52 protein-coding genes (1 of these 52 cut by a window edge) are annotated in these 56,446 nt (G+C 65.0%); 28 read left to right on the top strand and 24 right to left on the bottom strand.

The annotated features are described in order from the left end of the window. On the top strand, positions 1-551 hold the 3' portion of the coding sequence (locus ACE3TQ_RS01235) for a UdgX family uracil-DNA binding protein (protein WP_374580084.1). 37 nt of this gene lie to the left of the window's left edge; the window shows 551 of its 588 coding nt (coding positions 38-588); its start codon lies off the left edge, out of view; its stop codon occupies positions 549-551. A 60-nt stretch (positions 552-611) separates the two neighbouring features. Continuing rightward, positions 612-1,343 carry a pilin gene (locus ACE3TQ_RS01230; protein ID WP_374580082.1) on the top strand — a complete coding sequence of 244 codons (732 nt, stop codon included), beginning with the start codon at positions 612-614 and terminating at the stop codon, positions 1,341-1,343. Here the strand turns inward: ACE3TQ_RS01230 and ACE3TQ_RS01225 are convergent, their stop codons facing one another. Further along, positions 1,344-2,249 (bottom strand): AEC family transporter, encoded by a 906-nt coding sequence (locus tag ACE3TQ_RS01225; protein WP_374580081.1) that lies wholly within the window; start codon positions 2,247-2,249, stop codon positions 1,344-1,346. It abuts the gene before it with no gap. 12 nt (positions 2,250-2,261) lie between these two features. Next, positions 2,262-2,873: a DUF2238 domain-containing protein gene (locus ACE3TQ_RS01220; protein ID WP_374580080.1), complete on the bottom strand. Its 612-nt coding sequence runs from the start codon at positions 2,871-2,873 to the stop codon at positions 2,262-2,264. Positions 2,874-2,961: 88 nt separating this feature from the next. Between ACE3TQ_RS01220 and ACE3TQ_RS01215 the strand changes: the two genes are divergently transcribed. The 11 genes from ACE3TQ_RS01215 (at position 2,962) to ACE3TQ_RS01165 (ending at position 15,286) form a co-directional block, all read left to right on the top strand. Next, positions 2,962-3,516 (top strand): TauD/TfdA dioxygenase family protein, encoded by a 555-nt coding sequence (locus ACE3TQ_RS01215; protein ID WP_374580079.1) that lies wholly within the window; start codon positions 2,962-2,964, stop codon positions 3,514-3,516. 30 nt (positions 3,517-3,546) lie between these two features. Next, complete coding sequence (locus ACE3TQ_RS01210; RefSeq protein WP_374580078.1) at positions 3,547-4,140, top strand: ANTAR domain-containing response regulator; 594 nt, start codon at positions 3,547-3,549, stop codon at positions 4,138-4,140. A gap of 37 nt (positions 4,141-4,177) precedes the next feature. Next, entirely contained in the window at positions 4,178-5,302 is a 1,125-nt protein-coding gene (locus tag ACE3TQ_RS01205) for a CmpA/NrtA family ABC transporter substrate-binding protein (protein ID WP_374580077.1), read from the top strand. Positions 5,303-5,552: 250 nt separating this feature from the next. Beyond that, a complete protein-coding gene (locus ACE3TQ_RS01200; protein WP_374580076.1) occupies positions 5,553-6,854 on the top strand; it encodes an MFS transporter in 1,302 nt (433 codons plus the stop codon). Then, positions 6,851-9,391, top strand: a complete 2,541-nt coding sequence (gene nirB / locus ACE3TQ_RS01195) for a nitrite reductase large subunit NirB (protein ID WP_374580075.1) — start codon at positions 6,851-6,853, stop codon at positions 9,389-9,391. Before ACE3TQ_RS01200 ends, nirB begins: the two co-directional genes overlap by 4 nt. Before the next feature lie 15 nt (positions 9,392-9,406). Then, positions 9,407-9,757 (top strand): nitrite reductase small subunit NirD, encoded by a 351-nt coding sequence (gene nirD / locus ACE3TQ_RS01190; protein ID WP_374580074.1) that lies wholly within the window; start codon positions 9,407-9,409, stop codon positions 9,755-9,757. Next, positions 9,754-10,968: an NAD(P)/FAD-dependent oxidoreductase gene (locus ACE3TQ_RS01185; protein WP_374580073.1), complete on the top strand. Its 1,215-nt coding sequence runs from the start codon at positions 9,754-9,756 to the stop codon at positions 10,966-10,968. Before nirD ends, ACE3TQ_RS01185 begins: the two co-directional genes overlap by 4 nt. Before the next feature lie 3 nt (positions 10,969-10,971). After that, on the top strand, positions 10,972-13,695 hold the full coding sequence (locus ACE3TQ_RS01180) for a molybdopterin-dependent oxidoreductase (protein WP_374580072.1): 2,724 nt from the start codon (positions 10,972-10,974) through the stop codon (positions 13,693-13,695). A gap of 88 nt (positions 13,696-13,783) precedes the next feature. Then, positions 13,784-14,215: a DUF1778 domain-containing protein gene (locus tag ACE3TQ_RS01175; protein WP_374580071.1), complete on the top strand. Its 432-nt coding sequence runs from the start codon at positions 13,784-13,786 to the stop codon at positions 14,213-14,215. Positions 14,216-14,378: 163 nt separating this feature from the next. Next, complete coding sequence (locus ACE3TQ_RS01170; protein ID WP_374580070.1) at positions 14,379-14,891, top strand: penicillin-insensitive murein endopeptidase; 513 nt, start codon at positions 14,379-14,381, stop codon at positions 14,889-14,891. Positions 14,892-14,893: 2 nt separating this feature from the next. Further along, complete coding sequence (locus ACE3TQ_RS01165) at positions 14,894-15,286, top strand: hypothetical protein (RefSeq protein WP_374580069.1); 393 nt, start codon at positions 14,894-14,896, stop codon at positions 15,284-15,286. A gap of 6 nt (positions 15,287-15,292) precedes the next feature. Here the strand turns inward: ACE3TQ_RS01165 and gabD are convergent, their stop codons facing one another. Beyond that, the gene (gene gabD, locus ACE3TQ_RS01160; protein WP_374580068.1) at positions 15,293-16,747 is read right to left on the bottom strand and encodes an NADP-dependent succinate-semialdehyde dehydrogenase; all 1,455 of its coding nucleotides are present in this window, start codon (positions 16,745-16,747) and stop codon (positions 15,293-15,295) included. Positions 16,748-16,859: 112 nt separating this feature from the next. Between gabD and ACE3TQ_RS01155 the strand changes: the two genes are divergently transcribed. The 4 genes from ACE3TQ_RS01155 to ACE3TQ_RS01140 are packed head-to-tail and all read left to right on the top strand — an operon-like array spanning position 16,860 to position 21,931. After that, positions 16,860-17,615, top strand: coding sequence for a gamma-glutamyl-gamma-aminobutyrate hydrolase family protein (locus ACE3TQ_RS01155; RefSeq protein ID WP_374580067.1), 756 nt, complete (start codon positions 16,860-16,862; stop codon positions 17,613-17,615). Between the two features lie 49 nt (positions 17,616-17,664). Next, the gene (locus tag ACE3TQ_RS01150; protein ID WP_374580066.1) at positions 17,665-19,035 is read left to right on the top strand and encodes a glutamine synthetase family protein; all 1,371 of its coding nucleotides are present in this window, start codon (positions 17,665-17,667) and stop codon (positions 19,033-19,035) included. A gap of 10 nt (positions 19,036-19,045) precedes the next feature. Then, complete coding sequence (locus tag ACE3TQ_RS01145) at positions 19,046-20,428, top strand: aspartate aminotransferase family protein (RefSeq protein ID WP_374580065.1); 1,383 nt, start codon at positions 19,046-19,048, stop codon at positions 20,426-20,428. Positions 20,429-20,431: 3 nt separating this feature from the next. Beyond that, positions 20,432-21,931 carry an aldehyde dehydrogenase gene (locus tag ACE3TQ_RS01140; RefSeq protein ID WP_374580064.1) on the top strand — a complete coding sequence of 500 codons (1,500 nt, stop codon included), beginning with the start codon at positions 20,432-20,434 and terminating at the stop codon, positions 21,929-21,931. 4 nt (positions 21,932-21,935) lie between these two features. On the opposite strand, the gene ACE3TQ_RS01135 is transcribed toward ACE3TQ_RS01140, so the two are convergent. The 10 genes from ACE3TQ_RS01135 to ACE3TQ_RS01090 all read right to left on the bottom strand — a co-directional run bounded on the left by ACE3TQ_RS01135 (position 21,936) and on the right by ACE3TQ_RS01090 (position 29,634). Continuing rightward, on the bottom strand, positions 21,936-22,475 hold the full coding sequence (locus ACE3TQ_RS01135; RefSeq protein ID WP_374580063.1) for a UPF0149 family protein: 540 nt from the start codon (positions 22,473-22,475) through the stop codon (positions 21,936-21,938). A 3-nt stretch (positions 22,476-22,478) separates the two neighbouring features. Beyond that, positions 22,479-23,324 (bottom strand): 3-methyl-2-oxobutanoate hydroxymethyltransferase, encoded by an 846-nt coding sequence (gene panB / locus ACE3TQ_RS01130; RefSeq protein ID WP_374580062.1) that lies wholly within the window; start codon positions 23,322-23,324, stop codon positions 22,479-22,481. A 31-nt stretch (positions 23,325-23,355) separates the two neighbouring features. Further along, a complete protein-coding gene (locus ACE3TQ_RS01125; protein WP_374580060.1) occupies positions 23,356-23,703 on the bottom strand; it encodes a DMT family protein in 348 nt (115 codons plus the stop codon). Between the two features lie 74 nt (positions 23,704-23,777). Next, on the bottom strand, positions 23,778-24,668 hold the full coding sequence (locus ACE3TQ_RS01120) for a hypothetical protein (protein WP_374580059.1): 891 nt from the start codon (positions 24,666-24,668) through the stop codon (positions 23,778-23,780). A gap of 172 nt (positions 24,669-24,840) precedes the next feature. Beyond that, a complete protein-coding gene (locus ACE3TQ_RS01115) occupies positions 24,841-25,008 on the bottom strand; it encodes a hypothetical protein (RefSeq protein ID WP_374580058.1) in 168 nt (55 codons plus the stop codon). A gap of 175 nt (positions 25,009-25,183) precedes the next feature. Beyond that, positions 25,184-25,660, bottom strand: a complete 477-nt coding sequence (folK, locus tag ACE3TQ_RS01110; protein WP_374580057.1) for a 2-amino-4-hydroxy-6-hydroxymethyldihydropteridine diphosphokinase — start codon at positions 25,658-25,660, stop codon at positions 25,184-25,186. Further along, complete coding sequence (pcnB, locus tag ACE3TQ_RS01105; RefSeq protein ID WP_374580056.1) at positions 25,660-27,165, bottom strand: polynucleotide adenylyltransferase PcnB; 1,506 nt, start codon at positions 27,163-27,165, stop codon at positions 25,660-25,662. The genes folK and pcnB overlap by 1 nt, the downstream gene beginning before the upstream one ends. After that, positions 27,158-27,829 carry an HAD family hydrolase gene (locus ACE3TQ_RS01100; RefSeq protein WP_374580228.1) on the bottom strand — a complete coding sequence of 224 codons (672 nt, stop codon included), beginning with the start codon at positions 27,827-27,829 and terminating at the stop codon, positions 27,158-27,160. Before ACE3TQ_RS01100 ends, pcnB begins: the two co-directional genes overlap by 8 nt. Next, entirely contained in the window at positions 27,829-28,497 is a 669-nt protein-coding gene (hda, locus tag ACE3TQ_RS01095; protein ID WP_374580055.1) for a DnaA regulatory inactivator Hda, read from the bottom strand. Before hda ends, ACE3TQ_RS01100 begins: the two co-directional genes overlap by 1 nt. Before the next feature lie 51 nt (positions 28,498-28,548). Next, positions 28,549-29,634: an AI-2E family transporter gene (locus ACE3TQ_RS01090; RefSeq protein ID WP_374580054.1), complete on the bottom strand. Its 1,086-nt coding sequence runs from the start codon at positions 29,632-29,634 to the stop codon at positions 28,549-28,551. Between the two features lie 289 nt (positions 29,635-29,923). On the opposite strand from ACE3TQ_RS01090, the gene purM reads away from it, so the two are divergent. The 6 genes from purM (at position 29,924) to ACE3TQ_RS01060 (ending at position 39,531) form a co-directional block, all read left to right on the top strand. Then, on the top strand, positions 29,924-30,967 hold the full coding sequence (gene purM / locus ACE3TQ_RS01085; protein WP_374580053.1) for a phosphoribosylformylglycinamidine cyclo-ligase: 1,044 nt from the start codon (positions 29,924-29,926) through the stop codon (positions 30,965-30,967). Between the two features lie 342 nt (positions 30,968-31,309). Next, a complete protein-coding gene (locus tag ACE3TQ_RS01080) occupies positions 31,310-33,130 on the top strand; it encodes an IucA/IucC family siderophore biosynthesis protein (RefSeq protein WP_374580052.1) in 1,821 nt (606 codons plus the stop codon). Then, positions 33,127-34,335, top strand: coding sequence for an MFS transporter (locus ACE3TQ_RS01075; protein ID WP_374580051.1), 1,209 nt, complete (start codon positions 33,127-33,129; stop codon positions 34,333-34,335). The genes ACE3TQ_RS01080 and ACE3TQ_RS01075 overlap by 4 nt, the downstream gene beginning before the upstream one ends. Positions 34,336-34,370: 35 nt before the next feature. Further along, a complete protein-coding gene (locus ACE3TQ_RS01070; RefSeq protein ID WP_374580050.1) occupies positions 34,371-36,200 on the top strand; it encodes an IucA/IucC family siderophore biosynthesis protein in 1,830 nt (609 codons plus the stop codon). Then, a complete protein-coding gene (locus ACE3TQ_RS01065; protein ID WP_374580049.1) occupies positions 36,197-37,414 on the top strand; it encodes a type III PLP-dependent enzyme in 1,218 nt (405 codons plus the stop codon). Before ACE3TQ_RS01070 ends, ACE3TQ_RS01065 begins: the two co-directional genes overlap by 4 nt. A 50-nt stretch (positions 37,415-37,464) precedes the next feature. Continuing rightward, positions 37,465-39,531 (top strand): TonB-dependent receptor, encoded by a 2,067-nt coding sequence (locus ACE3TQ_RS01060; RefSeq protein WP_374580048.1) that lies wholly within the window; start codon positions 37,465-37,467, stop codon positions 39,529-39,531. Between the two features lie 25 nt (positions 39,532-39,556). Here ACE3TQ_RS01060 and ACE3TQ_RS01055 read toward each other — a convergent pair whose 3' ends face one another. The 3 genes from ACE3TQ_RS01055 to ACE3TQ_RS01045 all read right to left on the bottom strand — a co-directional run bounded on the left by ACE3TQ_RS01055 (position 39,557) and on the right by ACE3TQ_RS01045 (position 41,733). Beyond that, positions 39,557-40,069 (bottom strand): hypothetical protein, encoded by a 513-nt coding sequence (locus ACE3TQ_RS01055; RefSeq protein ID WP_374580047.1) that lies wholly within the window; start codon positions 40,067-40,069, stop codon positions 39,557-39,559. A gap of 68 nt (positions 40,070-40,137) precedes the next feature. After that, positions 40,138-40,701 (bottom strand): hypothetical protein, encoded by a 564-nt coding sequence (locus tag ACE3TQ_RS01050; protein ID WP_374580046.1) that lies wholly within the window; start codon positions 40,699-40,701, stop codon positions 40,138-40,140. A 69-nt stretch (positions 40,702-40,770) separates the two neighbouring features. After that, positions 40,771-41,733 (bottom strand): cyclase family protein, encoded by a 963-nt coding sequence (locus tag ACE3TQ_RS01045; protein WP_374580045.1) that lies wholly within the window; start codon positions 41,731-41,733, stop codon positions 40,771-40,773. Between the two features lie 101 nt (positions 41,734-41,834). On the opposite strand from ACE3TQ_RS01045, the gene ACE3TQ_RS01040 reads away from it, so the two are divergent. After that, positions 41,835-42,728: a LysR substrate-binding domain-containing protein gene (locus ACE3TQ_RS01040; protein WP_374580044.1), complete on the top strand. Its 894-nt coding sequence runs from the start codon at positions 41,835-41,837 to the stop codon at positions 42,726-42,728. Here the strand turns inward: ACE3TQ_RS01040 and ACE3TQ_RS01035 are convergent. The 8 genes from ACE3TQ_RS01035 to ACE3TQ_RS01000 form a co-directional block, all read right to left on the bottom strand. After that, entirely contained in the window at positions 42,725-43,939 is a 1,215-nt protein-coding gene (locus ACE3TQ_RS01035) for a 6-phosphofructokinase (protein WP_374580043.1), read from the bottom strand. The genes ACE3TQ_RS01040 and ACE3TQ_RS01035 overlap by 4 nt on opposite strands. Positions 43,940-43,980: 41 nt before the next feature. Continuing rightward, on the bottom strand, positions 43,981-45,975 hold the full coding sequence (locus tag ACE3TQ_RS01030) for an alpha/beta hydrolase family protein (RefSeq protein ID WP_374580042.1): 1,995 nt from the start codon (positions 45,973-45,975) through the stop codon (positions 43,981-43,983). Between the two features lie 5 nt (positions 45,976-45,980). Continuing rightward, positions 45,981-47,966, bottom strand: a complete 1,986-nt coding sequence (locus ACE3TQ_RS01025; RefSeq protein WP_374580041.1) for an alpha/beta hydrolase family protein — start codon at positions 47,964-47,966, stop codon at positions 45,981-45,983. Positions 47,967-48,247: 281 nt separating this feature from the next. Then, a complete protein-coding gene (locus ACE3TQ_RS01020; protein ID WP_374580040.1) occupies positions 48,248-48,679 on the bottom strand; it encodes a DUF4124 domain-containing protein in 432 nt (143 codons plus the stop codon). Positions 48,680-48,724: 45 nt separating this feature from the next. Beyond that, a complete protein-coding gene (locus tag ACE3TQ_RS01015; protein WP_374580039.1) occupies positions 48,725-50,764 on the bottom strand; it encodes a sodium:solute symporter family protein in 2,040 nt (679 codons plus the stop codon). Next, on the bottom strand, positions 50,761-51,024 hold the full coding sequence (locus ACE3TQ_RS01010; protein WP_374580038.1) for a DUF4212 domain-containing protein: 264 nt from the start codon (positions 51,022-51,024) through the stop codon (positions 50,761-50,763). The genes ACE3TQ_RS01015 and ACE3TQ_RS01010 overlap by 4 nt, the downstream gene beginning before the upstream one ends. Next, positions 51,017-52,528 (bottom strand): sensor histidine kinase N-terminal domain-containing protein, encoded by a 1,512-nt coding sequence (locus tag ACE3TQ_RS01005; RefSeq protein WP_374580037.1) that lies wholly within the window; start codon positions 52,526-52,528, stop codon positions 51,017-51,019. The genes ACE3TQ_RS01010 and ACE3TQ_RS01005 overlap by 8 nt, the downstream gene beginning before the upstream one ends. After that, positions 52,525-53,217, bottom strand: coding sequence for a response regulator (locus ACE3TQ_RS01000; RefSeq protein WP_374580036.1), 693 nt, complete (start codon positions 53,215-53,217; stop codon positions 52,525-52,527). Before ACE3TQ_RS01000 ends, ACE3TQ_RS01005 begins: the two co-directional genes overlap by 4 nt. A gap of 129 nt (positions 53,218-53,346) precedes the next feature. Here ACE3TQ_RS01000 and recA point away from each other — a divergent pair, with 129 nt between their 5' ends. The 4 genes from recA to ACE3TQ_RS00980 all read left to right on the top strand — a co-directional run. Continuing rightward, the gene (gene recA / locus ACE3TQ_RS00995; protein ID WP_374580035.1) at positions 53,347-54,420 is read left to right on the top strand and encodes a recombinase RecA; all 1,074 of its coding nucleotides are present in this window, start codon (positions 53,347-53,349) and stop codon (positions 54,418-54,420) included. A gap of 131 nt (positions 54,421-54,551) precedes the next feature. Further along, on the top strand, positions 54,552-55,010 hold the full coding sequence (gene recX / locus ACE3TQ_RS00990) for a recombination regulator RecX (protein WP_374580034.1): 459 nt from the start codon (positions 54,552-54,554) through the stop codon (positions 55,008-55,010). A gap of 130 nt (positions 55,011-55,140) precedes the next feature. Continuing rightward, positions 55,141-55,707 carry a DUF2889 domain-containing protein gene (locus ACE3TQ_RS00985; RefSeq protein ID WP_374580033.1) on the top strand — a complete coding sequence of 189 codons (567 nt, stop codon included), beginning with the start codon at positions 55,141-55,143 and terminating at the stop codon, positions 55,705-55,707. Positions 55,708-55,766: 59 nt separating this feature from the next. After that, positions 55,767-56,446, top strand: a 680-nt coding sequence (locus ACE3TQ_RS00980; protein WP_374580032.1) for an ATP-grasp domain-containing protein, incomplete at its 3' end; no start/stop codon positions are given.

Raw genomic sequence — 56,446 nt, 5'->3', positions numbered from 1 at the left:
ACGAATGCCGCCGCTGCGAGTTGTGGCGTAATGCCACCCAGCCCGTCGGCGGACAAGGCGCGCGCCACGCGAAGCTGATGCTGGTGGGCGAACAGCCGGGCGACCAGGAAGACCGCGCCGGCAAGCCCTTCGTCGGCCCGGCCGGCGAACTTCTGGACGATGCGCTGGCTGCCGCCGGCATCGACCGCCGCCAGGTCTACATCACCAACGCCGTCAAGCACTTCAAATGGGAGCTGCGTGGCAAGCGCCGCATGCATAAAACGCCCGCCCAAAAGGAAGTAGCCGCCTGCCACTACTGGCTGGAAGCCGAGCTGCAAAGCGTGGCGCCGCGCGTGGTCGTCGCCCTTGGCGCCACCGCGCTCAAGTCAGTCCTGCAAAGTCCGGCGGTTGCCCTGAAAGACTACCTGGGCCAGCCGGTCGAGCGCGATGGCCGCTGGATCATCGCCACCTACCACCCCGCCTACGCCTTGCGCGTCCCCGGCAGCGAAGCACGCGCCGCCGCGCGCCAGGCCATCATCGACGCCCTGCTTGCCGCCGAGCGCTTGCTCTAATCAGTTGTCAGCGCTACTGTCGGTTGCTATCGTGGCATTTTGCCAACCATGGGTTAAAGAATGTCGGAGAAGGTTCAGAATGTCTACGCGGCGCCGCAAGCGCACTTCACGGAAGCCGTGGGAGGAAACAGCTCCGGCCTTGGCAAGGGCCACCCGATTCCGCCGGAAGTGCCGGGGTGGTCGTGGGGCGCGTTCTTCATGAGCTGGATCTGGGCCATCGGCAACCGCACCTGGATTGGCTTGCTGGCGCTGGTGCCCTATCTCGGATTCATCATCGCCATTGTCCTTGGCGTGAACGGGCGCGAATGGGCGTGGCAGAATAAGCGCTGGGACGATATCGAGCACTTCAACCGCGTGCAGCGCCGCTGGAGCATCTGGGGCGCTTGCCTGGTGCTGATTCCCGTCACCGGTATCATGGCAGCGCTATTAATTCCCCTTTACTACGGGTACGGGCCGAGTACACCGGACATTCGCCTGGAAATGGCATTGGAACGTATGACCAAGCACGTTGGGGCGCACATCATTACCAAGAAGCGCCTTCCGGCGACGATCGAAGACGCAGGCTATAAGGAAGATCTTCCTGAAGGCGTGCGAAGCATCGTGGTGAACCAGCAAACGGCGCAGCTGGAAATTACTATGGAAAAACCGCCGATGTCAGGCCAAACTTTCTACATGGCGCCTGCATGGGATAAGGACGGCTACATTGTGTGGCGCTGCCTGCATGGCGATATCCAGAAAAAGCTTCTGCCCAGCGCCTGTCGCTACAGCGCAGCCGAACCGTTTAGCTTGTAGTCAAAACGCCAGCAGGCGGACGGCAGGAATAGTGACCGCCGCCAGCAGCGTCTGCAAGGTAATCAGGGATGCCATCAAACGCGCGTCCCCGCCGAGCTGGCGCGCCATGATGTAAGCGTTGGGGGCGGTGGGCAGGGCGCAGTAGAAGCACGCGGCCAGCGTTACCGCTTGGCTGACGCCGAACCACGCGCATACTTGCGCGGCTACCAGGGGCAGCACCAGCAGCTTGAGGGCGGAAGTGAGCGCCAGCGCGGCGGGGCGCAGGCCTTCTAACGAGAATACCAGGCCGCTGCCGACGCACAGCAGGCCAAGCGCCAGCGCGGATTTGCCGAGGATGTCCAGTGTGTTCAGGAGCGGCGCCGGCAACTGCGCGCCGCCGATGCTGGCGCCAATGCCTGCCAGCGTGGCGAGGATGATGGGGTTGGTGGCCAGGGTCCTGGCCACCGCCGCCGGTGCGATCTTGCTGCCGCTCCACCACGACAAGGCGAGGATCGAAATCACATTCACCACCGGCAGGCAAAGCGCCAGTGCCAGCATGACCAGCGCATTGGTTTGCGGCGGGAACAGCAGCGTGGAGACGGCGATGCCGAAGTAGCTGTTGGGCCGCATCGCGCCCTGGACCACGGACGAGCGGCTGGCGTCGGGTAGCCCGCGCCAGGGCAGCAGCAACAGCAGGCACAGGCCAACCACGATCAAGGTGGGCAGCAGGGTGGCCAGCGCCAGTTCGCCTACCATGCGGCCATGGAAATCGAGCTTGGCGATGCCGGTGAACAGCAGCGCGGGGAAGGCGATGAAATAGGAGAACTTCTCCATCGAGGGGAAGAAGTCCTCCGGCATCCAATGCGCGCGGCGGATCGCCACGCCCAGCATGATCAGCAGGAAAACCGGGAGGATGGCGGCAAGCATCCCGCTGCGGGCTTAACGCTTATTGAGCTGGCGGTCGTGCCAGCGCGAGAGGGTGAGCAGGGCCGCCGCGCCGCCCAGCAGCGCCATGAACATATCCGACTGCGTATCCCACTGGTCGCCCTGGGTGCCGAGGAATTCGTCGGCGCCCTGGCCCAGCGCCACGGCGGCGCCCCATTCGATCAGCTCGTAGGTGGCGCTGATCGCCAGCACGATGCAGATCACGACAAAGGCCAGCATCTTGCCGCGCGCCAGGTGCCGTCCGCGCAGCAGGATCTCGCGCGCCACCATGGCCGGGATGAAGCCTTGCGCGAAATGGCCGATGCGGTCATACGGGTTGCGCGACAGGCCAAGCCACTGCTGCAGGTCGAAGCCGAACGGCACGCGGGCGTAGGTGTAGGCGCCGCCCACCATCAGGATCACGCAATGCACCGCCACCAGCGCGTACAGCAGGTCGGTCAGGCGGTAGCTGCGGTAGGTTGCCGCCAGCAAGGGCACGGCGATCAGCACGGGCGCCACTTCCAGCCACCACGTTACGCGGTCGTAGGGCGCAATGCCGGACCATGCCAGCACGGCCAGCACTGCGGCCAGCAGCATAAGGTGGAAAGGGGAAGTTGTGCGCTCCATAAGGGAAATCCAGTGTTCGGCAAAAGTCGCATATTAATATCAAAAACGATTCGTTTCCAACGCAATCGCAGCGGCATAGACTGCGTACATGAAAAGCCAGCATTTCGACATCCACATCCTCGACGCGCCGCTGGGCGCGGAGATCATCGACTACAAGCTTCGCCAGGACCTGGACGAGAACGAGGCCGACCGCCTGCAGTCGGCCCTCGCCGACCATTACCTGCTGGTGTTCCGCCGCCAGCGCACCTCCCCGCGCCTGCGGCAAGTGGTGGGCCGGCGCCTGGTGGCGCACTCGCTGGCGCCGGAAGGCGAGGCGGCCTTGTTCATCAACCTGCAGCTGGCTTATGACACCTTGCCTGTGGGGTTAAGGCGGGTGGTGCACAGCGTGCGCGCCGAGCAGGATGGCGCGGCGGGACCGCTGCCGCTGGTGCGCCTGCATCCGGAAAGCGGCCGCCGCTCGCTGCTGGTGGCCGATCCCGCCACCACCCGCCTGGTTGGCGCCAGCCCCGCCGAGAGCGACGAAATCCTGCACGAACTGCATGCCCATGCCGTGCGCCCGCAGCACCTGTATCGCCACCATTGGCAGCCGCAGGACCTGCTGTTCTGGGACCCGCACAGCGTCACGCCGGTGCGCGCCATGTAATGCTGGCGCGGTTCTTGCAAGACAGGAGGCATGAACCGTCAGTTACGCATCGTTTTGATCCACCCCGCGCACGAAAGCGAGGCACGCGCCCACGCTTTGCACTGCGGGCTGGCGGAGGCCGGCTACGAGCTGCTGGCCTCCCTGCCAGCTGACTTCCACCTGCCCGAACACATCGCCCGCCTGCAGCCCGACATGATCATCGTCGATGCCGAATCGGATGCGCGCGACGTGCTGGAGCACATCGTCATCGCCACTCGCGACGAGCGCCGCCCCATCGTCATGTTCACGGAAGACGACAAGGCCTCCTCCATGGAGGCAGCCATGGCGGCCGGCGTTTCCGCCTATGTGGTGGCGGGCCTGCAGCCGGAGCGTGTGAAGCCGGTGCTGGACGTGGCATTGGTGCGCTTCCGGCGCGAGCAGCAGCTGCTGGACGAGCTGGAAGGCACGCGCCTGAAGCTGGCCGAGCGCAAGGTGATCGACCGCGCCAAGGGTATCTTCATGTCGCGCCACGGCATGAGCGAAGAGCAGGCGTTCCAGAAGCTGCGCACGATGGCCATGAACAAGAACCTGAAGCTGGCCGAGCTGGCCCAGCGCATCCTGGACGCGGAGGATTTGCTGGGCTGACGCACCGTTCTGGTGCGCGCACGGCAGGAGTGAAGGCATGCAGATTGAAAAAGACATAGTCAGGGTTGGCTTTAACCCGCTCACCGATTGCGCTTCGCTGGTGATGGCGTCCGTGCTGGGGCTGGACCGCAAGCACGGCATCCGCATCGTATTGAGCAAGGAGACCTCGTGGGCCGGCGTGCGCGACAAGCTGCTCACCGGCGAGCTGGATGCCGCCCACGCCCTGTATGGCCTGGTGTACGGCACCCAGCTTGGCATCGGCAGCGCGCGGCGCGATATGGCGATCCTGATGAACCTGAACCGCAACGGGCAGGCCATCACGCTGTCGCGCCGCCTGGTGGACGAGGGCGTGGCCGACGGCCCGGGCGTGGCCGCCCTGGCGCACGAACGCCAGCTGCGCTGGGCACAGACTTTCCCCACCGGCACCCACGCCATGTGGCTGTACTACTGGCTGGCGGCGCACGGCGTGCATCCGCTGCGCGAGGCACGCGTGATCACGGTGCCGCCCTCGCAGATGGCGACCAACCTGGCGGCCGGCCATATGGACGGATTCTGCGCCGGCGAGCCCTGGAACCACCGCGCCGTGATGGATGGCGTGGGCGTGACCATCGCCACCAGCCAGCAGATCTGGCCCGATCATCCGGAGAAGGTGCTGGCCTGCACCCAGGACTTCGTGCGGCGCCATCCGAACACGTCGCGCGCCCTGGTGGCGGCGGTGCTGGAGGCGAGCCGCTGGATCGACGCCAGCGCGGCCAACCGCATGGCGATGGCCGAGATCATCTCCGCCGTCCAATACGTCAACACCAGCAAGGAAGTGATCTGGCAGCGCATCCTCGGCCATTATGAAGACGGCATGGGCCGCAGCTGGGAGGACGCGCACAGCATGCGCTTCCACCAGGAAGGCGCGGCCAATTTCCCTTACCTGTCGGACGGCATGTGGTTCATGACCCAGCACCGGCGCTGGGGCCTGCTCAAGGCAGCGCCGGACTATATAGGTGTCGCGCTCAAGGTGCACCAGGTGGCACTGTACAAGGAGGCGGCCGAGATGACCGAAACGCCGGTGCCGGAAAGCACCCTGCGCACTTCCGTGCTGATGGACGGCCGCACCTGGGACGGTCGCTACCCCGAGCGTTACGTCGATTCGTTCCCGATCCATGCCTGAGATGGTGCGGCGCGTGCGCTATTGCGGTGCACCATTCTTGGGCGCGATGCACCGCGAGATGGCGAAATCGGGCCCCGGCGCGGGTGCTGGCGGGCCTTTGCCGGGGGAACAGCAGCTGGCACAGCTCTTGCAAAGCATAGGTAAAGCACCGGTCTAACGGCGGACCGGCTACCGGACAACGGCGTCCGCGCGGCACTGCCATCGATGGCTGGTGCTGCGCGGGCGCCTTTTTGTTTTTGGGGACCACACCATGGCCAGCAAAGCGACCAGCATCAAACTGTTTTCGTTCTCAACGCCGCAGATGCGCGCCTTCCACCTGACGTGGATGGCGTTTTTCATCTGCTTCTTCGCGTGGTTCGCCTGCGCGCCGCTGATGCCCGTGATAAAAGGGGAATTCGGCCTGACGCCGGCGCAGATCGCCAATATCAACATCGCGGCCGTCGCCATCACGATCATCGTGCGCCTCATCATCGGCCCGCTGTGCGACCGCTACGGCCCGCGCAAGACCTATACCGGCCTGCTGCTGCTGGGCGCCATCCCGGTGCTGGGCGTGGCGGCGGCGCAGACCTACGAGAGTTTCCTCTTCTTCCGCCTGCTGATTGGTGCGGTGGGCGCTAGCTTCGTCATCACCCAGTACCATACTTCGGTGATGTTCGCGCCGAACGTGGTCGGCACCGCCAATGCGGCAGCCGCCGGGTGGGGCAATGCGGGCGGCGGGGTGGTGCAGTCCACCATGCCGATGATCATGGCGGCCATGGTCATGCTGGGCGTCGGCGAAACCATGGGCTGGCGCGCCGCCCTGGTGGTGCCGGGCGTACTGATGCTGCTCATGGCGTTTGTCTACTATCGGTTCACCCAGGACTGCCCGGAAGGTAACTACGCTGACCTGCGCGCCGCCGGTGTCGGGCTGGAGGGCGGCAAGAAGGGCGGCTGGGCGAGCTTCAGGCTGGCCGCTGCCAACTACCGCGTCTGGATGCTGTTCGTGACCTACGGCGCCTGCTTCGGTGTCGAGATCTTCATCCACAACATCGCCGCCACCTATTACGTGGACACCTTCAAGCTGTCGCTGGCGCAGGCCGGCATGGCGGCTGGCAGTTTCGGCCTGCTGGCGCTGTTCGCCCGTGCGCTGGGTGGCTGGCTGTCCGACAAGGCGGCCCTGCGCGGCAGCCTGAATAGCCGCGTCACCCTGCTGTTCGTGCTGATGCTGGGCGAGGGTATCGGCCTGCTGTTCTTTGCCAAAGCCGACAGCGTGCTGTTCGCCGTGGCCGCCATGCTGGTGTTCGGCCTGTTCACCCACATGGCCTGCGGCGCCACCTATGCGCTGGTGCCGTTCATCGACAAGCGCGCACTGGGCGGCGTGGCCGGCATCATCGGCGCGGGCGGCAATGTGGGCGCGGTGGCGGCGGGCTTCCTGCTGAAAGGCACCGGCAACACGCAGCAGACGCTGTGGATCCTCGGCCTGCTGGTTGCCATGTCCGCGCTGTGCGCGCTGGCGGCGCGCTTCAGCGAGTCCACCGTGGAAGAACACGCCATCGCAGGAGCGGCAGCATGAAGATCGTCGTCATCGGCCATGGCATGGTTGGCCACCAGTTCCTGAAAAGCCTGCCGCGCGACAGCGGCCTGCAGGTCACCGTCCTGTGCGAGGAGCCGCGTCCTGCCTACGACCGCGTGCACCTGTCGGAATTCTTCAGCGGCAAGAGCGCGGAGGAGCTGTCGCTGGTGGAGCCGGGCTTCTTCGAGCGCGACGACATGGCGCTGCGCCTGAACGCGCGCGCGCTGGCTATCCACCCGGCTGCGCGCCAGGTTACCGTCAACGACGGCAGCGTGCTGGAATACGACAAGCTGGTGATCGCCACCGGCTCCTTCCCTTTCGTGCCGCAGATTGAAGGCAAGGACCGCAAGGACTGCTTCGTCTACCGCACCATTGAGGACCTGGAGGCGATGCGGGAATGCGGCGCGCGCGCCAAAAGCGGCGTGGTGATCGGCGGCGGCCTGCTCGGCCTGGAATGCGCCAAGGCGCTGCGCGACATGGGCCTGGAAACCCATGTGGTGGAGTTTGCGCCGCGCCTGATGGCGGTGCAGGTGGACGACGGCGGCGGCCGCGTGCTGCGCCAGAAGATCGAAGAACTGGGCGTGACCGTCCACACCGGCAAGAACACCACCGGCATCGTAGCGGGCGAGTGGGCCACCCACCGCATGCAGTTCGCCGACGGCAGCTCGCTGGAAACCGATATGATCGTGTTCTCCGCCGGTATCCGCCCGCGCGACTACCTGGCGCGCGAGTGCGGCCTGGAAGTAGGGCCGCGCGGCGGCATCGCCATCAACAGCCACTGCCAGACGACCGATGCGAACATCTACGCGATTGGCGAATGCGCGCTGTGGAACGGCATGGTGTACGGCCTGGTGGCGCCGGGCTACGACATGGCGCGCGTCGCGGCGCGCCATATCCTGGGCGACAGCGGTGCGGAATTCAGCGGCGCCGACATGAGCACCAAGTTGAAGCTGATGGGTGTGGACGTGGCCAGCATCGGCGATCCGCACGCCAGGGCGGAAGGTGCGCGCTCCTACCAGTTCACGGACGAACGCAAGCAGGTCTACAAGAAGATCGTCGTCTCCGGTTGCGGCAAGTACCTGCTGGGTGGCGTGATGGTGGGCGATGCCGGCGAATACGGCACCCTGCTGCAGATGATGCTGAACAGGATCGAGCTGCCGGAAGCGCCGGAGTTCCTGATCCTGCCGCAAGCGGACGGCGCCGCCAGGCCGGGCCTGGGCGTGGACGCGCTGCCGGCCAGCGCGCAGATCTGCTCCTGCAACGACGTATCGAAGGGCGCTATCTGCGAGGCGGTGGCGGGCGGCGCCACCAGTATCGGCGCCCTCAAGAAATGCTGCGGCGCCGGCACCTCCTGCGGCGGCTGCGTGCCGCTGGTGACGCAGGTCATGAAAGCCGAGATGAAGAAGCTCGGCATGGACGTGAACAACCACGTCTGCGAGCACTTCGCCCACTCGCGCCAGGAGCTGTTCCACCTGGTCCGCGTCGGCCAGGTCAAGACCTTCGAGGAACTGCTGGCGCGCCATGGCAAGGGCCTGGGCTGCGATATCTGCAAACCGCTGGCGGCCAGCATCCTGGCCACCTGCTGGAACGACTTCGTGCTGAAGAAGGAGCACGCCAGCCTGCAGGACTCCAACGACTACTTCCTTGGCAATATCCAGAAAGACGGCACCTACTCGGTGGTGCCGCGCATGCCGGGCGGCGAGGTAACGCCGGAAGGCCTGATCGCTGTCGGCCAGGTGGCGAAGAAGTACGGCCTGTACACCAAGATCACCGGCGGCCAGCGCGTCGACCTGTTCGGCGCACGCGTCGAGCAGCTGCCGCTGATCTGGGAAGAGCTGATCGCCGCCGGCTTCGAAACCGGGCACGCCTACGGCAAATCGCTGCGCACGGTGAAGTCCTGCGTTGGGTCGACCTGGTGCCGCTACGGCGTGGGCGATTCGGTCGGCTTGGCCATCGAGCTGGAAAACCGCTACAAGGGCCTGCGCACGCCGCACAAGATCAAATTCGGCGTGTCCGGCTGCACCCGCGAGTGCGCCGAAGCGCAGGGCAAGGACGTCGGCATCATCGCCACGGAGAAGGGCTGGAACCTGTACGTATGCGGCAACGGCGGCATGAAGCCGCGCCACGCCGAGCTGCTGGCATCCGACCTGGACAAGCCGACCCTGGTGGCCTACATCGACCGCTTCCTCATGTTCTACAGCCGCACCGCGGACCGCCTGCAGCGCACCAGCACCTGGCGCGAAAACCTGGAAGGCGGCCTGGATTACCTGAAGGCGGTAATCATCAGCGACAAGCTTGGCATCAACGCCGAGATGGAAGCCGACATGCAGCGCGTTGTCGACAGCTACGCCTGCGAATGGAAGGAAGCCGTCAACAACCCGGAAACGCGCGCCCGCTTCCGCCATTTCGTCAACAGCCCGGAGCCGGACAGCAACGTCGTCTTCATGCAGGAGCGCGGCCAGATCCGCCCCGCCACCATCGAAGAACGAAGCGCAGGGTCCGGCCCTTCGGGCCGTACCCTGGTTTCCCGGTTCTAAAAAAGGAGCAGCAAAATGCACCGAGACCAATCCGCCGCCGCCTGGACCGCCATCTGCAACGTGGAAGAGATCCTCCCCAACACCGGCGTCTGCGCGCTGCTGCAAGGCCAGCAGGTCGCCGTCTTCCGCATGGACGACGGCCAGGGCAGCCGCGTCTTCGCCATCGGCAATTACGACCCCAACGCCGAAGCCTCCGTGCTGTCGCGCGGCCTGGTCGGCAACCTGGGCGAACGCCTGGTGGTCGCATCGCCGATCTACAAGCACCACTTCGACCTGCAAACGGGCGAATGCCTGGAAGCGCCGGAGCACTCCGTGCCGACGTGGCCGGCCCGTATTGAAGGCGGAAAGGTCTGGGTCGGCGCATGAAACCCGCCCTGGTCGTGGTCGGCAACGGCATGGCCGGCATGCGCACGGTGGAAGAGCTGCTCAAGCTGGCGCCGGACATGTACGACATCACCGTCTTCGGCGCCGAGCCGCACGGCAACTACAACCGCATCCTGCTGTCGCCGGTGCTGGCGGGCGAGAAGTCGGTGGATGACATCATGCTCAACACGCGCGAATGGTACGCGGCAAACCGCATCACGCTGCACACCGGCGACCCGGTCGAGCACATCGACCGCAAGCGCCGCCTGGTGCGCGCCCGCTCCGGGCTGGAAGTGCGCTACGACCGCCTGCTGCTGGCGACCGGCTCGCGCCCCTTCATCATCCCGGTACCGGGCCACGGGCTGCCGGGCGTGCTGGCCTTCCGCGACATCAACGATGTCGAGCAGATGCTGGCCGCCGCGCGCGACCAGCGCCACGCCGTGGTGATCGGCGGCGGCCTGCTCGGGCTGGAGGCGGCCAACGGCCTGCAGCGGCAGGGCATGCAGGTGACCGTGGTGCACGCCACCGATGCCTTGATGAACCAGCAGCTCGACAAGCCCGCCGCGCAGCTGCTGCAGAAGGCGCTGGCGGACAAAGGCCTGGCCTTCCGCATGGCGGCGCAGACCAGCGAGATCGTCGGCCCCGGGCGCGTGACGGCGGTGCGTTTTGCCGACGGCAGCGAGATCCCGGCCGACCTGGTGGTGATGACGGCCGGCGTGCGGCCGAATATCGAGCTGGCCAAGCGCAGCGGCCTGCATTGCGAACGCGCCATCGTGGTGGACGACACGCTGCAGACCTTCGACCCCCGCGTCTACGCCGTGGGTGAATGCGTGCAGCACCGCCGCGCCACCTTCGGCCTGGTGGCGCCGATCTGGGAGCAGGCGCGCGTGTGCGCCGCACACCTGGCCGGCGCCGGCCACCGCCGCTATGTGCAGCAGGTGACGCCGGTGCGACTGAAGGTGACCGGGGTCGACCTGTACTCGGTGGGCGATTTCATCGGCGGCGAGGGTAGCGAAGACCTGGTGCTGCGCGATCCGCGCCGCGGCGTGTACAAGCGGCTGGTGCTGGACGGCAACCGCATCACCGGCGCGGTTCTTTACGGCGACGTGCAGGACGGCCCCTGGTATTTCGACCTGATCCAGAACCGCACCGACATCTCGTCGCTGCGCAACCACCTCTTGTTTGGCCAGGCGCTGTGCGCGCAGGCCGCGTGAACCATGATTAAGACGACGTGCGCCTATTGCGGCGTAGGCTGCGGTGTGACGGCAACGCCGCGCGGCGATGGCGGATTCGATATTGCGGGCGATGCCTCGCACCCGGCCAACCAGGGCCGCCTGTGCGTGAAGGGATCGGCGCTGGGCGAGACCATCGGACTGGAGGGCCGCCTGCTGTACCCGATGCTGCGCGAGCGCGTGGCCGATGGCGCGCGCCGCGCGCCGCCGCAGCGCGTGGCCTGGGGCGAGGCGCTCGACCATGTAGCGGGCAAGTGGCGCGCCATCATCGATGAACACGGCCCGGATGCCGTGGCCTTCTACGTCTCCGGCCAGTTGCTGACCGAGGACTACTATGTTGCCAACAAGCTGATGAAGGGCTACATCGGCAGCGCCAATATCGACACCAACTCGCGCCTGTGCATGTCGTCCGCAGTGGCGGGACATAAGCGCGCGTTCGGCGAAGATGTGGTGGCGGTCAATTACGACGACATCGAGCACGCCGACATGGTGGTGCTGGTCGGCTCCAACCTGGCCTGGTGCCACCCGATCCTGTTCCAGCGCCTGGCGCGCGCCAGGGAGGCGCGGCCGGGAATGAAGATCGTGGTGGTCGATCCGCGCCGCACCGCCACCTGCGAGCTGGCGGACCTGCACCTGCCGATCAAGCCGGGCACGGATGTGTGGCTGTTCAACGGCCTGCTCAGCTACCTGGCGCGTATCGGCGCGGTCGATCCGGCCTTTGCCGCCGCCCACACCAGCGGGCTGCAAGACGCGCTGGCCGCCGCCGACATCGCGCCCGAAGATGTGGCCCGTGCCTGCCGCGTCAACCTGCAGGACCTGATGGAGTTCTACGAATCGTTCGCCGCCACCGCGAAAGTGGTCACCGGCTTCTCGATGGGCGTGAACCAGTCCAGCGCCGGCACCGACAAGGTCAATGCGATCATCAACTGCCATCTGCTCGGCGGCCGGATCGGCAAGCCGGGCATGGGCCCGTTCTCCATCACCGGCCAGCCGAATGCGATGGGCGGGCGCGAGGTCGGCGGGCTGGCGAACATGCTGGCCGCGCACCTCGACCTCGACAACGCTGCCCACCGCGACGCCGTGCAAACCTTCTGGTCTTCGCCGCGCATCGCCGAGCGCCCGGGCCTGAAGGCGGTCGACCTCTTTGAAGCTATCGAGGCAGGCCGCGTCAAAGCGGTCTGGGTGATCGCCACCAATCCTGTCGTCAGCCTGCCCAATGCCGACCAGGTGCGGCGTGCGCTGGAGCGCTGCGAGCTGGTCGTCGTCTCCGACGTGGTGCGGGACACCGATACCAACGCCTACGCCGACGTCCTGCTGCCCGCGCTGGCCTGGGGCGAGAAAGATGGCACCGTCACCAACTCCGAGCGCCGCATCTCGCGCCAGCGCGCCTTCCTGCCTGCGCCGGGCGAGGCCAGGGCCGACTGGCTGATCCTGTCGCAGTTCGCCCTGCGCATGGGCTACGACGGCTTTGGCTACGCCAGCGCCGCCGAAATCTTCGCCGAGCACGCCCGCCTCAGCGCCTGGCGCAACGCCGCCGGCGACTTGCCGCGCGCCTTCAACATTGGCGCCCTCGCCACGCTCAGCGAAGCCGCCTTTGATGCACTCCCGCCAACGCAATGGCCCGCGCCTGCCGGCGCCCTGGCCCTCGCGGCCCATCCATCCGCGGCGGACCGCCCCTTCGCTGACGGCCGCTTCTCGCATGCGGACGGCCGCGCGCGTTTCGTGCCGACGGTGCCGCGCGCCCCGGCCAACCTGCCGGACGGCGACTACCCGCTCACATTGAACACCGGCCGGGTGCGCGACCACTGGCACACTATGACGCGCACTGGCCGCGCTCCCAAGCTGGCCGATCATGTCCCCGAGGCCTTTATCGACCTGCACCCGCAGGACGCCTTGCTGTGCGGCGTGAAGGAAGGCGAGCTGGCGCGCGTCACCAGCCAATGGGGCAGCATGGTGGCGCGCGTCCAGCATGGCGGCGGCATTGCGCGCGGCAGCGCTTTCGTGCCGATCCACTGGAACAGCCAGACCGCCTCCGACGCCCGCATCGGCGCTGTGGTAAATCCAGCCGTCGATCCCGTTTCCGGCGAACCGGAATTCAAGCACACCCCTGTGACGATTGACCGCTTCCCGGTCAAATGGCACGGCTTCATCCTGAGCCGCGACGCGCTGCAACTGGATGCACTGGCTTACTGGACCAAAGTACAAGGAAAGGACTTCCAGCGCTACGAGCTGGCAGGCCGCAATACGATTGAAGATTTCGGTGAATGGGCACGCAGCCTGCTCGGCATTAGGGACGACGACGCCGACTGGCTCGAATATGCCGACCGCAGCTCCGGCGTCTTCCGCGCCGCGCACCTGGTCGACGACCGCATCGTCCAATGCATCTTCATCTCAGCCCGGCCGGACCTGCCCGCGCGCCAATGGCTCGCCAGCCTGTTCGGGAAGGAGAAGCTTGAACTGGCCGACCGCGCCGCCCTGCTGGCAGGCCGCCCGATCGCGGCCGGCGCCGATGCCGGACCAACGGTCTGCTCCTGCTTCGGCGTAGGCCGCAACACCATTTGCAACGCCATCCGCGAGAAAGACCTCACCACGCCGGCGCAGATCACCGCCTGCGTGAAAGCCGGCGGCAATTGCGGATCCTGTGTGCCTGAGTTGAAGAAAATCCTCGCGGAAACGCGGTTGGAAATCAACGCCGAAGTCCCGACTTGAACGCGGTCCCGCTGGCTGCGGCCCGATCGGAACGACTTTGTTACTGCGATGCAGTACCTTATGTGAGGTCATCGGAAGGAACAGGATCATGAGCACAACCCAAGCTACTAACACACCGCGTGACACTCCGAATCTGCGGATTCCGCGAGCCGGGCGCGAACTGATTTATTGCGCGGCGGCTTTTGCAGGCAAAACGCCTTCCGACTTTATCCTGGAGGCGGTACTCCGCGCGGTTGAAGAAACGCTGCTAGACCGTGCACTGATGGTTGTCAGCCCTGAGGCTTACGCGGAACTCCTGAAGTGGCTAGACCGCTCAGCCCAGCCCAATGAGCGGATACGGAAGACGATGCAAAGCAAATGCCCTCGCAGCCGTCCGAATATGGCTGGCCGCCCCATCGCGGCGGGTGCTGACATCGGTCCGGCAACCGGCTCCTATAAAGAAGCCGGCGGCAATTGCGGCCCTCGCGGACCTGAACTGAAAAATCTGCTGGTTGAGAGCCTTTCGGCGCGAATCGCTTAATTTACCTGCAACGCTTTGACGTTGCTCAAGATTGTCATCGACACCTCTGTGCAAGATAGTTGCTCCTGGAACCAATATTCGGGGGGCGGTATGGCTATTGCAGCAAAAGATCGGCGGGGCTTGGGGGCAATACCTCCGGCGGCTGGTGCCTCTCCACTAATAGATGCGTTTAGGGGGGGAGATCATGGCACCGATTGATCACTCACTACACCAACCGCAGGATGAACGAACGTATTTCATGCTGCCTCAGTCTCCGATGGACTCGGGGTACTATGTCTACGGAAAACTGGATAGGAGGCCAGCCAAAGGTGCGTGGCAATACGCACATCCAATAATGATGACGACAATTCTGCGCGTTGGGCTGGAGTGGCAAGCGATTGACAGCCGACGCTTCGGCGTCGGGGACATCAGCTTGCCAGGAGGACGGAAACACGAAGATCACAAATCACATATGGATGGGTTACAAGTGGACATTCGTCCATTGCGCAAGGATGGACGTGAGTTGCCTGTGACTTGGAGGGATTCACAGTATGACCGGGCTGGGACCGAGAAGTTAATTGAACTATTCCGTGTATTCTCACCCGTTATTCGAGTCTTCTTCAATGGTCCAGGAGTCCCGTTTGTCATTCCATTGAAGAACCACGATGATCACTTCCACGTAGAGCTTCGAGGATAGCCATGCATAAGTTCACCATGTTGTTGCTTCTTCCGGTGCTGCAACTGCCGCTGCAGGCGAAGGCGGACGACACTCTGGGATTGGGTAAATGGGAAAAACTCCAGGGAAGCTACATGATCCACTCTGGAGGAACCGCATATGCCGAACTGCCAACGAGGAATGATCGAGCGCTTTCGATTCTCCTGGAAGGGAAGGCTGCCAAGGAAGTGTTCGATCAGATTGGTCCAGATGCCAAGGTTAAATGCAGCTCAGAGACGCGAGATCGGGAACGCCGCAACAAGGGCGTTTCGTGTACTTACACGGCGCGCCTGGATCACCAGAAAGACTTCCACTACCGCTGCTGGATCGGGATTAATCTTCGCAGCGGCGAAGGAGATGTTAGGGTGAGTTGCTAACGCAGTTCAGACCCCGCCCATGCAGATGTACTTGATGACCAGGTAGTCGTCCATGCCGTGCGTCGACCCTTCGCGCCCCACGCCCGATTGCTTGACGCCGCCGAATGGCGCTATCTCGGTCGAGATCAGGCCCGTGTTCACGCCCACCATGCCGCTCTCCAGTCCCTCCGCCACGCGCCAGATACGGCCGATGTCGCGCGAGTAGAAATAGGCCGCCAGGCCGAACTCCGTATCGTTGGCCAGTGCCACCGCTTCCTCGTCGGTTTTGAAGCGGAACAGCGGCGCCAGCGGGCCGAAGGTCTCTTCGCGCGCCACCAGCATGTCGGCGCCCACATCCGCCAATACCGTGGGCTGGAAGAAGCTGTGCCCCAGCTCATGCCGTTTGCCGCCCAACAGCAATCGTGCGCCTTTGCCGAGCGCATCCGCGATATGCTCTTCCACTTTGGCGACGGCCTTCTCTTCGATCAGCGGGCCTTGCGTCACACCCTCGTCGGCGCCGTTGCCGACCTTGAGTTTGCGGGCCGCTTCCACCAGCTTGGCGGCGAAAGCATCGTAGACGCTGTCCTGCACGTAGATGCGGTTGGCGCACACGCAGGTCTGCCCGGCGTTGCGGTATTTGGAGGCGATGGCGCCTTCCACGGCGGCGTCCAGGTCCGCGTCGTCGAACACGATGAACGGCGCATTGCCGCCCAATTCCAGCGACAGCTTCTTGATGGTCGGCGCGCATTGTTCCATCAGCAGGCGGCCGACCGCCGTGGAGCCGGTGAAGCTCAACTTGCGCACGATTGGGTTGGAGGTCATCTCGCCGCCGATCGCGCGCGACGCGCCGGTAATGACGCTGAACACGCCCGCCGGTACGCCCGCGCGCTCCGCCAGCACGGCCAATGCCAGTGCGGAGAACGGCGTCAGCTCGGCCGGTTTGACCACCATCGGGCAGCCCGCCGCGAGTGCGGGACCGGCTTTGCGCGTGATCATCGCGGCAGGGAAGTTCCATGGCGTGATGGCGGCGCTGACGCCGATCGGCTCGCGCGTCACGATCACGCGTTTGTCCGGCCACGGCGATGCCAGGGTTTCGCCGGCGATGCGTTTGGCCTCTTCGGCAAACCATTCGATGAACGATGCGGCGTAGGTGATCTCGCCTTTGGATTCGGCCAGCGGCTTGCCTTGTTCGGCTGTCATCAGCAGCGCCAGGTCATCGGCGTTGGCCAGGATCAGGTCATTCCATTTGCGCAGGATGGCGGCGCGCGCCTTGGCCGGCTGTTTGCGCCAGGCCGGCCATGCCGCATTCGCTGCTTCGATGGCGCGGCGCGTTTCGGCCGCGCCCATTTGCGGCACGGTGCCGATGGTTTCCCCGGTAGCGGGATTGGTGACGGTGATCGTTGCGCCCCCCTCGGCATCGCACCATTCGCCAGCAATAAAGCACTGTTGGCGCAGAAGGCTGGGATCTTTCAGGGTCAACATGGTTCACCTCCAAACTAAAAATCCAAGTATACCCAGTATCACACTGCCCGGTTGCCACAATCGCAAATTGGGAATAAGATCAAATTGCACACCAAGTTACTGAAGAACTGAAATGCGCCGCCCCATCGTACTGGTCCCCGCCTGCAGCCATAAAATTGGCTCTCATCCCAGCTACGCCGCACAAAACAAATACGTTGATGCGGTAGCTGTGGGAGCGCGCTGCCAGCCGTTATTGGTGCCCCCGCTCGGCGACGCCACGGATATCGAAAGCCTGTTAAGCATTGCCAACGGCATCATGCTGACCGGTGCCGCCTCCAATGTGCAGGCGCGCCTGTATGGGCAGGAAACGCTCGACCCATCGCTGCCGCAGGACATTGCGCGCGACGCCACCACCTTGCCGCTGGTGCGCGCCGCGCTGCTGCGCGGTATTCCGCTTCTGGCCATCTGCCGCGGCTTCCAGGAGGTGAACGTGGCGCTGGGCGGCACGCTGCACCAGTCGGTGCATACGGTGCCCGGCTATTTCGACCATCGCGAAGACAAGACGCAGACGCTGGAACAGCAATACGGTCCGTCGCACCGCATTAAACTCGAAGCGGGCGGATTATTGGCCCACATCCTGGATGGAGCTAGCGAAATACAAGTGAACTCCCTGCACGGCCAGGGCATCGACCGGCTCGCGCCCGGCCTGCAGGTGGAAGCACGCTCCGACGACGGCTTGGTGGAAGCCTATTCCGTCGCCGCATCCCCTGCGTTCGCACTGGCGGTGCAATGGCACCCCGAATGGCGCGTTGAAGAAAACCACGACTCGATGCGCATGTTCAGCGCATTCGGTCTCGCATGCCGCGTGCACAGGGACCGCATCCCTTAGGTGGCCTTCCTTCAGTAGTGCTGTTTTCTAAACTACCTGAGAGGAAGCTATGGCAATCCGCGAAAATTTCAGCTATACCGACATGGACGAGTGGCTCAATGAAAAACGAGTCACCGAGATCGAATGCCTGGTCCCCGACCTGACCGGCGTCGCACGCGGGAAGATACTCCCGCGCGGTAAATTTACCCAGGAGCGCGGCATGCGCATTCCTGAAGCGGTGCTTGGCATGACCGTCACCGGCAATTATCCGACCGAGGACGATGCCTATGACCGCGCCATTTCCAGCACCGACCGCGACATGATCCTGAAGGCCGATCCCACCACCATTACCATGGTGCCGTGGGCCACCGACCCGACGGCGCAAGTAATCCACGACTGCTACTTCAGCGACGGCCGCCTGGTCGATTTCGCCCCGCGCTCGGTACTGCGCCGCGTGCTCAAGCTGTTTGAGGAAAAGGGCTGGAGGCCCGTCGTTGCGCCCGAACTTGAGTTCTACCTGACCGACAAGAACTCCGATCCGGACCTGCCGCTGAAAGCACCGGTCGGCCGCAGCGGCCGCGCCGAAACCAGCCGCCAGGTGTACAGCATCGACGCGGTGAACGAGTTCGACCCGCTGTTCGAGGACATCTACGATTACTGCGACATGATGGGCCTGGACGTGGATACGCTGATCCACGAAATCGGCGCCGGCCAGATGGAGATCAACTTCCTGCACGGCGAGCCGCTCGGCCTGGCCGACAAAGTGTTCTTCTTCAAGCGCACCTTGCGCGAAGCGGCGCTCAAGCACCATATGTACGCCACCTTCATGGCCAAGCCGATGGCGGGCGAGCCGGGATCGGCCATGCACATCCACCAGAGCGTGGTCGATGCGCGCACCGGCTGGAATATCTTCAGCAACCAGGACGGCTCGCCGTCGCAGCTGTTCAAAGCCTATATCGGCGGCCTGCAGCGCTACATGCCGAGCGCGCTGGCGATCGTTGCGCCGTATGTGAACTCCTACCGCCGCCTGGTGCGCCACACGGCGGCGCCGATCAATATCCAGTGGGGCATGGATAACCGCACCGTCGGCTTCCGCGTGCCCGAATCCGGCGTGCAGGACCGGCGCGTGGAGAACCGCATCATCGGCGCCGATGCCAACCCCTACCTGGCGCTGGCGGTGACGCTGGCCTGCGGCTACCTGGGCATGACCGAGCAGCTGGAGCCGACCCAGGTCACCACAGGCAGCGCTTACGACATGAAGTACGAGCTGCCGCAAGGATTGCCGGAGGCGCTGAAGATCCTGCGTGCCGAGGACAAGCTGCGCTTCGTGCTGGGCGAGCGTTTCATCGACGTGTACGCCGCCATCAAGGACCTGGAGCATCAGGAGTTCATGACCGTCATCAGTCCGTGGGAGCGCGAGCACCTGCTGCTGCACGTGTAAGGAGGCGGAGATGGACGATACCAAAACCATCCAGGCGCACGACCACGCCCATTACCTGCACCCGTTCACCGACCACAAGGCGCTCGGCGAGCGCGGCGTGCGCGTGATGGTGCGCGGCGAGGGCATCTACCTGTGGGACTCGGAAGGCAAGAAGATCCTGGACGGCATGTCCGGCCTGTGGTGCGTGAACGTCGGCTACGGGCGGCACAGCATCTCCAAAGCCGTGTTCGAGCAGATGGAGACGCTGCCCTTCTATAACAGCTTCTTCAACACCACCAATGTGCCGGCGGTGAAGCTGGCCGCCAAGCTGGCCGGGATTGCGCCGGCAGGTTTCAGGCACGTGTTCTTCACCGGCTCCGGCTCGGAGGCGAACGACACCAATGTACGCATGGTGCGCCGCTACTGGGACCTGCTGGGGCAGCCGCAGCGCCACACCATCATCAGCCGCTTCAACGCCTACCACGGCAGCACCATGGCTGGCGCTTCGCTGGGCGGCATGGAAGGCATGCACGCGCAGGGCGGCCTGCCGATCCCCGGCATCGTGCATATCCGCCAGCCGAACTACCTGGAGGCAGGGCGCGGCATGAGCGAGGACGAATTCGGCATCGAGGCCGCCTCCTGGCTGGAGCAGAAGATCCTCGATGTCGGCGCGGAAAAGGTGGCCGCCTTCATCGGCGAGCCGATACAGGGCGCGGGCGGTGTCGTCATCCCGCCGCGTACCTACTGGCCGGAGATCCAGCGCATCTGCGACAAGTACGGCATCCTGCTGATCGCGGACGAAGTGATCACCGGTTTCGGCCGCACCGGCCGCATGTTCGCCAGCGACTACTTCGGCATCAGGCCGGACCTGATCACCTTCGCCAAGGGCGTCACGTCCGGCTATATCCCGCTGGGCGGCGTGCTGGTGGGCGAGCGCGTGGCGGATGTGCTGATCGGGCAGGGCGGCGAGTTCGCGCACGGCTTCACCTACTCCGGCCACCCGGTCGCCTGCGCGGCCGCGCTGGAAACCATCCGCATCATCGAAGACGAGCAGCTGGTGCAGCGCGTGGCGGAGGATACCGGTCCCTACCTGGCGCAGCGCTTTGGCACGCTGGCCGACCACCCGCTGGTCGGCTACGCCAACAGCTGCGGCTTCGTCGCGGGGCTGAACCTGGTGCGGCGCAAGGGGCCCACCATCCACGGCCACGAGTACTTCGATCCCAAGCTGGAAGTGGGCATGGTATGCCGCGGCTATATGTTCAACAACGGCATGATCATGCGCGCCGTGGGCGACCGCATGATCATCGCGCCGCCGCTGGTGATGACGCGCGAACAGATCGACGAGATGGTGGCGCTGATCCGGCGCTGCCTGGACGATACCTATAAGGACTTACAACAGAGGGGATGGGTCTGAACCATGGCAAAAAGCGCTAAAGAGGCGGTCAACTGGCATGACAAGGCAAAGGCCCTGACCCTGGATGGTCGCGCCTTCATCAACGGCGAGCGCACCTGGGCGCGCGGCGAGCGCAAGTTCGACAACCTGTCGCCGATCGACGGCCGCTACCTGTCGCAGACGGCGCGCTGCGACGCGGCGGACGTGGACCAGGCGGTCGCGGTGGCGCGCCGCGCCTTCGACAGCGGGCGCTGGTCCGGCCAGGCCCCTGCGCAGCGCAAGCGCGTGCTGGTGAAGTTCGCCGAGCTGATGATGCAGCACAAGGACGAACTGGCGCTGCTGGAAACGCTGGATATGGGCAAGCCGATCAAGTACAGCCAGGTGGTCGACGTATCGCTCGCGGCCAACTGCATCCGCTGGTACGGCGAGGCGATCGACAAAGTGTACGGCGAGATCGCGCCGACGCCGGCCAACTCGCTGGCGCTCATCACGCGCGAACCGGTCGGCGTGGTGGCCGCCATCGTGCCATGGAATTACCCGCTCCTGATGGCGGCGTGGAAGATCGCGCCGGCGCTGGCGGCGGGCAACAGCGTGGTGCTCAAGCCGTCCGAAAAATCGCCGCTGTCGGCATTGCGCCTGGCGGAGCTGGCGGTGGAGGCGGGCATTCCGCCCGGCGTGTTCAATGTGCTGCCGGGCTTCGGCAACGAGGCCGGCGCCGCGCTGGCCATGCATATGGATGTCGACTGCATCGGCTTTACCGGCTCCACCCGCACCGGCAAGCAGATCATCCAGATGGCGGGCCAGTCCAACCTCAAGCGCGCCTGGACGGAGCTGGGTGGCAAGTCGGCCAACATCGTCTGCGCCGATTGCCCGGACCTGGACGCCGCCGTAGCTGCGGCGGTCGGCTCCATCTATTTCAACCAGGGCGAGAGCTGCAACGCGCCATCGCGCCTGTTCGTCGAGGAGTCGATCAAGGACAAGTTCCTGGAGAAGGCGCTGGCCATGGTGCCATCCTACGCGCCGGGCGACCCGCTCGACGAGAAAACCGTCATGGGCGCGATTGTCGATTCGATCCAGATGAACACCGTGATGGGCTACATCGAATCGGGCCGCGAGGAGGGCGCCAAACTGCTGGCGGGCGGCAAGGCGGTGCGCAAGGAAACGGGCGGCTTCTATGTCGAGCCGACCCTGTTCGACGGCGTGCAGAACACGATGAAGATCGCGCGCGAAGAGATTTTCGGCCCGGTGCTGTCGGTGCTGTCGTTCACGGACCTGGACGAGGCGGTGCGGCAGGCGAACGACACGCCGTACGGGCTGCACGCAGCGGTGTGGACCCGCGATATCTCGAAAGCCATCCGCACGTCGCGCGCGCTGAAGGCGGGGACCGTGCACGTCAACCAGTACGATGGCGACGACATCACGGTGCCGTTTGGCGGCTACAAGCAGTCAGGCAACGGCCGCGACAAATCGCTGCATGCCTTCGACAAGTACACCGAGTTGAAGACGACCTGGATCCAGGTCTGAGCGCTTACGCGCCGCAGCACTTCTTGAACTTCTTGCCGCTGCCGCAAGGGCAAGGGTCGTTGCGGCCAGCCTTTTCCACCTTCGGCTGCGGCGCATGGAAGAAGGCATTGATCTTGATGACGGACGGCGCGACCTTGGCAGGGTTCAACGGCGCCTGGAACGGCAGCAGCAGCGCCGGCTGCTGCGCGCGCAGCGGCGCCCAGGCTTCGGGCGCCATGGCCACACCGGCCATAAAACCTTCGCACCACGCCTCCGCAGTCCAGCTGCCGCCGCATTCGTAGATCGGCTCGAAGCTGCCCGGGTCCTTTTGCATCCACAGGCGCATGTAGTCGTAATGGCGCACGGCCAGCGCGGCTGCTTCCTCGCTGCCTGCCGCGCCGCCCCAGACCGCCGGCAGCCACGCCTGCGGCGCCAGGTCGGCCGGGCCGGCCACCAGCGCGGTCAGGAAGCCTTCCAGCTTGGCCACGTCCATGGCCTGCGGGCCCATCGCGGCCAGCAGGTCGTCGAGCAGGTCGTACTCGTCGTCGTCGAGTGGGGCGCCCATGGCTTAGAAGCAGTGCTCCAGTGCCGGGAAGGTGCCGTTCTTCACCGCGTCGACATAGGCCGATACCGCAGCCTGGATCGAGGTCTGGCCTTCCATGAAGTTCTTCACGAAGCGCGCTTTGCGGCCTGGGAACACGCCCAGCATATCGTGCATCACCAGCACCTGGCCCGAGCAGTCCGGACCGGCGCCGATACCGATGGTCGGCATCGACAACAGTTCGGTCACTTCCTTGCCCAGCGCGGTCGGAATCGCTTCCAGCACCAGCAGGGACGCGCCGGCAGCCTGCAGCTTCAGCGCATCCTGCTTCAGCAGGTCGGCGCTTTCCACGGTCTTGCCCTGCACCTTGTAGCCGCCCAGCGTGTGCACCGATTGCGGGGTCAGGCCCAGGTGCGCGCACACCGGGATCGAGCGCTCAACCAGGAAGCGCACGGTTTCAGCAACCCAGGCGCCGCCTTCGATCTTCACCATGTGCGCGCCGGCCTGCACCAGCTGCACGGCGTTGTGGAAGGCTTGCTCGGGCGTGCCGTAGGAGCCGAAAGGCATGTCGGCCAGGATCAGCGCATTCTTGGCACCGCGCGCCACCGCTGCAGTGTGGTAGGCGATGTCCTGCACGGTGACCGGCAGGGTGGACTGGTGGCCGTTGCACACCATGCCCAGCGAATCACCGATCAGCAGCACTTCCACGCCGCAGCCGTCCATCAGGGAGGCGAAGCTGGCGTCGTAGCAGGTCAGCATGGTGATCTTTTCGCCGGCCGCTTTCAGGGCGTTGATCGAAGGGATCGTGACCGCCTTGGTGGGAACGGCGCGGGTGGGTGCCGGGTATGGGTTCTGCTGCATGTTTCCAGACATGGGAATGTCCTTTAAATCTAAAAACGCTATTCTAACTGCGGAAAATGAAGTACACAGCGCCCACCAGGCACAGGCCGGCCCAGATGAAGTCGGTCTTGAACGGCTCGTTCATGTAATACATGGCGAAGGGGACGAATACGCCGAGGGTGATCACTTCCTGCATGATCTTGAGCTGCGCCAGGCTGTATTGGGTGAAGCCGATGCGGTTGGCCGGCACCTGGATCAGGTATTCGAACAGGGCGATGCCCCAGCTGACCAGGGCTGCCACCAGCCAGGATTTGTTAGAGAAGTTCTTCAGGTGTCCATACCATGCAACGGTCATGAAGATGTTGGACAGGATGAGCAGGCCGACGGTCTGCACGAAGATTGGAATTTGCATTCTGGGATCCTTTTCTTTCAAAGGCGGATCATACCGCGCCCGGAAGCCATGGGTGCAAATTCCGCAGCGCTTTGCTAAGGCGTCCGCTTAACGCGCAGTGGTGCGGCCTGCGGCGCCATGCGATAGGCAGGGTCGGCCAGGTAGCGGCAGAACGTGTCCAGCAACGGCAACTCCGGCAACGCAAACTCCTTCCACAGGAACTGGCCGGCGGCGTTGACCTCGAGGAAGTAGATGTCGCCTTGTTCGCCGACGACCAGGTCGATGGCGCCAAACGCCAGGCCAAGCTTCCTGCACAAGGCGATGCAGCGCCCGGCCAGGTCGGGCTCCAGCGTATACGGGCGCAGTTGGCCGTATCCTCCTTCGCGGCGCCAGTCGACGGTTGGTCCGTCACGCTGGCTGTCGATGGCAACCGCAATGGCGTTGTCGCCCATGACCGTCACCCGCAGTTCGTACTGCTTGCCGAGCTGGCGCTGGTAAATGGTGGGGCAGGCCTGCACGGGGAAGGCGTCTGCCAGGTGTTCGGCCTTCAGCTTCGACGTGCGGCTCACTGTCCGGCTGCCGTCTTCGTTCTGCCAGTACGACTGGTGCATGTACTTCGAAATGAGCTCGCCCCTGCATTCGTCGTAAAAGGCCAGCACGTCGCCGTGGTGATTGCCCGCCAGCGTAGGCGGTATGCGGAAGCCCATTTCTGCGGCAACGCTTAGCTGGACCAGCTTGGGTGTCAGGCGGTTGTCGTGCAGCGGGTGGTTGACCCAGTGCGTGGTGGCATGGCCGGCGCAGGCCAATGCGCTTTGCAGGAAGCGCTCTGCCTCGGATAAGACGAACGGGGTATCGTCCGGATGGCCGTCCGGTGCTGCCCGTGGCTCGTGGCGGCGCCGAACCCATACCGCATCGAAAGGCCCCTCGTGGTGCTGGCCGGAGAGGTAGAGCGACAGCGCGGGCGCCTCGCCTTCGCGTATCCGCAACGAGCAACTGTCGGCTGCCGGAAAGCGGCTCCAGTCCCAGATGACAGGCCTATGCCCAAGTTGGCGCAGCCCGTCGTGCACGCTGGAAGCGTGTACGTCGCTGCCCTTGTCGACGATAAGGATGGATTTGCTGTGCATGCATGGAAGGCCCGGCATAACCGGGCCGTTCTGATCAGGCGTCGCAGATTGGCTCGTCGTATTCGCCGAAACCGGTGACGGCGCCGCCGCCGCAGTAGTGGTCGCCGACCTTGTCACGGCCAGCGCCGGCCACCATTTCCAGTTCTTCGACCGACACTTCTTCGCCTACTACTTTTGCCAAAATGCGTTTGACTGCTTCCATTCTGATCTCCAAATATTTCCCGGTCTTTCGGAATCCGTGCGCGGCAGGCCGGTAGACCGCACACGAAGTCCTAGCAATATAAGGAAGAACTTTCTCCCTGCGAACATTGCCTCAAAAGAATATTTGTTTTTGTATTAATGTTGCAACACTATCAATTTGATAGTTTTGTGGCAAGCTATAGGCGGCTGATGCCCTGGTCGGCTACGGAGGGGACGAATTCTGCGGCGCGGCCAAGGCCGGGCAGCGTGGCGTCGGGTGCCAGCTCCAGCAGCGGCAGCAGGACGAACGCGCGCTGGTGCATGCGTGGGTGCGGCACTGTCAGGGTGGGGGTGGCAATCCGCTCATCGCCATACAGCAGCAGGTCCAGGTCCAGCGTGCGCGGCGCGTTGTAGTAGGGGCGCTCGCGGCCATGTGCCTGCTCGATATCGAACAAGGCTTGCAGCAGGGCCTGCGCGGGCAGGGTGGTGCTCAAACGGGCGACGGCGTTGATGTAGTCGTCGCCGGAGGAATCGATGGGGGCGGTGCGGTACAGCGAGGACACCGCCTCCAGCGTGGCGCCGGGCAGCCGGCCCAGGCGCTCGAACGCATCCAGCACATTGGCGCGGGCGTCGCCCAGGTTGGCGCCGATGCCGATGTAGGCGGTAACGGACATCAGCCCTCGCCGCCGGCGCCCGCGTCGGCGCCACCGCCGCCGCTACGGTTGCGGTTACGGCGTGGACGGCGGCGGCGCTTGCGTGCCGGCGCCTCGCCTTCCGGGCGCGGGTTGAGGAAGTCATCGTCCTCGGACTCGTCGCCGTCATCGGCATCATGCTGTGCGGCGGCCGCTTCAGCGCTGCCCTCGCCGGCATCCTTGCGGGCGCGGCGCGGTGCGGCTTTCTTCTTCTTGCCGCCGTTGGAAGACGCTGCCGCCACCAGGTCGGCGCGCACGCTCTCGTCGGCCTCGTAGAAGGCGGTCCACCAGTCGCCCAGCTCGCGGTCGATCTCGCCGGAGGCGCAGCGCAGCAGCAGGAAGTCGTAGCCGGCGCGGAAGCGCAGGTGCTCCAGCAGCTTGTATGGGTTCTTGCCGTTGCGGCGCTCAAAGCGCGGCTGCATGGCCCAGATGTCGCGCATGTCGGAACCGATCTTGCGCTGGATCGCCAGCTTCTCGGTCTGCGACTCCAGCACTTCATCGGCAGCCTGGTGCAGCGCGGGGATGGGCAGCTCGCCCGCCGCCTGGTAAGCCTGCCACTTCTCCAGCACCTGGTGCCACAGCAGGGAGGCGAACAGGAAGCCCGGCGACACGGTCTTGCCGGCCATCACGCGCTTGTCGGTGGAATCCAGCGCCAGCGTCACGAACTTGGTGCCCATCGGCTGCTCCAGCACCACGTCCAGCATCGGCAGCAGGCCATGGTGCAGGCCTTCCTTGCGCAGTTGCTGCAGGCAGGCCAGGGCCTGGCCGGAAGTGAGCAGCTTGAGCATTTCGTCGAACACGCGCGCCGCCGGCACGTTGTCGATCAGCGGCGCCATCACGGCGATCGGCTCGGCGGTCGAGCGCTCGATGGAGAAATTCAGCTTGGCGGCAAAGCGCACCACGCGCAGCATGCGCACCGGGTCTTCGCGGTAGCGCGCTTCCGGCTGGCCGATGATGCGCAGCGTCTTGGCGCGGATATCCTCGATACCGCCGTGGTAGTCCAGCACCTCCTGCGTGGCAGGGTTGTAGTACATGGCGTTGATGGTGAAGTCGCGCCGCTCGGCGTCTTCCGCCTGCGAGCCGAAGGTGTTATCGCGCAGCACGCGGCCATGCTCGTCCTTCGGCGCGTTGTCGGTGGCGGTGCCGCGGAAAGTGGTCACTTCCAGCAGGTCCTGGCCGAACATCACGTGCACGATCTGGAAGCGGCGGCCAATGATGAAGGCGCGGCGGAACAGGCGCTTGACCTGCTCCGGGGTGGCGTTGGTGGCAACGTCAAAGTCTTTCGGCTTTACGCCCAGCAGCAGGTCGCGCACGGCGCCGCCCACCACAAAGGCTTCGTAGCCGGCTTCCTGCAGGGTGCTGGTGACGCGGATGGCGTTGTTGGACACCATGCGCGGGTCGATGCCGTGCTCTTTCGGGCCGAGCACGACAAGCTGGTTGCTCTTTTGCTTGACGCCCAGGATCTTGCGGATGAATTTCTTAATCATTGAACAGGTGAATTAGTGGCCAGCCTTGCGCAGTCGCGTGCTCGGACAGTTTGGCGTTCGGGTTGGTCGCAATCGGATGGCTGACGATCGACAGCAGCGGCAGGTCGTTATGGGAGTCGCTGTAGAAGTGGACGCTGTCGAAGCTGTCCAGCGTATGCCCCATTTTTTCCAGCCAGGCCTTGGTGTGCACGATCTTGCCTTCGCCCTGGGTCGGCGTGCCGAGCAGCTTGCCGGTGATGCGGCCGGCGGCATCGCGCTCCGGCATCGCGGCAATCACATGCTCCACGCCGAAGGCCTTGGCGATCGGCGCCACCACGAAGTGGTTGGTAGCGGTAACGATCGCCACCAGGTCGCCGGCGTCGAGGTGCTGCTGCAGCAGGGCGCGGGCCGAAGGCAGGATGTTCGGCATCACCACCTCGGTCATGTAGCGCTGCTGCAGTTCGGCCAGTTCTTCGGGATCGAAGGCAGCCAGGGTTCCGAGCGAAAATTCCAGGTATTCCACCGGGTCCAGGGTGCCCGCCTGGTACTGGTCGAAGAAGTCCTCGTTGCGGCGCTTGAATTCAGCGGCATCGACGGCGCCCACGCGGCACAGGAACTGGCCCCATTCGAAGTCGGAGTCGATCGGCAGCAGCGTATGGTCAAGGTCGAACAGTGCGAGTTTCATCATTCCTTCGCTTCCTCCTGCAGCCATTCGCGCAGCAGGGGCAGGGTAATCGGGCGTTTGGTTTCCAGGGAATACTGGTCGAGCGAGTCGAGCATCGAGGACAGCGATACCATGTCGCGCTGGAAGTGCGACAGCAGGTAAGGTAGCACACCCGGGGAGAGGGTCAAGCCGCGCGCTTCCGCCATCTGCGTCAGCGTGGCCAGCTTCTCGTCGTCCGTCAGGCCGTGGATCTGGTATACCAGGCCCCAGCCCATGCGCGTGCGCAGGTCCTCGCGCACCGGCAGCACGGCCGGGGCGACCGAGCCCGCGCTCACCATGAAGGCGTTGTTGGCGCGGATCTCGTTGAACAGGGCAAAGGCATCGATCTGGGCCACCGGCGACAGCTTTTCGCAGTCGTCCAGCAGGTACAGGTCCACGTCCGGCGAATACAGGAACTCGGTTTCAATCGAAAACGGCGAAATGTAGCGCGCGCGTTCGCTCGAGGCGAGCGCCTTCAGCAGGTGCGACTTGCCTGCGCCCGTTTCCCCCCACAGGTAGGCGAAATGCTCGCGCGAGCTGCGCTCGGCGAACTGGCGCATCAGCGCCGCCACCTCGGCATTGCGGCCCACCTCGAAGGACTCGAGGGTGCACACCGGCTCCGCACCCAGGTCAAGCACCAGCTGTTTCATTGGACTTGCCCCGGCTTTGTGGACTTTTTGCTAACGTAATCGATCTTCACACTACGCATTATAAAAGCTGCTGCGCAGGTAGTGGCGGCGCAGGTGCCTAAAACCGACCATTAACAGGGCGGAAGCGGGCAAAGCGAGCAGCACGCCGACGAAGCCGAACAGCTGGCCGAAGGCCAGCAAGGCGAAAATCACCGCCAGCGGATCAAGGCCGATGCGCTCGCCCACCAGGCGCGGCGTCAGGATAAAGCCCTCGATCACCTGGCCCAGGCCGTAGATGACCGCCACCGCCGCCAGCCCGCTCCAGTCGGAGAACTGCAGCACCGCCGCCATCAGCGCCAGCAGCAGGCCCAGGCCGAAGCCGAGATAGGGGATGAACACCAGCACGCCGGACAGGATGCCGACCGGCAGCGCCACGTCGAAGCCCGCCACTGCCAGCGCGGTGGAGTAATAAACCGACAACACCAGCATCACCATCAGCTGGCCGCGCAGGTACTGCGCCAGCAGGGCGTCCGACTCGCGCGCCATCTCCATGGTGGCACCGATATAGCGGCGCGGCACGGCGCCGGCGATGCGCGCCAGCAGCTGGTGCCAGTCCAGCAGCAGGTAGAACAGCACCACCGGGATCAGGGTTACGGTGGCCAGCCAGCCCAGCACCGCGCTGCCGCCGGCGCGCACGGAATTGAGCACGGCGGCCCAGATCTGGTCCCCGCTTTCCGCCATTTTCTCCGCCACCAGGGCCTTGATGGTGGCCCCGTCCAGGGTGAATTCCACGCCCAGTTGCTGCAGGCGTGGGCCCAGGGTGTCGTTCAGCTTGGCCAGGAAGGCAGGGATGGCCGCCTGCAGCAGCGGGATTTCCTTCTGCAGCACCGGCACCACGATCAGCATCAGCGCCAGCATGGCCGCGCCGAACAGGGTGATCACGATGGAAACGGCAACCGAACGCGGCATCTTCCAGCGCCGCAGCAGGCGCAGGCGGCACAGCTTATCGACGGCGGGATTGAGCGCGTAGGCGATGATGGCGGCGGCCAGGAAGGGCGTCAGCACAGGCCCCAGCACCCACAGCAGGAAGAAGAATGCCGCCCACACGGTCACCCAGAACAGCGTTTGTTTTTGTTCGACCGAGAGCGGAAGTGGCATCGGGTGGCGCAGTTGAATAAAGATCTATTATTCTACCGCCTTCACAGCAACTACGGCCATTTCTGGCCATTTCGACGATGTTCCGGGCATTTTCGCGCTGTTGCCCGTCCTCCGTGGGGGAGCCGCCAAAGCCCGCCAGTGCCCCGGGATTTGGGGCGGTTTGCCGTGCCAAAGGCTGAAAAGGGCCGGATAACGAGAGAAAATACGGGGTAAAAATGCTAAAATAGCGGACTTGCCGCAAAACGGCCACCGCTTTCCCCATCTTTCCGCCTCTGTTGCGTAAAACACCATGAGCCAACCTTCGAATGTTTCCCTGTCCTACCGTGACGCAGGTGTCGATATCGACGCCGGCGACGCCCTAGTTGAAGCGATCAAGCCATTCGCCAAGCGCACCATGCGCGAAGGCGTAATGGGCGGTATCGGCGGCTTCGGCGCGCTGTTCGAGATCAGCAAGAAATACAAGGAGCCGGTGCTGGTTTCCGGTACCGACGGCGTCGGCACCAAGCTGAAACTGGCTTTCGAGCTGAATCGCCACGACACCGTCGGTATCGACCTGGTGGCCATGAGCGTGAATGACATCCTGGTGCAGGGCGCCGAGCCGCTGTTCTTCCTGGACTACTTCGCCTGCGGCAAACTGAACGTGGCCACCGCCACTGACGTCATCAAAGGCATCGCGGCAGGCTGCGAACAAGCCGGTTGCGCCCTGATCGGCGGCGAAACCGCGGAAATGCCATCCATGTACCCGGACGGCGAATACGACCTGGCCGGCTTCGCCGTCGGCGCGGTGGAAAAGTCGAAACTGATCGACGGCTCCAAGATCGCCCCGGGCGACGTGGTACTGGGCCTGGCCTCCTCCGGCGCCCACTCCAACGGCTACTCCCTGGTACGCAAGATCATCGAAGTGGCCAAGCCGGACCTGGAAGCCGACTTCCACGGCCGCAAGCTGGCCGACGTGCTGATGGCCCCGACCCGCATCTACGTCAAGCCGCTGCTGGCGCTGATGGAATCGATGGAAGTCAAAGGCCTGGTGCACATCACCGGCGGCGGCCTGGTGGAAAACATCCCACGCGTGCTGGCCGACAACCTGACCGCCGAACTGGATGGCAAGTCCTGGACCATGCCACCGCTGTTCCAGTGGCTGCAGCAGCACGGCGGCGTGGCCGACTCCGAAATGCACCGCGTGTTCAACTGCGGCATCGGCATGACCGTGATCGTCTCCGCTGAAAACGCCGACGCCGCGATCGCCCAGCTGACCGCAGCCGGCGAAACCGTCACCCGCATCGGCAAGATCCGCACCCGCGCCGAAGGCGAACACCAAACCATCGTCGTATAAAAAAATGGGGACGTACCCCATTTAAACAGCAACGGGGCCTGCGGGCCCCGTTTTTATTGAGCGATGCGCCGGCCGATCAGTCAGGTCGCGGCCCTGGATAAGCATCGTTGTTGCAAATGATTCTCATTTGTATTAAGATCGGCCTGTTGCATTTTTATTCATACAGCCAGCAGGCTTCTCCACATGGCGAAAAGCTGCCAGTCATTGTGATCTTCCAGGAAACGCGGTAGGCGCACCCCTGCGCCGGTGCCACGGCTTTCCCGGCTTCGCGCAAGGCGCGGCCGAAACGCTTTCTAAGGAATCATTCATGTGGATCAACTTCGCTGCCGCTGGAGCGGCGGTATGACTTCGCCCGTCACGTGGGACCTGTTCGCTGAAGCTTTGGCGTCCCCGCACTACCTGGCTGCGCAACAGCGCGTGCTGCGCCAGCTGATCGAGGCACTGCTGTTCGAGCGGCTGCTGGCGGCGGAGATCAAAGCGGAAGGGCGCGATAGCGTGAGCTTCCATATCCCTGGCCGGGCGGCGGACGGCCAGCCGGTCGCCTACCGCTGTACGGGCCGCATCAGTGAGAGCTTCGGCCGCATCCGCCTTGATGATGCTCCCATCGTGCGCAGCGCGCCAGCAGGCGCGCGGCCCATCGCATCCTTGCAGGAGTTCGTACTTGAAGCAGGCGCCATGATCGGCACCGACGAATACCTGCTGCATCGCTTCCTGTATGAGCTGCAGCAAACGCTGCAAAAGGACACGCTGGCGCGCTACACCCGCCGCCAGGGTGCCGAAGGGCGCGACCTGACCGCACTGGAAGGGCAGCTGCAGGACGCGCATCCGTACCACCCCTGCTACAAGTCGCGCGTGGGCTTCGACCCGTTCGACAATGCGGCCTACGGGCCCGAGTTCGCGCCCGATGTGCGCCTGTCCTGGCTGGCGCTGCGGCGTACCAAGGCAACCATTGCCACCTGCAGCGACATCGATCTGGCCACCTTCTTGCGCAGCGAAATCGGGGAGGAGCAGCACGCGCGCTTCAACGGCAAGCTGGCCGCCATGGGGCTGGCGCCGGATGACTATTGCCTGTTGCCGGCGCACCCGTGGCATTGGCGGGAAAAGATCGCCAGCCAGCTGTTCCCCCTGCTGCACAGCCGCGACCTGGTCTGGCTGGGCGAAGGCAGCGACGTCTACCGGCCCTTGCAATCGATCCGTTCCCTGGCGAACGCCACGCGTCCGCTGGCGGCCCATGTCAAGCTGCCGATCGGCATCGTCAACACTTCGGCCGACCGCATCCTGTCCTGCCATAACGTGGAAAATGCGCCGCCGGTGTCGGATTGGCTGAGCGGCATCCTGCAGCGTGACGCGGGGCTGCGCGCCACCGGCCTGGTGTTCCTGCGCGAGGTGGTTGGCATCACCTATCGCGATGCCGGGCTGCCGCTGGCGCTGCAGGCGGCGCAATACGGCATGCTGGGTGCGGTATGGCGCGAAAGCGCGGACCGGGCGTTGCAGGCCGGTGAAGCAGCCGCACCGTTCTCCGGCCTAGCCCAGTGCGAAGCGGACGGCCGCCCCTTCATCGCGCCCTGGGTCGCGCAATACGGCCTGCTGCCGTGGCTCGATGCGCTGCTGGAAGCCGTACTGCCGCCCTTGCTCCACCTGCTCTATGCGCAAGGCATCGGCATGGAAGCCCACGCGCAAAACATGGTGCTGATCCATCGTGCCGGCCTGCCATGCCGCATCGCGCTCAAGGACTTGCCGGGCGGTTTGCGCTTCGTGCGGCAGTACCTGGCCGATCCCGCAACGTGCCCGCCGCTGCTGCCAACGCCGTCGTTCCGCAAGCAGGTCAACGCCACCGCCGGCATGGAAAGCACGGTGCCGGAGGAGGTGCGCGACTACTTCCACGACGCCGTCTTCTTCATCAATTTCGGCGAACTGGCACTGTTCCTGCGCCAGCACTACGGCCTGGCGGAAGCCGATTTCTGGACCCGCACCGCGGCCTGCATTGAGCGCTACCAGGCGCGCCATCCGGAACTGGCGGCGCGCTTTGCCGCGTTCGACCTGTTCGCTCCGGCGATCCGCGTCGAGCAGCTGGCCAAGCGCCGCCTGTTCGCGGAAACCGAGGCGCGCCTGCAAACCGTGCCCAATCCGCTGCATCGCTTCCGCACTGAAGCACGCGCATGAGCACGCGCCGGATTGTCGCCGCAACGCTGGCGGGCCATTTCGCCGCCGCCTTCGCCGCGCTGGGCATGCCGCCGTTTTACGACCGCATCCTGCGCCAGGCTTTGGGCAACGATGCAAGCTGGCTGGCCGGCTGGCTGTTCGTCATGCCGACGCTGGTGGCGGCGCTGTCCAATCCCTGGTGGGGACGGCTGGCCGACCGCTACGGCAAGAAGCGCCTGCTGCTGCGCGCCCATCTCGGACTGGCGGCCAGCTTCTGGCTGACCAGCCTGGCCGGCAATGTATGGCAGTTCGCCGCGGCGCTGCTGCTGCAAGGCCTGCTGGGCGGCACCTTCGCCGCATCGAATGCCTACCTGGCCACGGTGGTGAGCGGACACCGCCTGGCCCGCCTGCTGACACTGATGCAAGGCTCGGCGCGCGCGGCCTTGTTTGCCGGGCCGGCCTTGATGGGCGTGGTCTCCCATGGCGCCGAGCCCTTGCTGCTGTACCGCTACCTGGCGCTGCTGCCCTTCATGGCGGCATTGCTGGTCTGGCGCCTGCCCGCCGGCGCACAGCCAATGCATGCGGGCCAGGGGCGGCAGGCCAGCGATGGCGGCGATGGCAACGCGCTCGGCGGCGAGGCGATCGCGCCCGGCCACCTGTACGGCCTGCAGTTCGCATTCATTTTCGCGACCGTCATTACGTTTCCCTACTTCGTCCCGTATGCCGAACAAACGCTGGCGCGCCTGCCGGCGGCGGCGCCGGGCTTGCTGTTTGGCCTGCCGCACCTGGTGTACCTGCTATGCGCGCTGCCGTTATCGCGCCTGTGCGGACGCCGGCACTTGCTGGCGACGCTGGCCGCCAGCCAGCTTGTGCTCATCGTGGCGCTGCTGGGGCAGGCTGGCAGCCATTCGCTGGCGACCCTGGCCGCATGGCGCTTCGTCATGGGCGTGGCGATGACAGCCTGTTATATCGCCTTGCATGGCATGGTGGCCGCGATCACCGACGCCGGCAACGCCGGCCGCCGCTTCGGCTCCCTTGAAGGCAGCACAAAATGGGGCGCGGTGGCCGCCGGCCTCGCGGCAGGCGTCGCCGCTGCGCGCTGGGGCTTGCAGGCCCATTTCCTGATTGGTGCGGCTGCGCTCGCGGCCAGCTGCATCCACCTTGTTGTACTCCTGTTCCGCCGCTCGCGTGGCGATTTCAAACAGCCAGCGCACAGCAGCGACTGATCGTGTAGCCAGCCAACACATGCTTGGAGAATTTCATGTCGACCTTAGCGTTGCACCTTAGTCCCAACCTGTCGGCCGCGTACTGCGCCGCCAGCCAGCGCAGCCTGGAAACCCTGTTGAACTGCTATTGCCGCGAAGTGGCGATCCCGGAAGGCCATGCCAGCGTCGGACCGCTGTTCGGCCAGAACGATTGGCCGCTCGCACTGCGCTGTGCACTGGCCACCGGCCAGGCCCTGCACATCCTGCTGCCACGGCTTGATTGCCGCATCGTGGTCGCCGTGCAGGATGACTCGCCAAGCGCCAACTACCGCTACCTGTCGGCACTGTATTGCAAACGCGCCGGCCAGCCCTGGACCTTGCTGGACTGGCGCATGCTGGCCGACCTTGTGATCCGCGACCTGGCGGCCAAGACAGGCCAGCCGTACAACCACGAGCTGCTGGCGCAGATCGAAGACAGCGTGCAGGTGACCACGGCCATCCTGGAAGCCCCCTGGCCCAGTGCGATACCGTCCGACCCATTGGCGGCCTACCTTGATTCCGAACAGTCGCTGACCTATGGCCATCCCTTCCATCCTGCGCCAAAGAGCCGGCAAGGCTTCAGCGCGGAGGACCTGCGCCGCTATTCGCCGGAGCTGCGCGGCGGCTTCCCGCTGCATTACTTCGCAGTACAGCGCGACGCGGTGCAGCAGCAGTCCACGCTGCCGCAATCCTGCGCGCAGATCCTTGCCGCCCAGGCGCCGCAAGGGCTGGCGGCGGACGACGACTACCTGCTGGTTCCGGCCCACCCGTGGCAGGCGCGCTGGCTGCTGGAGAAACCGCTGGTCGCCGCCGCCATGCGCGACGGCCGCATCCGCCACCTGGGCGCGCAAGGCGAGCTGTATTACCCGACTTCCTCGGTGCGCACCCTGTACCAGCCCGGCAATCCGTACTTCTATAAATTCTCGCTGCACGTGCGCCTGACCAATTGCGTGCGCAAGAACGCGGTCTACGAGCTGGAAGGGGCGCTGCAGGTGAACCGCATCATGGGCGGCCTGCTGCCGGAGCTGGGCGAACGCTTCCCCGGCGCAGCCATCATGCCCGAACCGGCGTTCCTGTCGGTCGACCTGGGCGCCGCCGACGCCGACGCCAACCGCGAGATCACGGAAGGCTTTGGCCTGATCCTGCGCGGCAATTTCGACCGGCACAACCTGCTGCCCGGCACTGTGCCGCTGCTGGCCGGAGCGCTGTTCGGCAACCACGTGCTGGGCGAGGCGCGCCTGGCGTTACTGCTGCGCCAGATCTCCGAGCGCGAGCGCATGGCGCCGGACGCGGTGGCCGTGCAGTGGTTCTCGCGCTATGTGGAACAGATGATGTATCCGGTGCTGTACTGCTACTTTGCGCACGGCGTGGTGTTCGAGCCGCACCTGCAGAACGTTGTGATCGGACTGCGCGACGATTGGCCGGCGCAGGCATTCCTGCGCGATTTCGAAGGAGTCAAGCTGGTGCAGGAAGAGTGGGGCGATGGGCGCCTGGCCGGCGTCAGCCCGCGCGCGCGGCAAGCCTTGCACTACGATCGCGAGCAAGGCTGGAAGCGCATCGCTTACTGCCTGTTCGTCAACAATTTCTGCGAGGCGATCCACCAGCTGGCAGGCGGAAACCCGGCCATGCAGCAAAAGCTCTGGGCGCAGGTACGCCACCACCTGCAGCAATACCAACGCCTGCATGGCACGGCGCAATCCGCCGCCCGCATTGCGGCGGTACTGGACGGGCAGCCGTTGCCGGCCAAAGGCAACCTGTGCAACCGATTCCTCAAGCAGGCCGACCGCGCGGCTGACTATGCGCCATTTGCCAATCCGCTGGCCAGCTTCCAGGAGCAACCGGCATGAGGCTCGACTGGGAACGCGCGATCGCCGCAGCGCAGCAGGCGCAGGCCGCCTCCGACGAACCGCTGTGCGCCTTCATTTATGACTTGCCTGAACTGGCGCGCCACGCGGCGCATGTGCGGGAAGGCTTGCCCGGCCAATGCGATTTTTACTACGCGATCAAAGCCAACTCCGACGTGCCGCTGCTGCAAACGCTGGCCCCTATCGTGGACGGCTTCGAGGCCTCGTCCGGCGGCGAGATTGCCTGGCTGCGCCAGCATTTTCCGCAGGTGCCGGTGATCTTCAGCGGGCCGGGAAAGCTGGACAGCGAACTGGCGCTGGCCGTGCGGCATGGCGCCACGGTGCACGTTGAAAGCCTGCACGAGCTGGAGCGCCTGGCGCTGCTGGCACGCGCCGGCGGCCGGCCGGCCCAGGTCCTGCTGCGCGTCAATCCACCGCTGGCCGAGCTGGCGACCAGCACGCTCGTCATGGGCGGCAAGCCGACCCAGTTCGGCATCGCCATCGAACACTTGCCGGCCTGCCTGGAACGCCTGCGGCAGGAGCCGGCCCTGGCCCTGCGCGGCTTCCACTTCCACCTGCTGTCACACCAGCTCGATGCGGACAAGCACCTGCAATTGCTTGCGGCTTACCTGCGGCAAGCCCGCGAGTGGTGCGCACAGTACGGCTTGCGCATCGAGCATATCAATGTCGGCGGCGGCATCGGCGTCAATTACCGCGAGCCGCAGCGCCAGTTCGACTGGCCGCGCTTCAGCGCCGGTCTGGCCGGGCTGCTGGCGCAGGAAGCGCGCGCGCAAGGCGCGGCCGCCACGCCGCGCCTGCGGTTCGAACTCGGGCGCTTCGTCAGCGCGTTCTGCGGCTACTACGCCACCGAAGTACTGGACATCAAGCAGGCGGGGGAACGCGTCTTCGCCATTGTGCGCGGCGGCACGCACCACTTCCGCACGCCCTATGCACAGGGCCACAGCCATCCGTTCCGGGTGGTGCCTGTGGCAGGCTGGCGGCATCCCTACGCGCGTCCCGAAGCCGTCCAGCAGCCGGTGACGGTCGCCGGCCAGCTCTGCACGCCGAAGGACGTGCTGGCCAGCGATGTCATGCTCGAGCGCCTGCGGGTCGGCGACCTGCTGCTGTTTCCATATGCGGGCGCATATGCCTGGCACATCTCGCACCACGATTTCCTGCGCCATCCGCATCCCCGCCATATCTACCTGCAGCCATAGGCTTAGCGCTTTACGTATTTTTTAACGTCACATCCGAAGGAAGGTTAGTCATGCAACACCGTCGTATTCAACCCCATGCCCTGGCGCTTGCCGCTGCCGCATTCTGTTCGCATTCCGCGTTGGCGGCCGATACCGAGCTGCCGATGATCGTCGTGCAGAGCGCCGCCGCAGCCGATCCGCTGCACGGTACCAGCAGCGCCACCAGGTTGGAGGTGGCGCTGCGCGATGTGCCGCAGTCGGTCCAGTTTGTCGACCAGGCGCTGATCCAGGAGCAAGGGGCGCTGGCGATGAAAGACGTGCTGCGCAATGTCAGCGGCGTCGCGCCGGCCCAGGGCGAAGGGCGGCGCGACCAGTTCTATATCCGTGGTTTCGACGCCACCCGCGACACCCTGCTGGACGGCATGCGCGACGACAGCCTGTACTTCCGCGATCTGGGCAATGTGGAGCGCATCGAGGTACTGAAAGGCCCGGCCGCGGTGCTGTTCGGCCGTGGCTCGGCTGGCGGCGTGATCAATCGCGTCACGAAGAAGCCGGTCAGGACGCCGCTGCGCGAAGTGACGCTGCGCGCCGGTTCGGACAATTTGCGCCGCCTCGACCTGGACCTGGGCGGCGCGGCCGGTGAGCATGCTGCGTTCCGCCTGACCGCAGCGTATGAAGCCGGCGACAGCTACCGCGACGTGGTCCATTCCGAACGCACCGCGCTGGCGCCGTCCATCGCGTGGACGGCGGGCCGCGGCACCAGCTTCCTGCTGCAAACCGAATTCCTGCACCAGCGCCGCACGCCCGATCGCGGCATCCCTTCGCAGAACGGCGCGCCGGCCGATGTCCCGGTCGGCAACTTCTACGGCGAGCGCTATGATTTCGCCACGACCGATGCCCATAATGCCCGCTTCAGCGTTGAACATGCGGTCAACGACAGGCTAAAGCTGCGCAACAATTTCCAGTATTCGAAGCTGGAGCTGGATGCCATCAACACCCGCACCCTGGGGCTGACCGCGGCCAACACGCAAGTGCGGCGCCAGATCACTTACTTCCCGCAGGATCAGACCAATTTCCTTAACCAGACCGAAGCGGTGCTCCAGTTTGAGGCCGGCGGCGCCCAGCATACCGTGGTGACCGGCGTTGAGTTCGGGCACCAGGAATCGGGGCGCCTGGTGCGCGCCGCCACCACTGCGCCGGTCAGCCTGCTGGTGCCGCAGCAGCTCATGCCCATGCCGGACCTGGCCGCCTTGCCGACCACCATCGACAACGACTTCAAGGCCGACACGGTGGCGTGGTATGCACAGGACCAGGTGTCGCTTGGCGAGCAATGGAAGATGCTGGCCGGCGTGCGCGCCGACCGCTTCTGGCAGGAGCAGAACGAGCATCGCAGCCGCCTGCGCCAGCGCCGCACCGATTCGGTATGGAGTCCGCGCATCGGCGTGGTGTACCAGCCCGGCCAGGCGCATGCACTGTACGCCAATGTCAGCCGCTCCTTCGTCCCGGTGGGCAATGATTTCTTCTACGGCGGCCAGGACTTCGCACAGATCGCGCCGGTCGAGTCCCTGCAAAAGGAGATTGGCAGCAAGAGCGAATGGCTGGGCGGACGCCTGTTGTCGACGGCAGCCGTGTACCAGATCACACAGCGTAACGTCGCCACCAAAGATCCGACCGATCCGGCGGGCGTGCGCCAGGTGCAGACCGGCGAACAGCAAAGCCGGGGATTCGAAATCGACCTGATGGGCAAGCTTGCGCCGGATTGGAAAGTGTTCGCCAACGCCACCGTCAACCATGCGCGCATTACGCGCTCCAACAACTATGCAGTAGGCAATCGCCCGGCCAACATTCCCAAGCATGCCGCAGGCGTATGGTCCAGCTACACGCTGGGGCAAGGCATGACTTTTGGCGCAGGCGCCTACTACGTGGGCGAGCGCTTTGCGGTTGAGGACAATGCGGTGCGTTTGCCCGCCTATGTGCGTCTCGATGCGATGCTGGGCTACCAAAGCAAGCACTGGGAAGCCGGCATTAACCTGCACAACCTGGCCAACAAGGTGTACTACGAGTCGGCCAACAACAACTTCCAGATCCAGCCGGGCGCGCCGCGCAGCATCGCCATGTACCTGCGCATTAAGACCTGACGGTAAAAATGGGGACGTACCCCATTTATCCTTGGCGCGCCCACTCCTCAATGCGGCGGACGGTTTCCGCGCTGGCGCTCAAAGCCAGCTGCCGGCACCCGGCGCTGCCTTCGAACGTCAACAGCCACAGCGGCCCTTGCGATACCGCGCAGAAGATCTTTTCATTGCCTACGCGGCGGAACCAGCCGGACAGGTAGCCGAAGCCTGCCACGCCATTGGTCCGGAGCGCCAGGCCGATCTGGTCGGCCGAAGCAAGCTCGCTGACGCGCAGCGCAGACACTTCGCTGCGCTCCAGCGAAAAGGTGTAGAGGCTGTGTTTGACCTTCAGGCGCGAGGGAGTCAGCTCCACCGCATGGCGGGCGACGATAAAGTAGAGAATCGCCACGAAGCCGACCGCGATGACAGCCACCGTTGCCAGCCCAGCCGGCTTGGGTGACGTCGCCAGCAAAGCCCAGGCGGTCAATGACAAAGGGGCGAACAGGATCAGCGCCAGCAGCGAAACCTGGCGCGACGAGGGCGGAGAGGCGGTCGTAGTCATGGGTGTGATGATAGCGTGACTGTTTCCCGCAGAGTCTATCGAAATCCCACAATGACCGCCGCCCCGGGTCAGCGCTTGCTGAAGTCCATGATCCAGTTGGTCTGCCAGCTGGTGCCGTCATCCCAGGAATAGGCCTGCTCCCAGCGCGCATTGCGCTCGTCGCGGCGCGTCCAGGTGAAGCGCACGCGTGCCGTGCGGCCTTTGTACACCTCCTCGCCTTCGAAACGGCCCACCCCATCGTCATCGAAGCGTCCCACCACCGGCGGCAGCAGGGTGCCGGTGGCCGGATCCAGCCCGCCATCGCGGTTGGTCAGCCAGTAGATGCTCCAGCGCCCGGTCACCGGATCGAACACGCGCAGCGTCATTGCCACAAAGCCCGGCCGCCAGTCGCCCAGCGGGCGGTACTCGTCGTAGTTGCCGATGCCGGCCGGCAGCGCATGCACCACATTGCTGGCGCTGAAGGTTTCCCACGGACTGTCCGGGTTCGCGTAATCGCTTTGCTTGCGGTTCTGCACCATCCAGTCCCCGTGCAGGAAATCGAAGCCGTGCCGCGCACGCTCGATCTCCGCCGGCGATGGCGCCGCCACCGCCCCGCCGGCAGCCAGCGCCAGCACCCCAATCAGTTTTTTCATGCTCGCCTCCTCAATGAAAGAGACGCCATACTAGGCCTGCATCAGGCGAGAACCTGCCCTATTTCCCTTTCAGCGCAGGGGCAGCGCGATGGGCCGCATCGGCGCGGCATCGGCGCCGCGCAGCTTGAGCGAGGCGCCGATGAAGGCGAATTCGTACACCTTGTCGCGCGCCAGCTCCTCCAGGTTGACCAGCTCCATGATCGGCACCCCATGTTCGGCCAGCAGGTAGGTGTGGACCGGGATGTAGTTATCCTTGGCCTCGGACGGGAAGGCTTCGAAGCTCAGGTTATCCGCCCCCACCACCATCGCGCCATGCTGCTCCACCAGGAAGCGCGCCGCGTCCAGCCCCATGCCCGGCGGGTTCTGCATGAAGGCCTGCGATTTCTCGAAGTGTTGCATGCGCCCGGTGCGGATCAGCACCACATCGCCCTTTTGCAGCGCCACCTTCTGGCGCGCCAGTGCATCGGCCAGGTCCTTGCCGGTGACGCGGTAGTTATCCGGCAGCATATCCACGCCCTTGGCCGCCGCCACGTCGATCAGCACACCGCGCGCCACGATGGGCGGCAGCTTCTCCGCGCCAGCCACATTCCAGCCGCGGTCACCCAGGTGCTCGGACGCCTTGAAGCCGTTCCAGATCTTGCCATTCAGGCCGAAGTGGTTGAGCGCGTCGATATGGGTGCCCATGTGGGCGTACATCGAAATCGCGCTGCCCGTATAGCTCACGTGCTGGTTCATGGCCTTGCCTGTGCCCATCGGGTCGGACACCACATTGCCGTGCGGCGTATGCGTCATCCACATCAGGTAAGGCGGGTCGCCCGCCGCCTGCCAGCTCGGCATGCCGACAAAGTAGTCGACCGACAGGTCATAGGCGCGGCCGCCCTTGATGCGCGCCAGGACAGCGGCGCTGGAAGCCGGGGTGACCAGGTTCAGGCGGCCGATTTCATCCTTCGGCCCCCAAGGGCTGGTGCCTGGCTCGGCGGCAGTGACGTTGAGGGACAGCAGCAGCGCAGCGGCGGCAGTGGCGAGTTTCATTTTGGCTCCTTTGAAAGAAAGTTCAGTGAAGCCAGCTTATTTGATTCTGCTGATAAGATAATCAGGCAATCTGGATAAAGACTTTTTACCAAGGGATTAAAATGGACAAGCTGGCGGCGATGCACGCCTTCCGCCGCGTGGTCGAGCGCGCGAGCTTCAGCAAGGCGGCCGAGGAGCTGGGTCTGTCGCCGGCCGGCATCGGCAAGCAGGTGCGCTGGCTGGAGCAGCAGCTTCAAGCCCAGCTACTGCTGCGCACCACGCGCACCATGCGCCTGACCGACACCGGCCGCGCCTACTACCAGGAATGCTGCCGCCTGCTGGACGAACTGGAAGAGCTGGAGCGCAGCACCAGCGGCGAGCAGGCCGCCATGAAAGGGCGCATCCGCCTCAATGCCCCGATGTCGCTCAGCCTCGCCGTGCTGGCGCCGCTGCTGGCGCGCTTCATGGACCTGTACCCGGAAATTAATGTCGAGCTGACCATGGCCGACCGCCTGCTGGACCTGGTGGCGGAAGGTTTCGACCTGTCGCTGCGCGTGCGCACCACGCTGCCCGATTCCACCCTGGTGGTGCGCTCGGCCGGGAAGGTCGAGCAATGGTTGTGCGCCGCCCCGGGCTACCTGGCGCGGCACGGCACGCCGCAGGTGCCAACGGACCTGCTGGCGCACCGCGCGCTGGCTTTCCGCCTGGCCGAAGCGCCGGGCGTGTGGAAACTGGAGGGGGCGGACGGCGTCTGCGACATCGAGCCGCCGGTGCGCATGTGGCTGGACAACAGCCTGATGCTGGGGCAGATGCTGGCGGCCGGGCAGGGCATCGGCTCGCTGCCATCCTTCATCGCTCGCCCCATGCTGGAGCAGGGCGCGCTGCAGCGCGTGCTGCCCGCCTGGCAGCTGCAGCCGCGCATTGCCTACATCGTCTACCCCGGCAACCGCCACCTGCAGACCCGGGTACGCACCCTGTCCGATTTCCTGGCGGCGGAGCTGCCGGCGCGCTTTTAGCGCTTGAGGATTTTCGGCACGGCGGCCGGGCGCAGGCGGTACGCGTCCGGCATGCCGGAGCCGAGCAGGGGACGCAGGTACATGCGGAAGGCGTCGGTCACGCCGGTGCCGCGCGCATCGATGAATTCATCCTCCATGGTGCGCGTCTTGCCCGCCACCGCCTCCAGCGGCAGCAGCTCGTAATCGACCGAGTAAAAGCCGGTGCGCTTGATCGCCACCGAACCATTGCGGTCGCCCCACATGGCAAACTGCACCGCCTTCTCGCCCACTTCGCGCGCCTCGCGCTGGTCAACGTCCGACACGCAGCCGATGAAGGAGCGCTGCAGGTAGCCGAAGGTATCGCCGCGCACGCGCTTGATGCCCAGCTTGGCCTTGATCTCGTCGCACAGCAGGTCGGCCAGCGCGCCGCTGCCGGACAGCTGCACATTGCCATGCGCATCGCGCTCCACTTCCTTGGCCAGCAAGGTGGCAATCGGCTCGCCCGAAGCATCGTGGATGCCTTCCGACACGGCGATCACGCAGCGCCCGTGGCGCTCGTAGGCCTCCTTCACGTCGGCCAGGAACTGCTCGATGGAGAACACGCGCTCCGGCAGGTAGATCAGGTGCGGCCCGTCATCCGGGAACTTCTTGCCCAGCGCCGAAGCGGCAGTCAAAAAGCCCGCATGGCGCCCCATCACCACGCCCACATACACGCCCGGCAGCGAAGCGTTATCCAGGTTGGCGCCGGCAAAGGCCTGCGCCACGAAGCGCGCGGCGGACGGGAAGCCCGGCGTATGGTCGTTGCCCACCAGGTCGTTGTCGATGGTCTTGGGGATGTGGATGGCGCGCAGCGGATAGCCCGCCGCCTGCGCCTGTTCCGCCACGATGCGCACCGTGTCGGACGAATCGTTGCCGCCGATGTAGAAGAAATGCTCGATCTCGTGCGCCTTCAGCACCTTGAAGATCTCTTCGCAGTACTTCAGGTCCGGCTTGTCGCGCGTGGAGCCGAGGGCGGAGGAGGGCGTGGCCGCCACCAGCTCCAGGTTATGGCTGGTTTCCTGCGTCAGGTCGACGAATTCCTCGTTGACGATGCCGCGCACCCCGTGCAGGGCGCCGTAGATGCGCGTCACATTGCGGAAACGGCGCGCCTCCAGCACGACGCCGACCAGCGACTGGTTGATCACGGCGGTGGGACCGCCCCCTTGTGCGACCAGGATCTTGCCAGACGACATCGCGCTGCCCCTTTCAGGTAAGTGATGGACGAGCCGCCAGCTTACTCTTTTTTGCCCCCCGCGCCGATATGCTGGTCCAGGAATTTCTCAACCCGCTTCCAGAAATCGATGCGGTTTTTCGGATTCTGCCAGCCGTGCCCTTCCTCCGGGTATTCCACCCACTCCACCTGCTGGTTGGTCTTGCGCACGGCATCGCGGAAGCGGGTACCGTGCACCAGCGGCACGCGCTTGTCCTGGCCGCCATAGGCCAGCAGCACAGGGCGCGTAATGCGGTGCGCCTGCTCGATGGGCGAGGTCGCCTTGAACTGCTCCGCATCCTTCACCGGGTCGCCCACCATATCGGGCATGCTGAAACGCTTGGCCTCCTCGGAGATGTCCGAGGTGTACCACCAGTGGCCCCGGTACAGCAGCTGGATGTCGGTGACGCCCAGGTAGTTCACGCCGCACTGGTACAGCTGCGGGTCGTTGACCAGCCCCATCAAGGTGGCATAGCCGCCGTAGCTGGCGCCCATGATGCACACGCGCTGCGGGTCGGCATAGCCTTGCGCGACCGCCCATTGCACGGCATCGGCGATATCGTCCTGCATCTTCAGGCCCCATTGCTTCCACCCTGAGCGGAAATGCTTGCCGCCAAAGCCGGTGCTGCCGCGGAACTCCGGCGCCAGCACCACGTAGCCGCGCGAAGCCAGGAACTGCACCTGCGGCTCCCAGCCCCATGTGCTGCCGCGCAGGTAAGGGCCGCCATGCACCATCACCACCATGGGCAGCCGCTTGCCCTTGGCGGCGCGCGGCACGGTCAGCATGGCCGGCACCTGCAAGCCATCGCGCGCGGCATACTTCACCTGCTCCTGCACGCCCATGGCCGCCGGATCGATGCCGGGACGGGTTTCGCCGACCCTTTCCAGCGTTTTGCTGCTGCGGTTGTAGACCAGGTAGATGGCGGGCTGGCTATCCGAGAACGCGCGCACCAGCACATTTTCCGCCTGCGGATCGCGCGGCAGCTCAATCATGTTCACCAGCCCCGGCAAGCGCTGGTCGATGTCGGCCTGCAGGGCCTGCATGGCCGGGTCCAGCCACACCGTGCCTTCGCCGTCGCGCAGGTAATGCACGCCCAGCAGCTTGCCGCCGCGGATCACCAGGCTGCCGTGGAAGTCGTAGCCTTGCAGCTCGACGACCGGTGCGTCGTCCAACTTCCCGCTGGCGCTGTCGTAGCGATAGACGGCGCTCAGGTCGCGGCCGCGCGTGGCAGCCACATACAGGATGCTGCCGTCGCCGAAGGCCAGCACCTGCATCGCCTGCGCGCCGCCTTTGTGGTTGTTGAACGAGGCCAGCTTGCGCCAGCTCTCGCCCTCGCGCAGGTGGAGGCCGACGGTGGCTTCCGCGTGTGTGATAGCCAGGCGCGGTTGGCCCGCCTGGTCCAGCAGCCAGCCCTTGGCGTCGCCCGGTCCGCTGACCGTTTGCGTGCGGCCGGTCAGCGTGTTCAGCTGCAGCAGGTTGATCCGCCGCAGGTCGCCCGGCCCGCCCATCTGGTAGTCCTGCACGTAGACCGAATCAGAATCCTGCGCGCCATCCTGGCGCAGCATGAACGTGTGCCAGGGCAGCAGCTTGTCCGCGTCGGCGCGCGATAGGAACGGCGTGCCGGTGCGCAGCGCCAGCTGGCGGAATTTGCTGCCGTCGCGGTTCACCGCATACAGGCCAGGCCCGTACTCGATCTGGCCCGCAGCGGCGCTCAGGTCAGCGGTATCGAACAGCAGGCGCTGGTCGTTGACCCACTGCACGTGATTGATATCGGTGTCTTCAAAGTACGCCACCGGCACCCCCTTGCGCGTGCTGAGGTCGAGCACGGCCAGCATGCTGCGGCCGCCCTTCTTGGCGATCTTGGCGGCCAGGTATTTGCCGCTGGGCGACAGCAGCGCCCCGGTGAAGGCCGGGTTCTCGAAGAACGCTTCAACCGGCGGCGCGCCGGGAGCGGCATGCAGCGCCGGCGCAACGGCCAGTCCGGTTGCGATGGCGAACAGCGTGGCACGCAGCAGCATCGGCCTCACTCCTTCCTGGCTCCTGCGCCGATGTGCTTGTCGAGGAATTTCTCCACGCGCTGCCAGAAGTCGAGGCGGTTTTCCAGGACGCTCCAGCCATGGCCTTCGCCCACATACTCGACAAACTCGACGTCGGCCTTGTGCTCCTTCAGCGCGCTGCGCAGCTTGTTGAAATGGGCCACCGGAACCCGGACGTCATTGGTGCCATGCGCAAGCAGCAATGGACGCTTGATGCGGGCGGCCTGCTTCAGCGGCGACGTAGCGGCCAGCTGCGCGGCATCCTTGACCAGGTCGCCGATCAGGGCGGGGGCGCCGAACTTGAGGTAGTCGTCGCTGACATCGGACAGCACGGACAGGCCGCCATCGAGCATCAATGGCAGGTCCGTGACGGCGGCCCAGGCTACGCCGCAGCGGTATAAATCGCCGTCGTTCACCAGGCCCATCAGCGTCGCGTAGCCGCCGTAGCTGGCGCCCATGATGCACACGCGGCCAGGGTCGGCTACGCCCTGCGCCACCGCCCATTTGACGCTGTCGGCAATGTCATCCTGCATTTTCAGGCCCCATTGCTTCAGGCCTGCCCGGAACAGCTTGTCGCCGTAGCCCGTGCTGCCGCGGAATTCGGGTTCCAGCACAGCGTAACCGCGCGAGGCCAGGAACTGCGCCTGGGCGTCCCAGCCCCACTCGGTGCCGCGCAGGTATGGGCCGCCGTGCACCAGTACGACCAGCGGCAGGTTTTTGCCCTTCTTTGCCGGCATGGTCAGCCAGGCGGGGAACTCCAGGCCATCGCGCGCCTTGACCTTGGCCATGCTTTGCTGGCCCATTTCGGCGGGATTGATGGATGGGTGGTTGCCGCCCAGGGCGACCAGCTCCTTGCTCTCGCGGTTGTACAGCATGAAGACGCTCGGCTGGCGGTCCGAATAGGCGCTCACCAGCAGCCACGGGGTTTCGGGCTTGGCCGGTGGCGTGATGATGTTGACGGTGGCGGTCAGTTGCTGGTCCACCGCCTCCTGTGCCGCCTTCATGGCGGGATCAAACCATACGCTGGCGCGCGCGTCGGCAACATAATGAATGCCGACCAGGCGCTTGTCCGAGTACACCATGCTGCCGCTGAAGTCGTAGTCGCCCAGCGAGACCAGCGGCTTGGGATCGAGCTTGCCGGTGGCCAGGTCCAGCAGGTGCAGGGCATTCTTGTCGCCCCCGCTGCGGGTGCGCACCAGCATGTGCTTATCGTTGTAGAAGCCAAATGGCACGAAGCCGTCCTGCTTGTCTTCATAGGTGTTAAAGCTTGCCAGTGCGCGCCACTTGCCGTTTTCCGGGTCGCGGTAATAGACGGTTTCCACGCCGTCCTTGGTGCCAGCCATGATGCTGGGCTCGCCTTTGTGGTCCAGCAGCCAGTATTGCGCCGGCCCTGGGCGGCTCACTATGGTGCTGCCGCCACGGGACGTATCCAGGCGAACCAGGTCGGTGCGTTCGATGACGTAGCTATGCTTGTCCCAGACTGGACGTTCCACGTACAGGAATTCCGAATCCTGGGCGCCGCGCCCGTTCATCAGGAAGGTGTTCCATGGCTCGACCCGCGATGTGATGTTGCTGCCAGTGCCTTCGCGGCTGTTGTCGCGGTCGGCCAGCAGGCGCAGCTCCTTGCCGTCGCGGTTGATGCCGAACAGGCCGGGGGCAAAGCGCTTGTCGCCGGGCGCAATGCGGTGGTCGACAATGGTGAAAACCAGGCGCTGGTCGTTGACCCAGCGCGCCTCGCCGATGTCGCTGTCCTCCAGGCGCGCGCCGCCCACGGTCTTGCGCGTGGCGGTGTCCAGCACCACCATCCCATCGCGCTGTTTGCCGTCGCCGACCAGCAGCGCGACATAGCGACCGCTCGGCGAAATCATGGCTTGCTTGAAATGCGGGGCTTCGAAGAAGTGCTGCGCTGGCGGCGGGGCGGCATGGGCCAGGCTGCCAAGTAGCGCCAGGCAGGGAAGGAAATATTTGATCATGTAGTCTTATGTGTGGTGATTACCGGCCAGGCCGTCCACGACGGCGGGCGGACGCTGGAAGGTATCAGATCACCTGCATGACAAAGCTCTCCAATTGTCACATTAGTGCGGCGTACCCAGGCCTGATGCCGAACCATTGACCGTCGATGCTGCCGCCCGGAACAGGGTTGGCGCGTAGCAGCTTGTCGATCACGGCTTACAGCGTCTGCAGCGCCCGTTGTCGGCTGGGCGAAAGCACGGCGCCACGGAAAGCCGGATTCCCGAAGAAAGCGTCGGAGAAGCTAGTTAGAGATGCCGCGGTCGCGCTCTGCGCGGCGCCGTGCATTGGCCTGGTTGCGCCCTTCTTCACTTTCCTTCCACTCTTTTTTGAGCAGTTCGCTGTGCGCCCAGCGCAGGCGGTCGGCGCGAGTCTGTGCTGCCTGGGCTTCCTGCCGGCGCTCTTCGGCAGAGACGCGCTCGCGCTCGGCGGCACGTTTCTTGAATTCCTCGTTCGCCACACTGAGTTTTTCCGCCGCGTCTTCCGCCCGGCGTGCGCTCACGGCATCGCTTTGCGGCGCAACCACATTCAAGGTGCGTTCCTTGCTCTTCCCGCCACAAGGCTGGCTGGTGAAGGTGATCTTGCCGTTAGCGTCGGTACATTTATACATCGTGTCCGCACTGGCACTGCCCGCGGCTGCGGCGAAGAGGGCGAGGGTAAAGGCAGATATCTTCATGGGATTATGTTAGCAGTAGAGGCATACGCATAAGTTCTCCAATTATCACTGCTCCGGCGTGCGGATGTGGCGCACCAGGGACATGGCGCGCGCATCCGGTCGCGGCGTCAGAAGGCTGACCGCCACCAGCGTCGCCAGGCCGACCGGCACGCCGAACACGCCGGCCGAATTGGCGGCAATGCCGAACCATTGGCCGTCGATGCTGCCGCCCAGTACGGGATTTGCGTGCAGCATGTAGTAGATGCAGGTGAAGAAGCCTGCCACCATGGCCGCCATGGCGCCCTGGTGGTTGGCGCGCCGCCAGAACACGCCCGCCACCAGGGCCGGGAACAGGGTGGAGGCGGCCAGCGAGAAGGCAGCCCCCACCAGCGACAGGATGTCGCCCGGCTTGGTCGACGCGGCGTAGGCGGCGATGAATGCCACCGCCAGCAGCAGCAGCTTGGAGATCGTCACCCGCTTCTGGGTCGAGGCGCTGGGATCGACGATCTTGTAGTACACGTCGTGCGACAGGGCGTTGGAAATGGCCAGCAGCAGGCCGTCGGCGGTGGACAGCGCCGCCGCCAGGCCGCCCGCCGCGACCAGGCCGGAGACCACATACGGCAGGCCGGCGATTTCCGGCGTGGCCAGCACCAGCACATCGCCCTCGATCATGATTTCCGCCAGCTGCACGATGCCGTCGCCGTTGATGTCGCTGATCGACAGCAGCGGGCTGGCCTTGTCCACATTGGCCCAGTAGGAGACCCAGGTCGGCAGGTGCGAGAAGTCGCTGCCCACCAGGGAGCTGTAGATATCGTACTTCACCAGCACCGCCAGCGCGGGGATGGTCAGGTACACCAGCAGGATGAAGAACAGGGTCCAGAACACCGAGACCCGCGTTTCCCGCACCGAGGGCGTGGTGTAGGAGCGCATCAGGATGTGCGGCAGCGCGGCGGTCCCCACCATCAGGCAGAACACCAGCGCCAGGAAGTTGTTGCGCTTCTGGTCCGATTGCTCGCGGCTGGCGCCGGGGAAGGGCTCGGCATGCTTGACCGGCGCCCGCGCCCGCGCCAGGTTGGCATTCCGCTGCGCGCTCCAGACGGCCGCCGCTTCTTCCACCGATTTCGGATAGTCGGCCAGCGCCCGTTCAGCGGCGCGGATCTCCAGCAGCGAGCCGTTGCGCTGCTTGACCACGTCCAGGTTGTGCTGCGCCTCCTGCCGTCCCGAATCCCAGGAGAACGGCAGGCCGTGCAGGCGCACGCCGAAGTCCTCGGCGCGCTGCATGAATACCTCGCGCACCTCGGCCTCCTTCTCGTCGTGCGCCAGCTGCGCTTCGCGCGCGCTGAGCTGGGGCAGCAGCTTGCCGTAGGCGACTTGCGGCACCGGATTGCCGCCGTGCTTGACCGCCAGCCACATGGCCGGCATCAGGAAGGCCACCAGGATGATGATGTATTGCGCCACCTGGGTCCAGGTAATGGCGCGCATGCCGCCCAGGAAGGAGCACACCAGGATTGAGGCCAGGCCGAGGAAGATGCCGACCGAGAAATCGACTCCGGTGAAGCGCGAGGCGATCAGGCCCACCGCATAGATCTGCGCCACCACATAGGTGAAGGAGATGATGATGGTGGCGCTGACCGCCATCAGCCGCACCGCGCGGCCCTCGAAGTTGCCGCCGTAGCGCGCCGCGAAGAAGTCGGGGATCGTGTACTGCCCGAACTTGCGCAGGTAGGGGCCGATCAGCAGCGCCACCAGGCAATAGCCGCCGGTCCAGCCCATGATGTAGGCCAGGCCGTCGAAGCCGTGCAGGTACAGACCGCCCGCCAGCGAGATGAAGCTGGCGGCCGAAATCCAGTCGGCGGCGGTGGCCATGCCGTTGAACAGCGACGGCACGCGCCGCCCGGCCACATAGTATTCGGCCACGTTGGACGTGCGGCTGATCACGCCGATCGCGGCGTACAGCACGATGGTGGCGAACATGAACATGTAGCCGATCCACAGGCGCGGCATGCCCTCCTTTTCCAGCATGGCCAGCGCCAGCAGGAAGGCGCCGAAACAGGCGGTGAAGATCAGGTAGTAGCGCGACAGCTTCTGGAAGAAGGGTGTCTTCATGCTTCGTCCCCGCGCCGTGTTTCGCTGCGGTAGCGCCGCTCGAGCCCGTTCATGCGCCAGGCATAAAAGCCGATGATGGCCAGGTAGATCAGCGAGGCGCCCTGCGCCGCCAGGTAGAACGAGAGCGGCCAGCCGAACACGGACAGTCCGCTCAGCTCGCGCGCGAAGAAGATGATGCAGAACGTCGCCAGCAGCCAGCCGGCCAGCAGCCAGCCCGTCATGCGGCGCACGCGGCGCCAGTGGCGTTCGAGCTTATCCAAAATGCGGTACCTCGTCGTCGGCGGGCGGCGGCTCCACGCGCAGCGGGAAGCTGACGCGGAACAGGCAGCCCGGGTATTTGGGATCGGTGCTGCGCGGGTTGGCGAACAGGTCGACTTCCGCGCCGTGCTGCTGCGCCACCTCGCGCACGATGGGCAGGCCCAGGCCGGAGCCCTCGGTATTGCTGCCCAGGATGCGGTAGAAGCGCTCGAAAACGTGGCCGCGTTCGGCCGGCGGGATGCCGGGGCCGTTGTCCTCCACCTCCAGCAGGCCGTGCTGGGCGCTGCGCCGCACGCGCACCGTCACCGCGCCGCCGCGCGGCGTGTAGCGCAAGGCGTTGTCGATCAGGTTGGACAGCATTTCGCGCAGCATCAGCGCATTGCCGGCAATCGGCACCTCCTCGCGCGCCGGCTCGTAGCCCAGGTCGATGCCGGCGCTGAACGAGGCCTGCACCCAGTCGTGCACCGTGTCGCGCGCCAGCAGGTCCAGCTCCAGCGGCTGCATGGCGGTGCCGGCCTGCGGCTGGTTCTCGGCGCGCGCCAGCGCCAGCAGCTGGTTGACCAGGCGCGTGGCAGCCTCGGACGACTTGGCCAGCTGCTCCAGCGAGCGGTGCACCTCGGCCTGGTCGGTCTGGCGCAGCGCCAGCTCCGACTGCGTGCGCATGCCGGCCAGCGGGGTTTTCATCTGGTGCGCGGCGTCGGCGATGAAGCGCTTTTGCGAATCGATCGACAGCTTGAGGCGCTCCAGCATTTCATTGAGCGACTTCACCAGCGGCGTGATTTCCTCCGGCACCTGGCGCGGCGGGATCGGGCTCAGGTCGTCCGACGGCCGGGCGCGGATGCGCTCCTGCAGTTCGCGCAGCGGCAGCAGCCCGCGCGACAGGGCGAACCAGACCAGGGCCAGCACGATCGGCAGTATGATGAACTGCGGCAGGATCACGCCCTTGATGATTTCATTGGCCAGCTTGGCGCGCTTTTCCAGCGTCTCGCCCACCTGCACCAGGGCCAGGCGCGGCGGCTGCGCCTTGTCCTCCTGCAGGTTGACCCAGGTATAGGCCAGGCGGATCGGCGTGCCGTGCAGGGTGGCGTTGTGGAAGGCCACCGTGCCGGCGCGGTAGTTGTCCGACTCCGGCTCCACTTTCGGGTGCGGCAGGTCACGGTCGCCGTCCACGTGGCTGCCGGCCGGGCTGCTGATCTGGTAATAGATGTTGTCCACGTCGTCGGCGCGCAAGATGTCGCGCGCGGCGGCCGGCAGGCGCGGGATGGTGCCGCCCACTTCGCGCACCTGCTGCGTCAGCACCGTGACGGTGTCTTCCAGCGCATGGTCGAACGGCTGGTTGGCGATCGATTTGGCCACCAGGTAGGTGATGGCAATGCTCATGGGCCACAGCAGCAGCAGGGGAGCCAGCATCCAGTCCAGGATTTCGCCGAACAGCGAATGCTGGATTTCCTGTTCCTCGGCGGCCGGGGCGTACTCCCAGTCGGCGGCTGGCTGCTCGCCGTTCACTTGGCAGCCGGCGCGGGCGGCGGGTTGAATTTTTCGAGGCAGTAGCCGAGGCCGCGCACGGTGGCGATGCGGATGCCGCCCACTTCGATCTTCTTGCGCAGGCGATGCACATAGACCTCGATGGCATTGTTGCTGACTTCCTCGCCCCATTCGCACAGGTGGTCCACCAGCTGCTCCTTGGAGACCAGGCGCCCGGTGCGCGCCAGCAGGATTTCCAGCAAGCCCAGTTCGCGCGCCGACAGGTCCAGCATCTGCTCATTGATATAGGCGCTGCGCCCCACCTGGTCGTAAGTCAGCGGGCCGTGCTTGACCACGGTGGAGCCGCCGCCCTGGCCGCGCCGGGTCAGGGCGCGCACCCGTGCTTCCAGTTCGGACAGGGCAAAGGGCTTGGCCATATAATCGTCGGCCCCCAGGTCGAGGCCGTTGACCCGCTGCTCGACCGAATCGGCAGCCGTCAGGATCAGCACCGGCAGCAGCGAGCTGCGCGCGCGCAGGCGCCGCAGCACTTCCAGCCCGGACAGCTTGGGCAGGCCCAGGTCCAGGATCAGCAGGTCGAATTCCTGGGTCGAGAGGGCGGTGTCGGCCTCCTGCCCGTTTTTTACGCAATCGATCGCATAGCCGGACTGGCGCAGCGAGCGCGTCAGGCCGTCCGCGAGGACGCTGTCATCTTCGGCTAATAGGATACGCATAGGGCTAATGTACTCCGCCTTTGATCTTTCGCAAAGATTTCAAAAAAGGGGTTGCCAAAAACACTGTTTGTTTATACAGTACCGCCTGTACACCGTAGTGACCCAACTTATTTAGCGCGAGAGAACATCATGGACGACAAAAAAGCAGCAGTACCTGCATCGGAAAAAGCCAAGGCCCTGGCCGCGGCGCTGGCCCAGATTGAAAAGCAGTTTGGCAAAGGCTCCGTGATGCGCATGGACGCATCCGCCCCGATCGAGGAAGTGCAGACTGTCTCCACCGGCTCCCTGGGCCTGGATATTGCGCTCGGCGTGGGCGGCCTGCCACGCGGCCGCGTGGTGGAAATCTACGGTCCTGAATCGTCCGGTAAAACCACCCTGACCCTGCAAGCCATCGCGGAAATGCAGAAAATGGGCGGCACCTGCGCCTTCATCGACGCCGAACACGCGCTGGACGTGGTGTATGCCCAGAAACTGGGCGTCAACCTGCACGAGCTGCTGATCTCGCAGCCGGACACCGGCGAGCAGGCCCTGGAAATCTGCGATGCGCTGGTGCGCTCCGGTTCCGTGGACCTGATCGTGGTCGACTCGGTCGCCGCGCTGACCCCGAAAGCCGAGATCGAAGGCGATATGGGCGACTCCCTGCCAGGCCTGCAGGCGCGCCTGATGTCGCAGGCGCTGCGCAAGCTGACCGGCACCATCAACCGCACCAACACCCTGGTCATCTTCATCAACCAGATCCGTATGAAGATCGGCGTGATGTTCGGTTCGCCGGAAACCACCACCGGCGGTAACGCGCTGAAGTTCTACGCCTCGGTGCGCCTGGACATCCGCCGTACCGGTTCCATCAAGTCGGGCGACGAGGTGATTGGCAACGAGACCAAGGTCAAGGTCGTCAAGAACAAGATCGCGCCGCCGTTCAAGGAAGCCCACTTCGACATCCTGTATGGCGAAGGCACCTCGCGCGAAGGCGAAATCATCGACCTGGGCGTGGAAGCCAAGATCGTCGAGAAGTCGGGTTCCTGGTACAGCTACGGCGGCGACCGTATCGGCCAGGGCAAGGACAATGCCCGTACCTTCCTCAAAGAGCGCCCAGCCCTGGCGCGCGAAATTGAGAACAAGGTGCGCGCGGCACTGGGCGTGCGCGAGCTGCCTGCCGTGACTGACGATGGCGAAGAAGCGCCGAAGCTGCGTGCGGTCGACTAAGACCCGGTAAAGCGGGGTCTGACCCAAGGGTCAGACCCAAGGGTCAGACCCCATCTACCCCACGACCACCGGCTCCGGCACACCCAGGGTCCGACCCTTGGGTCGTACCCTGGTTTACCGGGTTTTAAAAAATGCCCCTCCCCAAACCCACCCTGAAAGCCCGCGCCCTGCGCCTATTGAGCCAGCGCGAGCACTCCCGCCTCGAACTCGCCCGCAAGCTGCAACGCCACGCGGAAGAGGGCGACGACGTCGAAGCCCTGCTGAACTTCCTCGAACAAAACAAATGGCTCTCGGAAGAACGCTTCTCCGAGAACCTGGTACACCGCCGCGCGGCACGCTACGGCAACAGCCGCATCGTCGCCGAGCTGCAGCACCACGGCATCGGCGGCGAGATGCTGGCCGAAGTCAAAGAAAGCCTGAAGGAAGACGAAGTCGAGCGCTGCTGCGAAGTCTGGCGCCGCAAATTCGGCGAAGTGGCCGACGATCCCGAAGGCCGCCAAAAGCAATTGCGCTTCCTCATGGCGCGCGGCTTCTCGCAGAAAGCCATCCGCACCGCCATGAAAGGCACCATGCCTGATGAGGAAAGCTGAAAGCGCTCTGGCAGGTATGCTACACTTCGATAGTTTTATGCAGCACCGCGGGTGCGGTGGTTGTCCGTAGAAGCTGCGGCGTACTGTTTTAGCTGCTTATAATTTTGGCCACTTTTGTGGCATCGGTCTTATGTCCCTGTCAAATCCTGTCTCCCGACGAGCGCTGCGGCACACGCGCGCCATAGACATCCAGGCGTTCGCGCGCGAGGATGGCCTGTGGGATCTTGACGCCCATATCACGGACATCAAATCCTTCGACACCATGCTGGCATCCGGCCCGCGCAAGGCCAACGAGGCCCTGCACGACCTGTGGCTGCGCGTGACCGTCGATAAGCAGCTGACCATCGTCGATGCCGAAGCATGTTCGGACGCCGTTCCTTATCCCGGCCATTGCGACACGATTGGCCCAGCCTACAAAGCCTTGATCGGCCTGAACCTGATGAAGGGTTTTCGCCAGGCGGTCAAGGAGCGGCTGGCCGGTGTGCATGGCTGTACCCACCTGACAGAATTGGCCCAGGTGCTGCCGACGGCAGCCGTGCAAGCCTTTGCCAACGACGTCTGGCCGGTGAACGAGCGCTCCAGCACTGCGACTGAAAAACCGTTCCAGCTTGACAAGTGCCACGCCCTCAAGACCGATGGCGGGGCAGTTGCCGAGTTCTACCCACGCTGGTCCGTCAACAAGACGGAAGCAGCCTAGGTGCTGTACAAAATACATCTAACCAAATCTACAGGTATTCGAAAGAAGGGAAAGCCAGCATGAAAATCCATGAGTATCAAGGCAAAGAAATCCTCCGAAAATTCGGAGTGACCGTACCGCGCGGCATCCCGTGCATGTCCGTGGAAGAGGCAGTGAAAGCTGCTGAAACCCTGGGCGGCCCAGTATGGGTTGTGAAAGCACAGATCCACGCCGGTGGCCGTGGTAAGGGCGGCGGCGTGAAAGTTGCCAAGTCGCTGGAACAGGTGAAAGAATACGCCGACCAGATCATGGGCATGCAGCTGGTGACCCACCAGACCGGCCCGGAAGGCCAGAAAGTCCGCCGCCTGATGATCGAAGAAGGCGCCGACATCAAGAAGGAACTGTACGTTTCCCTGGTGACCGACCGCGTGACCCAGCGCGTTGTCCTGATGGCTTCCTCCGAAGGCGGCATGGACATCGAAGAAGTCGCTGAAAAGCACCCAGAGCTGATCCACAACGTGGTGATCGATCCAGCCGTCGGCCTGACCGACGCCGACGCCGCCGACGTGGCGCGCAAGATCGGCGTGCCGGATGCATCCGTTGCCGACGCCGTGGCCAACCTGCAGGGCCTGTACAAAGCCTACTGGGAAACCGACGCTTCCCTGGCTGAAATCAACCCACTGATTCTGACCGGTTCCGGCAAGGTCATCGCCCTGGACGCCAAGTTCAACTTCGACGCCAACGCGCTGTTCCGCCACCC

It is taken from the genome of Pseudoduganella sp., assembly GCF_041914865.1.
In the GTDB taxonomy this organism is placed as follows: Bacteria; Pseudomonadota; Gammaproteobacteria; order Burkholderiales; family Burkholderiaceae_D; genus Rugamonas.
Note: the sequence above shows the minus strand (reverse complement) of the source record. Positions and strands in the feature narration are given on the sequence as shown.

Coding starts and splice junctions, on each gene's coding strand:
- ACE3TQ_RS01230 (WP_374580082.1), top strand. CDS start 612: ATGTCGGAGAAGGTTCAGAATGTCTACGCGGCGCCGCAAGCGCACTTC.
- ACE3TQ_RS01225 (WP_374580081.1), bottom strand. CDS start 2,249: ATGCTTGCCGCCATCCTCCCGGTTTTCCTGCTGATCATGCTGGGCGTG.
- ACE3TQ_RS01220 (WP_374580080.1), bottom strand. CDS start 2,873: ATGGAGCGCACAACTTCCCCTTTCCACCTTATGCTGCTGGCCGCAGTG.
- ACE3TQ_RS01215 (WP_374580079.1), top strand. CDS start 2,962: ATGAAAAGCCAGCATTTCGACATCCACATCCTCGACGCGCCGCTGGGC.
- ACE3TQ_RS01210 (WP_374580078.1), top strand. CDS start 3,547: ATGAACCGTCAGTTACGCATCGTTTTGATCCACCCCGCGCACGAAAGC.
- ACE3TQ_RS01205 (WP_374580077.1), top strand. CDS start 4,178: ATGCAGATTGAAAAAGACATAGTCAGGGTTGGCTTTAACCCGCTCACC.
- ACE3TQ_RS01200 (WP_374580076.1), top strand. CDS start 5,553: ATGGCCAGCAAAGCGACCAGCATCAAACTGTTTTCGTTCTCAACGCCG.
- nirB (WP_374580075.1), top strand. CDS start 6,851: ATGAAGATCGTCGTCATCGGCCATGGCATGGTTGGCCACCAGTTCCTG.
- nirD (WP_374580074.1), top strand. CDS start 9,407: ATGCACCGAGACCAATCCGCCGCCGCCTGGACCGCCATCTGCAACGTG.
- ACE3TQ_RS01185 (WP_374580073.1), top strand. CDS start 9,754: ATGAAACCCGCCCTGGTCGTGGTCGGCAACGGCATGGCCGGCATGCGC.
- ACE3TQ_RS01180 (WP_374580072.1), top strand. CDS start 10,972: ATGATTAAGACGACGTGCGCCTATTGCGGCGTAGGCTGCGGTGTGACG.
- ACE3TQ_RS01175 (WP_374580071.1), top strand. CDS start 13,784: ATGAGCACAACCCAAGCTACTAACACACCGCGTGACACTCCGAATCTG.
- ACE3TQ_RS01170 (WP_374580070.1), top strand. CDS start 14,379: ATGCGTTTAGGGGGGGAGATCATGGCACCGATTGATCACTCACTACAC.
- ACE3TQ_RS01165 (WP_374580069.1), top strand. CDS start 14,894: ATGCATAAGTTCACCATGTTGTTGCTTCTTCCGGTGCTGCAACTGCCG.
- gabD (WP_374580068.1), bottom strand. CDS start 16,747: ATGTTGACCCTGAAAGATCCCAGCCTTCTGCGCCAACAGTGCTTTATT.
- ACE3TQ_RS01155 (WP_374580067.1), top strand. CDS start 16,860: ATGCGCCGCCCCATCGTACTGGTCCCCGCCTGCAGCCATAAAATTGGC.
- ACE3TQ_RS01150 (WP_374580066.1), top strand. CDS start 17,665: ATGGCAATCCGCGAAAATTTCAGCTATACCGACATGGACGAGTGGCTC.
- ACE3TQ_RS01145 (WP_374580065.1), top strand. CDS start 19,046: ATGGACGATACCAAAACCATCCAGGCGCACGACCACGCCCATTACCTG.
- ACE3TQ_RS01140 (WP_374580064.1), top strand. CDS start 20,432: ATGGCAAAAAGCGCTAAAGAGGCGGTCAACTGGCATGACAAGGCAAAG.
- ACE3TQ_RS01135 (WP_374580063.1), bottom strand. CDS start 22,475: ATGGGCGCCCCACTCGACGACGACGAGTACGACCTGCTCGACGACCTG.
- panB (WP_374580062.1), bottom strand. CDS start 23,324: ATGTCTGGAAACATGCAGCAGAACCCATACCCGGCACCCACCCGCGCC.
- ACE3TQ_RS01125 (WP_374580060.1), bottom strand. CDS start 23,703: ATGCAAATTCCAATCTTCGTGCAGACCGTCGGCCTGCTCATCCTGTCC.
- ACE3TQ_RS01115 (WP_374580058.1), bottom strand. CDS start 25,008: ATGGAAGCAGTCAAACGCATTTTGGCAAAAGTAGTAGGCGAAGAAGTG.
- folK (WP_374580057.1), bottom strand. CDS start 25,660: ATGTCCGTTACCGCCTACATCGGCATCGGCGCCAACCTGGGCGACGCC.
- pcnB (WP_374580056.1), bottom strand. CDS start 27,165: ATGATTAAGAAATTCATCCGCAAGATCCTGGGCGTCAAGCAAAAGAGC.
- ACE3TQ_RS01100 (WP_374580228.1), bottom strand. CDS start 27,829: ATGAAACTCGCACTGTTCGACCTTGACCATACGCTGCTGCCGATCGAC.
- hda (WP_374580055.1), bottom strand. CDS start 28,497: ATGAAACAGCTGGTGCTTGACCTGGGTGCGGAGCCGGTGTGCACCCTC.
- ACE3TQ_RS01090 (WP_374580054.1), bottom strand. CDS start 29,634: ATGCCACTTCCGCTCTCGGTCGAACAAAAACAAACGCTGTTCTGGGTG.
- purM (WP_374580053.1), top strand. CDS start 29,924: ATGAGCCAACCTTCGAATGTTTCCCTGTCCTACCGTGACGCAGGTGTC.
- ACE3TQ_RS01080 (WP_374580052.1), top strand. CDS start 31,310: ATGACTTCGCCCGTCACGTGGGACCTGTTCGCTGAAGCTTTGGCGTCC.
- ACE3TQ_RS01075 (WP_374580051.1), top strand. CDS start 33,127: ATGAGCACGCGCCGGATTGTCGCCGCAACGCTGGCGGGCCATTTCGCC.
- ACE3TQ_RS01070 (WP_374580050.1), top strand. CDS start 34,371: ATGTCGACCTTAGCGTTGCACCTTAGTCCCAACCTGTCGGCCGCGTAC.
- ACE3TQ_RS01065 (WP_374580049.1), top strand. CDS start 36,197: ATGAGGCTCGACTGGGAACGCGCGATCGCCGCAGCGCAGCAGGCGCAG.
- ACE3TQ_RS01060 (WP_374580048.1), top strand. CDS start 37,465: ATGCAACACCGTCGTATTCAACCCCATGCCCTGGCGCTTGCCGCTGCC.
- ACE3TQ_RS01055 (WP_374580047.1), bottom strand. CDS start 40,069: ATGACTACGACCGCCTCTCCGCCCTCGTCGCGCCAGGTTTCGCTGCTG.
- ACE3TQ_RS01050 (WP_374580046.1), bottom strand. CDS start 40,701: ATGAAAAAACTGATTGGGGTGCTGGCGCTGGCTGCCGGCGGGGCGGTG.
- ACE3TQ_RS01045 (WP_374580045.1), bottom strand. CDS start 41,733: ATGAAACTCGCCACTGCCGCCGCTGCGCTGCTGCTGTCCCTCAACGTC.
- ACE3TQ_RS01040 (WP_374580044.1), top strand. CDS start 41,835: ATGGACAAGCTGGCGGCGATGCACGCCTTCCGCCGCGTGGTCGAGCGC.
- ACE3TQ_RS01035 (WP_374580043.1), bottom strand. CDS start 43,939: ATGTCGTCTGGCAAGATCCTGGTCGCACAAGGGGGCGGTCCCACCGCC.
- ACE3TQ_RS01030 (WP_374580042.1), bottom strand. CDS start 45,975: ATGCTGCTGCGTGCCACGCTGTTCGCCATCGCAACCGGACTGGCCGTT.
- ACE3TQ_RS01025 (WP_374580041.1), bottom strand. CDS start 47,966: ATGATCAAATATTTCCTTCCCTGCCTGGCGCTACTTGGCAGCCTGGCC.
- ACE3TQ_RS01020 (WP_374580040.1), bottom strand. CDS start 48,679: ATGAAGATATCTGCCTTTACCCTCGCCCTCTTCGCCGCAGCCGCGGGC.
- ACE3TQ_RS01015 (WP_374580039.1), bottom strand. CDS start 50,764: ATGAAGACACCCTTCTTCCAGAAGCTGTCGCGCTACTACCTGATCTTC.
- ACE3TQ_RS01000 (WP_374580036.1), bottom strand. CDS start 53,217: ATGCGTATCCTATTAGCCGAAGATGACAGCGTCCTCGCGGACGGCCTG.
- recA (WP_374580035.1), top strand. CDS start 53,347: ATGGACGACAAAAAAGCAGCAGTACCTGCATCGGAAAAAGCCAAGGCC.
- recX (WP_374580034.1), top strand. CDS start 54,552: ATGCCCCTCCCCAAACCCACCCTGAAAGCCCGCGCCCTGCGCCTATTG.
- ACE3TQ_RS00985 (WP_374580033.1), top strand. CDS start 55,141: ATGTCCCTGTCAAATCCTGTCTCCCGACGAGCGCTGCGGCACACGCGC.